The 54,950-nt window shown below is 65.1% G+C and carries 57 protein-coding genes and 1 riboswitch (1 of these 58 running past the window's edge); of the genes, 18 read left to right on the forward strand and 39 right to left on the reverse strand.

Annotated features, from left to right (window positions below):
• Positions 1-978 precede the first annotated feature (978 nt).
• Both IF803_RS15130 and IF803_RS15135 read left to right on the forward strand, forming a co-directional pair.
• The gene (locus IF803_RS15130) at positions 979-1,161 is read left to right on the forward strand and encodes a hypothetical protein (protein ID WP_157788026.1); all 183 of its coding nucleotides are present in this window, start codon (positions 979-981) and stop codon (positions 1,159-1,161) included.
• 668 nt (positions 1,162-1,829) lie between these two features.
• Positions 1,830-1,958, forward strand: a complete 129-nt coding sequence (locus IF803_RS15135; protein WP_461192654.1) for a hypothetical protein — start codon at positions 1,830-1,832, stop codon at positions 1,956-1,958.
• A gap of 72 nt (positions 1,959-2,030) precedes the next feature.
• Here IF803_RS15135 and IF803_RS15140 read toward each other — a convergent pair whose 3' ends face one another.
• Positions 2,031-3,044 carry a helix-turn-helix domain-containing protein gene (locus tag IF803_RS15140; RefSeq protein ID WP_461192655.1) on the reverse strand — a complete coding sequence of 338 codons (1,014 nt, stop codon included), beginning with the start codon at positions 3,042-3,044 and terminating at the stop codon, positions 2,031-2,033.
• A gap of 158 nt (positions 3,045-3,202) precedes the next feature.
• Here IF803_RS15140 and IF803_RS15145 point away from each other — a divergent pair, with 158 nt between their 5' ends.
• Positions 3,203-4,348 (forward strand): alkane 1-monooxygenase, encoded by a 1,146-nt coding sequence (locus tag IF803_RS15145; RefSeq protein ID WP_461192656.1) that lies wholly within the window; start codon positions 3,203-3,205, stop codon positions 4,346-4,348.
• Positions 4,349-4,391: 43 nt separating this feature from the next.
• Here the strand turns inward: IF803_RS15145 and IF803_RS15150 are convergent, their stop codons facing one another.
• The 7 genes from IF803_RS15150 to IF803_RS15180 all read right to left on the reverse strand — a co-directional run bounded on the left by IF803_RS15150 (position 4,392) and on the right by IF803_RS15180 (position 8,797).
• Positions 4,392-4,754: a LysR substrate-binding domain-containing protein gene (locus tag IF803_RS15150; RefSeq protein ID WP_461192724.1), complete on the reverse strand. Its 363-nt coding sequence runs from the start codon at positions 4,752-4,754 to the stop codon at positions 4,392-4,394.
• Positions 4,640-5,410: a hypothetical protein gene (locus IF803_RS15155; RefSeq protein WP_461192657.1), complete on the reverse strand. Its 771-nt coding sequence runs from the start codon at positions 5,408-5,410 to the stop codon at positions 4,640-4,642. The genes IF803_RS15150 and IF803_RS15155 overlap by 115 nt, the downstream gene beginning before the upstream one ends.
• Positions 5,411-5,577: 167 nt before the next feature.
• The gene (locus IF803_RS15160; protein ID WP_016846479.1) at positions 5,578-5,949 is read right to left on the reverse strand and encodes an SANT/Myb-like DNA-binding domain-containing protein; all 372 of its coding nucleotides are present in this window, start codon (positions 5,947-5,949) and stop codon (positions 5,578-5,580) included.
• Positions 5,950-6,193: 244 nt separating this feature from the next.
• The gene (locus IF803_RS15165; RefSeq protein WP_016846480.1) at positions 6,194-6,487 is read right to left on the reverse strand and encodes a hypothetical protein; all 294 of its coding nucleotides are present in this window, start codon (positions 6,485-6,487) and stop codon (positions 6,194-6,196) included.
• 223 nt (positions 6,488-6,710) lie between these two features.
• Positions 6,711-6,965: a zinc-ribbon domain containing protein gene (locus IF803_RS15170; protein WP_461192725.1), complete on the reverse strand. Its 255-nt coding sequence runs from the start codon at positions 6,963-6,965 to the stop codon at positions 6,711-6,713.
• Positions 6,966-7,351: 386 nt separating this feature from the next.
• Positions 7,352-7,804, reverse strand: a complete 453-nt coding sequence (locus IF803_RS15175; protein ID WP_461192658.1) for a MaoC/PaaZ C-terminal domain-containing protein — start codon at positions 7,802-7,804, stop codon at positions 7,352-7,354.
• A 129-nt stretch (positions 7,805-7,933) separates the two neighbouring features.
• Entirely contained in the window at positions 7,934-8,797 is an 864-nt protein-coding gene (locus IF803_RS15180; protein WP_461192659.1) for a bifunctional 5,10-methylenetetrahydrofolate dehydrogenase/5,10-methenyltetrahydrofolate cyclohydrolase, read from the reverse strand.
• A 15-nt stretch (positions 8,798-8,812) separates the two neighbouring features.
• Positions 8,813-8,892: riboswitch (ZMP/ZTP riboswitch) on the reverse strand.
• Positions 8,893-9,109: 217 nt separating this feature from the next.
• Here IF803_RS15180 and IF803_RS15185 point away from each other — a divergent pair.
• Entirely contained in the window at positions 9,110-9,520 is a 411-nt protein-coding gene (locus IF803_RS15185; protein ID WP_304495766.1) for a hypothetical protein, read from the forward strand.
• Between the two features lie 120 nt (positions 9,521-9,640).
• Here IF803_RS15185 and IF803_RS15190 read toward each other — a convergent pair whose 3' ends face one another.
• Entirely contained in the window at positions 9,641-10,165 is a 525-nt protein-coding gene (locus IF803_RS15190; RefSeq protein WP_461192660.1) for a hypothetical protein, read from the reverse strand.
• Positions 10,166-10,379: 214 nt separating this feature from the next.
• Positions 10,380-11,018, reverse strand: a complete 639-nt coding sequence (locus IF803_RS15195; protein WP_461192661.1) for a hypothetical protein — start codon at positions 11,016-11,018, stop codon at positions 10,380-10,382.
• A gap of 261 nt (positions 11,019-11,279) precedes the next feature.
• Here IF803_RS15195 and IF803_RS15200 point away from each other — a divergent pair, with 261 nt between their 5' ends.
• Entirely contained in the window at positions 11,280-11,663 is a 384-nt protein-coding gene (locus IF803_RS15200; protein WP_026192879.1) for a VOC family protein, read from the forward strand.
• 15 nt (positions 11,664-11,678) lie between these two features.
• Here IF803_RS15200 and IF803_RS15205 read toward each other — a convergent pair whose 3' ends face one another.
• Complete coding sequence (locus IF803_RS15205; RefSeq protein WP_240537240.1) at positions 11,679-12,110, reverse strand: hypothetical protein; 432 nt, start codon at positions 12,108-12,110, stop codon at positions 11,679-11,681.
• Between the two features lie 237 nt (positions 12,111-12,347).
• On the opposite strand from IF803_RS15205, the gene IF803_RS15210 reads away from it, so the two are divergent.
• A complete protein-coding gene (locus tag IF803_RS15210; RefSeq protein WP_026192881.1) occupies positions 12,348-12,698 on the forward strand; it encodes a GrlR family regulatory protein in 351 nt (116 codons plus the stop codon).
• Positions 12,699-12,758: 60 nt separating this feature from the next.
• On the opposite strand, the gene IF803_RS15215 is transcribed toward IF803_RS15210, so the two are convergent.
• The 11 genes from IF803_RS15215 to IF803_RS15265 all read right to left on the reverse strand — a co-directional run bounded on the left by IF803_RS15215 (position 12,759) and on the right by IF803_RS15265 (position 27,953).
• A complete protein-coding gene (locus IF803_RS15215) occupies positions 12,759-15,440 on the reverse strand; it encodes a PAS domain S-box protein (RefSeq protein WP_461192662.1) in 2,682 nt (893 codons plus the stop codon).
• Positions 15,441-15,583: 143 nt separating this feature from the next.
• Positions 15,584-16,555: a Bug family tripartite tricarboxylate transporter substrate binding protein gene (locus tag IF803_RS15220; protein WP_461192663.1), complete on the reverse strand. Its 972-nt coding sequence runs from the start codon at positions 16,553-16,555 to the stop codon at positions 15,584-15,586.
• A gap of 187 nt (positions 16,556-16,742) precedes the next feature.
• Entirely contained in the window at positions 16,743-17,651 is a 909-nt protein-coding gene (locus IF803_RS15225) for a DMT family transporter (protein WP_461192664.1), read from the reverse strand.
• A 300-nt stretch (positions 17,652-17,951) separates the two neighbouring features.
• Positions 17,952-18,752, reverse strand: coding sequence for an NUDIX hydrolase (locus IF803_RS15230; protein ID WP_461192665.1), 801 nt, complete (start codon positions 18,750-18,752; stop codon positions 17,952-17,954).
• A gap of 2 nt (positions 18,753-18,754) precedes the next feature.
• Positions 18,755-19,708, reverse strand: a complete 954-nt coding sequence (locus IF803_RS15235; protein WP_028339258.1) for a dihydrodipicolinate synthase family protein — start codon at positions 19,706-19,708, stop codon at positions 18,755-18,757.
• A 127-nt stretch (positions 19,709-19,835) separates the two neighbouring features.
• Positions 19,836-20,714 (reverse strand): SDR family oxidoreductase, encoded by an 879-nt coding sequence (locus tag IF803_RS15240; RefSeq protein WP_461192666.1) that lies wholly within the window; start codon positions 20,712-20,714, stop codon positions 19,836-19,838.
• Positions 20,715-20,907: 193 nt separating this feature from the next.
• The gene (locus tag IF803_RS15245; RefSeq protein WP_028339260.1) at positions 20,908-21,768 is read right to left on the reverse strand and encodes a MaoC/PaaZ C-terminal domain-containing protein; all 861 of its coding nucleotides are present in this window, start codon (positions 21,766-21,768) and stop codon (positions 20,908-20,910) included.
• A 207-nt stretch (positions 21,769-21,975) separates the two neighbouring features.
• Entirely contained in the window at positions 21,976-22,365 is a 390-nt protein-coding gene (locus tag IF803_RS15250; protein WP_028339261.1) for a Zn-ribbon domain-containing OB-fold protein, read from the reverse strand.
• Positions 22,365-23,522: a thiolase domain-containing protein gene (locus IF803_RS15255; RefSeq protein ID WP_028339262.1), complete on the reverse strand. Its 1,158-nt coding sequence runs from the start codon at positions 23,520-23,522 to the stop codon at positions 22,365-22,367. Before IF803_RS15255 ends, IF803_RS15250 begins: the two co-directional genes overlap by 1 nt.
• Positions 23,523-23,951: 429 nt before the next feature.
• Positions 23,952-24,455, reverse strand: coding sequence for a DUF4262 domain-containing protein (locus IF803_RS15260; RefSeq protein ID WP_461192667.1), 504 nt, complete (start codon positions 24,453-24,455; stop codon positions 23,952-23,954).
• 3 nt (positions 24,456-24,458) lie between these two features.
• Complete coding sequence (locus tag IF803_RS15265) at positions 24,459-27,953, reverse strand: indolepyruvate ferredoxin oxidoreductase family protein (RefSeq protein ID WP_461192668.1); 3,495 nt, start codon at positions 27,951-27,953, stop codon at positions 24,459-24,461.
• 234 nt (positions 27,954-28,187) lie between these two features.
• Here IF803_RS15265 and IF803_RS15270 point away from each other — a divergent pair, with 234 nt between their 5' ends.
• Positions 28,188-29,414, forward strand: a complete 1,227-nt coding sequence (locus IF803_RS15270) for a c-type cytochrome (protein WP_461192669.1) — start codon at positions 28,188-28,190, stop codon at positions 29,412-29,414.
• 4 nt (positions 29,415-29,418) lie between these two features.
• Here the strand turns inward: IF803_RS15270 and IF803_RS15275 are convergent, their stop codons facing one another.
• A complete protein-coding gene (locus tag IF803_RS15275) occupies positions 29,419-30,060 on the reverse strand; it encodes a trimeric intracellular cation channel family protein (RefSeq protein WP_304495776.1) in 642 nt (213 codons plus the stop codon).
• Positions 30,061-30,204: 144 nt separating this feature from the next.
• Between IF803_RS15275 and IF803_RS15280 the strand changes: the two genes are divergently transcribed.
• Positions 30,205-30,645, forward strand: coding sequence for a hypothetical protein (locus IF803_RS15280; protein WP_225161761.1), 441 nt, complete (start codon positions 30,205-30,207; stop codon positions 30,643-30,645).
• Between the two features lie 67 nt (positions 30,646-30,712).
• Here the strand turns inward: IF803_RS15280 and IF803_RS15285 are convergent, their stop codons facing one another.
• From IF803_RS15285 to IF803_RS15295, 3 genes are read right to left on the reverse strand one after another with little or no spacing between them, the layout of a single operon-like run.
• Complete coding sequence (locus IF803_RS15285) at positions 30,713-31,531, reverse strand: isocitrate lyase/PEP mutase family protein (protein ID WP_461192670.1); 819 nt, start codon at positions 31,529-31,531, stop codon at positions 30,713-30,715.
• A gap of 56 nt (positions 31,532-31,587) precedes the next feature.
• A complete protein-coding gene (locus IF803_RS15290; RefSeq protein ID WP_016839915.1) occupies positions 31,588-31,938 on the reverse strand; it encodes an antibiotic biosynthesis monooxygenase family protein in 351 nt (116 codons plus the stop codon).
• 33 nt (positions 31,939-31,971) lie between these two features.
• Entirely contained in the window at positions 31,972-32,280 is a 309-nt protein-coding gene (locus IF803_RS15295) for an NIPSNAP family protein (RefSeq protein ID WP_018272098.1), read from the reverse strand.
• Positions 32,281-32,397: 117 nt separating this feature from the next.
• On the opposite strand from IF803_RS15295, the gene IF803_RS15300 reads away from it, so the two are divergent.
• Together IF803_RS15300 and IF803_RS15305 are read left to right on the forward strand one after the other, a co-directional pair.
• Positions 32,398-33,093: an ArsR/SmtB family transcription factor gene (locus tag IF803_RS15300; RefSeq protein WP_212056709.1), complete on the forward strand. Its 696-nt coding sequence runs from the start codon at positions 32,398-32,400 to the stop codon at positions 33,091-33,093.
• A gap of 298 nt (positions 33,094-33,391) precedes the next feature.
• A complete protein-coding gene (locus tag IF803_RS15305) occupies positions 33,392-33,655 on the forward strand; it encodes a GCG_CRPN prefix-to-repeats domain-containing protein (protein WP_016839912.1) in 264 nt (87 codons plus the stop codon).
• A 69-nt stretch (positions 33,656-33,724) separates the two neighbouring features.
• Here the strand turns inward: IF803_RS15305 and IF803_RS15310 are convergent, their stop codons facing one another.
• A complete protein-coding gene (locus tag IF803_RS15310) occupies positions 33,725-34,021 on the reverse strand; it encodes a twin-arginine translocation signal domain-containing protein (RefSeq protein WP_461192671.1) in 297 nt (98 codons plus the stop codon).
• Positions 34,022-34,361: 340 nt separating this feature from the next.
• Between IF803_RS15310 and IF803_RS15315 the strand changes: the two genes are divergently transcribed.
• Positions 34,362-35,609 (forward strand): glycerophosphodiester phosphodiesterase family protein, encoded by a 1,248-nt coding sequence (locus IF803_RS15315; protein WP_461192672.1) that lies wholly within the window; start codon positions 34,362-34,364, stop codon positions 35,607-35,609.
• A 143-nt stretch (positions 35,610-35,752) separates the two neighbouring features.
• On the forward strand, positions 35,753-36,103 hold the full coding sequence (locus IF803_RS15320; RefSeq protein ID WP_461192673.1) for a cupin domain-containing protein: 351 nt from the start codon (positions 35,753-35,755) through the stop codon (positions 36,101-36,103).
• A 543-nt stretch (positions 36,104-36,646) separates the two neighbouring features.
• Here the strand turns inward: IF803_RS15320 and IF803_RS15325 are convergent.
• On the reverse strand, positions 36,647-36,994 hold the full coding sequence (locus IF803_RS15325; RefSeq protein ID WP_028338231.1) for a hypothetical protein: 348 nt from the start codon (positions 36,992-36,994) through the stop codon (positions 36,647-36,649).
• A gap of 122 nt (positions 36,995-37,116) precedes the next feature.
• On the opposite strand from IF803_RS15325, the gene IF803_RS15330 reads away from it, so the two are divergent.
• On the forward strand, positions 37,117-38,190 hold the full coding sequence (locus tag IF803_RS15330; protein ID WP_461192674.1) for a serine hydrolase domain-containing protein: 1,074 nt from the start codon (positions 37,117-37,119) through the stop codon (positions 38,188-38,190).
• A 160-nt stretch (positions 38,191-38,350) separates the two neighbouring features.
• Here IF803_RS15330 and IF803_RS15335 read toward each other — a convergent pair whose 3' ends face one another.
• A complete protein-coding gene (locus tag IF803_RS15335) occupies positions 38,351-39,883 on the reverse strand; it encodes an acyl-CoA carboxylase subunit beta (RefSeq protein WP_461192675.1) in 1,533 nt (510 codons plus the stop codon).
• A gap of 159 nt (positions 39,884-40,042) precedes the next feature.
• On the opposite strand from IF803_RS15335, the gene IF803_RS15340 reads away from it, so the two are divergent.
• Positions 40,043-40,453, forward strand: a complete 411-nt coding sequence (locus IF803_RS15340) for a DUF4260 domain-containing protein (RefSeq protein ID WP_461192676.1) — start codon at positions 40,043-40,045, stop codon at positions 40,451-40,453.
• 98 nt (positions 40,454-40,551) lie between these two features.
• The gene (locus tag IF803_RS15345; RefSeq protein WP_461192677.1) at positions 40,552-41,553 is read left to right on the forward strand and encodes a dienelactone hydrolase family protein; all 1,002 of its coding nucleotides are present in this window, start codon (positions 40,552-40,554) and stop codon (positions 41,551-41,553) included.
• A gap of 129 nt (positions 41,554-41,682) precedes the next feature.
• Here IF803_RS15345 and IF803_RS15350 read toward each other — a convergent pair whose 3' ends face one another.
• On the reverse strand, positions 41,683-42,546 hold the full coding sequence (locus tag IF803_RS15350; RefSeq protein WP_461192678.1) for a DMT family transporter: 864 nt from the start codon (positions 42,544-42,546) through the stop codon (positions 41,683-41,685).
• Positions 42,547-42,912: 366 nt separating this feature from the next.
• Between IF803_RS15350 and IF803_RS15355 the strand changes: the two genes are divergently transcribed.
• Positions 42,913-44,268: an aminotransferase-like domain-containing protein gene (locus IF803_RS15355; protein WP_461192726.1), complete on the forward strand. Its 1,356-nt coding sequence runs from the start codon at positions 42,913-42,915 to the stop codon at positions 44,266-44,268.
• A 240-nt stretch (positions 44,269-44,508) separates the two neighbouring features.
• Here the strand turns inward: IF803_RS15355 and IF803_RS15360 are convergent, their stop codons facing one another.
• The 5 genes from IF803_RS15360 to IF803_RS15380 form a co-directional block, all read right to left on the reverse strand.
• Entirely contained in the window at positions 44,509-45,165 is a 657-nt protein-coding gene (locus IF803_RS15360; RefSeq protein WP_137483123.1) for a carboxymuconolactone decarboxylase family protein, read from the reverse strand.
• Between the two features lie 80 nt (positions 45,166-45,245).
• Positions 45,246-46,058 carry a class D beta-lactamase gene (gene blaOXA, locus IF803_RS15365; protein WP_038388517.1) on the reverse strand — a complete coding sequence of 271 codons (813 nt, stop codon included), beginning with the start codon at positions 46,056-46,058 and terminating at the stop codon, positions 45,246-45,248.
• 132 nt (positions 46,059-46,190) lie between these two features.
• Positions 46,191-46,454: an EscU/YscU/HrcU family type III secretion system export apparatus switch protein gene (locus IF803_RS15370; RefSeq protein WP_028335488.1), complete on the reverse strand. Its 264-nt coding sequence runs from the start codon at positions 46,452-46,454 to the stop codon at positions 46,191-46,193.
• Positions 46,451-48,031, reverse strand: coding sequence for a flagellar hook-length control protein FliK (gene fliK, locus IF803_RS15375; protein WP_461192679.1), 1,581 nt, complete (start codon positions 48,029-48,031; stop codon positions 46,451-46,453). Before fliK ends, IF803_RS15370 begins: the two co-directional genes overlap by 4 nt.
• Before the next feature lie 64 nt (positions 48,032-48,095).
• On the reverse strand, positions 48,096-48,881 hold the full coding sequence (locus IF803_RS15380) for an ATP12 family chaperone protein (protein WP_461192680.1): 786 nt from the start codon (positions 48,879-48,881) through the stop codon (positions 48,096-48,098).
• 70 nt (positions 48,882-48,951) lie between these two features.
• Here IF803_RS15380 and IF803_RS15385 point away from each other — a divergent pair, with 70 nt between their 5' ends.
• Together IF803_RS15385 and IF803_RS15390 are read left to right on the forward strand one after the other, a co-directional pair.
• Positions 48,952-49,407: a hypothetical protein gene (locus tag IF803_RS15385; RefSeq protein WP_028339283.1), complete on the forward strand. Its 456-nt coding sequence runs from the start codon at positions 48,952-48,954 to the stop codon at positions 49,405-49,407.
• 80 nt (positions 49,408-49,487) lie between these two features.
• Entirely contained in the window at positions 49,488-49,946 is a 459-nt protein-coding gene (locus tag IF803_RS15390; protein WP_461192681.1) for a GNAT family N-acetyltransferase, read from the forward strand.
• Between the two features lie 35 nt (positions 49,947-49,981).
• On the opposite strand, the gene IF803_RS15395 is transcribed toward IF803_RS15390, so the two are convergent.
• From IF803_RS15395 to glsA, 4 genes are all read right to left on the reverse strand, one after another.
• The gene (locus IF803_RS15395) at positions 49,982-51,289 is read right to left on the reverse strand and encodes a metal-dependent hydrolase family protein (RefSeq protein ID WP_461192727.1); all 1,308 of its coding nucleotides are present in this window, start codon (positions 51,287-51,289) and stop codon (positions 49,982-49,984) included.
• Between the two features lie 172 nt (positions 51,290-51,461).
• Positions 51,462-52,025, reverse strand: coding sequence for an HdeD family acid-resistance protein (locus IF803_RS15400; protein ID WP_304495790.1), 564 nt, complete (start codon positions 52,023-52,025; stop codon positions 51,462-51,464).
• Between the two features lie 437 nt (positions 52,026-52,462).
• Complete coding sequence (locus tag IF803_RS15405; protein WP_028339287.1) at positions 52,463-54,115, reverse strand: MFS transporter; 1,653 nt, start codon at positions 54,113-54,115, stop codon at positions 52,463-52,465.
• Positions 54,116-54,186: 71 nt separating this feature from the next.
• Positions 54,187-54,950, reverse strand: the 3' portion of a protein-coding gene (glsA, locus tag IF803_RS15410; RefSeq protein WP_461192682.1) for a glutaminase A. It continues 235 nt past the right edge of the window; the window shows 764 of its 999 coding nt (coding positions 236-999); its start codon lies off the right edge, out of view — the gene reads right to left on this strand; its stop codon occupies positions 54,187-54,189.

Raw genomic sequence — 54,950 nt, forward strand, 5'->3', positions numbered from 1 at the left:
CCAGCCAGCATGGTGAATCAGAAACACACTGATTTGGGAATCCCAAATCGATTCAACCTAAACCCATCCCGCTTTAGGACCGAAACGCAAATAACGATTCCGAAATCTTTAATAAATTCGGACCAGCCTCCCTCCGCGACAGGGAGGTGTCTCATGCGTAATCATGACTTCGTGTCCGGCGGGCTCCTCGCACTAATCGCAACCTGCCTTGTGCTGCTGTGCTCGGGCCTGCTCGTCATCGCATTTAGCTAAACCCGGACGGCTCGCCAATGCGGCCCTGCCCGCCAACCTCTCTCCCTTATTCCCGAAATCGTGGCCGCCGGGACAAACCATCACTGACCCGGCGGGCGCATTTTCGGGGGTTTGCCTAATGGCGTCGCCAACACCGCCTACAGACAAAAAGTATCTGTGCCCGATTTGCGGTGAGTCTCGCGGATCCTTTCTGCAGCGACGGCTCCCTTCGCGTCTCGTGCGATATCCGATCTAACCTGCCCTAATGGGCACAGGCTCAGAACCACGCCGGATGGCAAGGTCGTAACTGCCTCAACATCTCGGCGTGAACGATACATCATTCGCGACACCTAGAAGCGAGCGTGAAACAAAGCACGCCCACCATCCCGTGCGTGAAAGTTTCCGGGGTAAAGCAATGCAGGAAGAGACAGGCATTCGACTCCAGGACATCGACCAGGTTTTGCGGCATGCCCATCTGCGCCGATCCGCCGATTTGGCCCACTGGACACGACAGTATATCCACGATCGTAGGCTTGCCCGCCAGCAGCGGAATTCTGAGAAGCAGAGAGTGACGTCGACGCCAACCGGCATGACCCATGCAGTCTAAGTGACACTGGGGATTTCAGCGTCCCAGTTCAGGAAGAAAACGCCGCCGGGCGTGTATTTGTGAGGGCGGCGGATTCTGATTAATGGAACAGCAAGGTCGCTTGCCTAAGATGCAGTCTACTCGCTGTAGGACGCTCGAAAATGACCGAGTACGTCATCAGGGAAGTTGGCCTTCGCCAGTGGCTCGTGTTTGCCGATCGGCGAAGCATCGCTTTTTGCGCCGACGAAGATGAGGCGGTGAAAGCCATGGCCGAACATAGCGCGCGCCGCGGCCGACCACCCGAAAAAATGGAAATTGCGCCAAGGGAAAACCCGCCGGTCTAAACCGGCGGGCTCCGAGCGATCAGTGTTGCGTGCGGTCCGGCGGCGGGTTGTCCGGGCTGTAGCCCATGCGCTCGACCACACGGAAGCACCGGGTTAGGGCCACGTCGCAGATTTCGGCCAGCGCGAGAAGATGATCCCTCGTAGTGGTCAGACCTTCCAACATCTCAGGTCCGTAGCCCTCGGCCACCATCGCCCCGAATCTCTCTTGAAGACCGATGTGATCTTGGCTCAGCAGAATTTTCGATGCAGGTTCGCTGCCTCCGCAGCTGCCACCGCTTGGTACGAAGCTTCGCACAGTATACGACCTATCCATTCGTCCGGGCGACGCCACGCGGGCCGAGTTAAATCGCGCAACTGAGCAAAACGCTTGGAGTTACAAGACCAACACGGAAGATCTGGCCAGGCGAGTCGGTGGCACCGCACACCGCGATCCTCCCGGGCGCGGTGATAGCGGAAGGTTCTGGATCACAATCCCATAGCTACCTGCAACGCCAGCGCAACACGGTGCAGCTAAGCCATTGACCTAACTGATAGTAAATCGGATTTCGATTCCGAGGGTCGGGAGTTCGAATCTCTCCGAGCGCGCCATCCTTTGGAGGCCCCCGCGCCAGCGTGGGACGGCAGCCACGAAACCATTTTCATCAGCGGACGAAACCGGGCGGAAACAATTGACCGCTACCACTTCTCGCAAACAAAAATGGGGAAGTGTCATGATGGAAGCGACCATTGTCGCGCTGCTGCTCCTCGGCGCCGCTGTGTTTTTTGCCCACGCCTACGACGCCCTGCATACGCATTGACGGGATCGGCGTCGTTCAGTTTGCGTACCGTCCACCAGGATCTGTGGGCTCGCGCGAGCTATCAACCGCGCCCTAATCTCGCCCGCCCGCCTTCTCTCCGAACCACCGCCGGCACGCCCGGCTGAAGCTGGTCGCATCGGTATAGCCGAGCGCGGCCGCCATCTCGTCGCGCGATTGGGTGCCTGCCGCGAGCATGATCCTTGCGCGCTCGCGCAGCACGCCGTCGAGCAGCGGGCGGAAGGCGCTGCCGGTCTCGGCGAGCCGCCGCACCAGCGTTCGCCGCGAGGTGCCGACGAGGCGCGCGGCCTCCTCCTCAGCCAGACGCTGCGGCAGGCGCGCCGCGATCAGGCGCTCGACGATCCCCGCCAGCGCCGTGGTGACGGGCTGCGGATTCTCGATCGCCTCGAGCGCTTCGATCGCCTTGGCGTGCAATTGCGGATCGGCAAACGGCGACGGCCGCGCGCCAAGCGCTTTCGGCACCTCGAAGATGAAGGCGGCAGCGTTGAACTTCACCGCGCAGGAATAATGCTGCAACAGCCGCTCCGCGCCCGCAGGCGGCGGCCAGGGAAATTGCAGCGTCGCCTGCCCGATCGCATCCTCGAGCAGCTGGACGTACACGGCGTGCACGTTGAGGCTGACCGCCAGCGCCACGGCGTGCCACAGCGCTTCGTCCATCGCGACGGCGGGAGAGATTTCAATCTGGATCGCGCGCGCGGTCTTGCGCAGCCGGTTGCGGACGAAGGGCGCGCGGGTCGACCCGAAGCGCGCGCCGGTCGCCAACGCGTCCGCGATGGTCGGCGCCGTCCTGGTCGCGACGTCGAGCGCGCCTTGCAGCGATGTCGACCACACCGCCGCGGCCGACAACGGCCACAGCTCGCCATGCCGGCGGGTGATGTTGGCCGCCAGCACCACCAGCGAGGATACCGGCATGTGAGCGCCGGGCTGGTCGAGCGCCTCGAGCCGAATTCCGCTGCCCTTCAGCAGCTCGTCGCGATCGCTTCGCGTCTGGCCAAATGCCCGCACCAGGGCCCGCGCATAGACCGCGGAGACCGGCGTGCGAAGGGCATCGGATTCCGATCCGTGCATGGCGTCGGCGACCTCCCCCTCGCGAACGTCCGGTCGAACAGGCTTGGCGCAAAATGCCACAAAATTGGCCTGTTGTGAACTGGCGGCGCAGGCCCGCCTCGCGGCATGCTTGGCCCAACAACGGCGAACGCCGCCTCGCTAGAGCTGGAGGGAATGCGATGATCTTCACGGGCACCAATGCTGCTGGCGAAACGGTCACGTACCGGGACGGCAAACGCTATCTCTGGATGCTCTCGTTCATTCCGCCGCTGATCCCGCTGTTGTCCTACTGGCTGTTCCTGCGGACGCACAATCCGCTGGCGACGCTGATCCCCTTCGTTTTCATCTTCATCCTGATCCCGCTGCTCGATGCCGTGATCGGCGAAGACACCCACAATCCGCCGGCGGAAGTGGTCGCCGCGATGGAGGCCGATCCCTATTACCTGCGGCTCGCGCGCATCACCGTGGTGTTTCCCTGGATCAACTACGTCGCGCTGATCGCCTTCTTCGGCACCCAGGATCTGCCGTGGTGGTCCTATGTCGCCTTGCTGCTCGGCGTCGGCACCATCAATGGCGGCGCGCTGTTGATCGGGCACGAGCTCGGCCACAAGGCTGACAGGCTCAACATCCTGTTCGGCACGCTCGCCAACTGCGCGGTCGGCTACGCGCATTTCCGCGTCGAGCACAATCGCGGCCATCACACCTGGGTCGCAACCCCCGAGGACCCCGCCAGCGCGCGCTTCGGTGAATCGATCTATGCGTTCGCAACGCGCGAACTGCCGGGTGCGTTCAAGCGCGGCTGGCGCAACGAGGCCGAACGGCTGACCCGCCGCGGCGAGCCGGTCTGGTCGGTCAACAACGAGATCCTGCAGGGCTTCGCGCTGACGCTCGTCGTCGCGGCGATCCTGATCGCGCTGTTCGGCTGGAAGGTCGCGCCGTTCATCGTCGCGCACCATTTCCTCGGCTGGTACGCGCTGACCCAGGCCAATTATGTCGAGCATTACGGGCTGCTGCGCGAGAAGCTGCCGAACGGCCGCTACCAGGCCGTCGAGCCGCGCCACTCATGGAATACCAACCACATCGTCTCGAACCTGATGACGTTCCACCTGCAACGTCACTCCGACCACCACGCCAACCCGATGCGCCCGTATCAGTCGCTGCGCGACTTCGACGACATCCCGCGGCTGCCGAACGGTTACACCGGCATGTTCGGGCTGGCGGCGATCCCGCCGCTCTGGTTCCACGTGATGGATCCGAAGACCCTGGCCTGGGCCGGCGGCGACAAGAGCAAGTTGAACCTCGGCGATCGGCCCGCGAGTTCATGATCGCGGCGATCGCCTGCCGTCGCCATGCGATCGTTGGTCGTTGTCACTTGCCGTGATGCCGGAGCGCGTCGACAATGACCTTGAACGCCGGTGAGTTTTGACGGCCACTCGGGTAGTAGAGGTAGTACCCGGAGAACTTCGGCGACCAATCGTCGAGCACCAGTTGAAGAAGGCCCGATGCAACGGCGTCAGTCACTGTCTCCTCCGGCACGTAGGCGATGCCGTAGCCCGCTATTGCGGCCTTGACCATCGGCTGGGTGAACATGCTGTTGCCGTGCCGCCTTATCCGGGTCAGCGCCGTTTCATGGCGCCGATGCCGAGGAATGAGCCATTGACGGACGGATACTGGCTGGTGAATTCGAACGTATCGAAGCTCGGCGCCTCGAACTGCTTCAGCGCCTTCCAGAGCAGCGTGGTATCGGGACAGGCCTGGGAATGGATGTCATGATGCACGATAATGCGGGCGTGCGAACGCACCAGCAGATGATCCTGTAGCGCACCGCGCAGGCTGTGATCGCCGTCGATAAAGACGAAGTCCGGCTTCAGCCGGTCGACATGCGCACCGACCAGGGGCGAGGTTGAAAAATCCTGCATGTAGATCGGCTCGATAGCGGCCTGCTGCTGCAGCAGATCGAAATAGGCCGAGATAAACGGCGTCGGCGCGATCGGATCGAGTGCAATCACGGTCTTGAGGTCGGCGCCGCTGTTCCTCAACCACTCCGTCACCAGGATGAACATGCCGCCCCAGCGGCAGCCGATTTCCATGTACGAGGAGACGCCGGACGCATTGCGCGCGAGCCAGGCGAGGTACGGCGCAAGCTGGTTCGGATATTGCCAGAGGTGGAGGCCCTTGCCGAAGTTCGGCGCCAGCTCCGGCGGCTGCTCGTGAAGCAGTTCGTCATTGAGCCCCAGCGCCGGAATAAATTCGCGTTCGAGGAAATCCGCATCCAACCGCTGGGCCGGGGTCAATGCGCCGATGGTATCGATCGCCTCGCGGACGAAAGGCGCAAGATCGGCGAAACGCTGGTATCGGTCGGCTTGGGCTTGCTGGGCGTTGAGCATCGGGGCAATCAGATCGGAGGGCGGACGGGAGACCGCTGGTCGTCGCGCCTCCAGTCATTGAACGGACCAGGCAGCCGTCTCGGGCGCAAAATCTGCGTTCGGTGTCGAATAGCCGCCCGTTCGCACGGCGCCGGGCCAGTGCTTCGAACGCGCAAGCTGCTCCGCTCTCACCCGCTCGGAATCTTCCGCCGCACGGCCTCCACGCCGGCATCGGTCACGTTGTATCGGCGCCCCATCTCCGGGACGATCCAGCCCTTCTCGATCATTCCGGCAATGGTGCTCGGGCCGACGCCCGCGGGAAACGGACGGCGGTTGCGGATCGCGTCGATCGCGACCCGCTCGAGATGGGTGGCGACATGCGAGGGGCGCGCGCGAAACGCCTTTGCCATGATCAGGACCGACAGGACCTCGGCGCGCCGGCGCACGGCCGAAGCGCTGCGGGTCAGTTCGTTGCTGATCTCGAGAGCGTTCTTGCCGGCCCTGGCGAGTTCCCTGAGCTTCTCGTCCTCGTCAGGGCTCCAGCGCCGCACGATCCCCATCTGCCCCTCACCGCCTGGATACCCATCTCAAACCGATGCATACGCAGGCGGCGCTGATTTGCCATGTGACTTTCGGCACCTCTTGATGCGACGTCGGGGCTGTCGCCATCAGGACGGCCGATCGCGGGGGCCGCGCGATGCAGCACAAAGAGCATGATCCGATTGAATCGGATCATGCTCTCAATCCCCTTGCTTGGTGGCGTTTTGCTTGCGCGAACCGGTATTCACTTCGCGCTGGAACGCTTCAGTGCTTGCTGGGTTCAAGCGCGATGAGCACGCCGGTCGGCTCGGGCTCGTGCGGCCGAAGCGAGGTCAGCTCCGGATCGCTCCACTCGGCGAGACTGACAACTTCGCCGGTCTGCCCCGGCATGTCGGAGGTCTGGGCCGGTTCGAGCACCTTGAGCCCGCTGGTATCGACGAAGAATGTGTGCTCACCGAACACGCTGTTCAGTTGCGCCACGGCCGGGTGATCGTCCGGAAGCACCTGGGCATTCAGTTGCGTCATGGTCTGCTTGACTTGCGTGGAATTGAGTTTCATCCGCTGCTCCTTCTCGTTGGTTCCGGCCGCAATGGCTTCCTTGACAGGTTTCCTTGACAAGTTTCCTTGGCTGGTTCCTCCCCGCCCGCACCCCGCATCGGGGGCTTCAAGGTCTCGAACCAATCAGGCAACGAAACGTTCCGCACGCGCGACGGATTGACCGCCTGCGCACTGGTTCCCCGCGTATCAGATGTGAAGTGCGACTCTGATGTCACGCCCATCGCTACGAGACGGGAGGCTTCTTCCTTGCGAGCCCTTCCAGATGCACGCGGCGTGCGGCGGATTTGCGCGCGCGCTCCCTGGTGCGGCAGGCCCGGCAGCGCACCGCCGCGGTAAATACATCGCCCTTGGCGGTCTCGTACCACCATTTCTGCTGCAACGGCGTCCAGACCTCGGCAACGCCGCAGTCCTTGCAGACGAAGGGCTCCGGTCGATAGGTTCCTGCAGCACGAAATCGGGAGTCGAATAGCTGTTCGATGGCGCGAGCCGCGTCGTATCCACGGCAACCTCGTCGCGCGCCAGCGCAATCTTGTAGTCGCGGAGCCGTTGCCGTTCAGCGGCGCGTTGCGCCTGGATGCGGCGCCATTCCTCGGCCTTGCGCCGCCTGGCTTCGATCTCTCCGTGCGTCTGCTTGCTGCGTTTCACGGCGGCACATCCGTCTGGGTCGAATGCCTTCGGCGCATCGACGAAGTAAATACCGGGCAGCATGGCTCGTCGATGACGACGTCATTGATACGCTGCTGTTCTGCCGCCGGCCTGTCATATTTGCCGCAACATTGCGCGACGACAAGTCGCGTGCGGGAAACACCTAGCGGCGTTGGCCGCCGTCCGAGGCGGATGAGTTCGGCATGCCCGTCAGCCGAGCTACGCCCGCCCCTGCTCCGCCGGCCGCATGTGGATCAGCGCGTCGAGCACGAGGACAAGAACGGGGCGCTGCTCGTCGTTGACCAGCTCCGTCTTGAAGATCACGACGGCGTCGCGCCGCTCCGGCCTGATGGTGATCTTCTGGATCCGGGATTGGCCAGTGAGCGTGGCACCGGGCCGAACCGGGCTCGGCAGGCGAATCTCGAAGCTCCGCCCGACGATCCCCGCCACCTTGGTCCAGATCGCCTCCACGACGAGCCGCTGATAGATCGCAATGGTGTTGAAGCCGCTTGCGATCAGGCCGCCGAACGGGCCCACTGCCGCCGCGACGGGATCGGTATGGATCGGCACCGGATCATATTTCCCGGCGAACTCCAGGATCTCGGCCTCACCGATGGTGTAGCTGCCAAGCTTGAACGTCTGGCCCTCGGTAAGATCTTCCGCATACAGCATCGCCCGCCTCCATCTGTCGCGCGATGCTAGACCAATGGTGCGGGCTTTCCATTACCCCGGACGTCATGAACTTCGCGCGCGATACGCGAGCGACACCCGCCGCGCGCATATCGCCGCAGGCATCCCCCGCTATTGCAGCCGGGCCGCCCTCGCCTTTGCGGCCTTCACCGTGTTCTCCATCAGGCAGGCGATTGTCATCGGGCCGACGCCACGCGGCACCGGCGTGATCGCGCCGGCGACCTGCACCGCCTCCTCGAACGAGACGTCGCCGCACACCGTATAGCCGCCGTCCGGCTTCTCGACGCGCGTGGTGCCGACGTCGATGACGATGGCCTGCGGCTTGATCCAGTCGCCGCGCACGAGGCCGGCCTTGCCCACCGCGCTCACCAGGATGTCGGCCTCGCGGCAGATCCTGCTGATGCCGCGGGTGTGGATATGGGTCTGCGTCACGGTCGCGTGCTCCTGCAGCAGCAGCGCGGCCATCGGCTTGCCGACGATGTTGGAGCTGCCGATCACCACGGCATGGGCGCCGGTGAGGTCTGGCAGGGTCGATTTGATCAGCCGGAGACAGCCGAGCGGCGTGCACGGCACCAGCGCATCGTCGCCGTGAAACAGCCGGCCGGCGTTCAGGGCGTGCAGGCCGTCGACGTCCTTGGCGGGATCGACCGCCGCCATCACGCGCAAGGCGTCGATATGCGCCGGCAACGGCAGCTGCACGAGGATGCCGTCGATATCGTCGCGCGCATTGAGCGCCTCTACTCTGGCAAGCAGATCGGCATCGCTGGCATCATCCGGCAGGCGTGCGACCTCACCGCGCAGGCCGAGCCGTTCGGCCATCCTGACCTTGCTCTGCACATAGATCTGGCTCGCCGCGTCACAGCCGACCAGCACGACCGCAAGCCCCGGCGCGCGGGGCAGCCGATCGAGTTCGCCAGCAATCTTGTCGATGACAATTTGGGCATGTGCATGCCCATCGAGAATGTTCGCCGTCATGGCACCTCCGTTTCGAAGCGGTGCCCAGGCGCGCGGCGTTCAGTCTCTGCACTCCCCGATGGTGGTCCATCCAAGCGCCAGTCGCGCAGATGGCGTCGTCATAGCCGCCCCGCCAGGCAAAGGCAATTCACGCTCTCCCGCGGGTCGAACGGCGACGAATTGCCCTCACTTTTGCCGGTGGATCGGTGCCGGGCGGATCGCCTCTGGGGGTAGGATTCGGGCAAGACTTGCGTTAAGTCTCGGCGCTTGCCGGGCTTTTCCGATCCCCGGCGCCATCCTTCCGGTCATCACGCCATTTCGGACATTTTCGACATGAGACATATCATCCTCGCGCTGGCGCTCTTCTGCCCGGCTGCCGCGCTTGCCCAAGGAACCACGCCGGCCCCCGCCGACGCAGACAAGCCGGCGGCGGCGACCTCGCAGCCGATGGTCGGCGACAAGCCGCTGGTCCAGGTCGGCAAGAAGTCGGCCGCCAAGAAGGGCGAGAAGCCTGCCACGCCCGGCAAGCCGCAATCGGTCGCCCAGAAGCTTCAGGCCTGTCAGGACATCGACGACGCCACCAAGGAACGGCTGATCTGCTACGACGAGATCTTCAAGCCGCAGCCGAAGCCGAAGGCCACCCCGGCCAAGGGCGTCAACGATTGCCGCTTCGTGAAGGAAGAGGACGAGCGGCTGACCTGCTACAACGGCTTCGCGGACAAGATTCCGCGCCTGCCGCGCTAAAGGTAGCGAGCGGCGCTCGGACGCCGTCCCGGATCCGGCCACCCGCCTGATCGCGGACATGAAAAAGCCGCCGCAAGTGTTTGCGGCGGCGCATTGATTGCCGGCTGCGGGCGGCCTTTCTTACCAGGTGCCGAACCCGCCGAAGAAGCCCATGCGCTGCTGCTGCGCGACGCGGTAGGGCTGATACATGCCGGGCTGCGCCAGCCGCATCGGCTGCTGGGGATGGGCATGGTAGCGCGCGACCTTGCGCTTCTTCGGCACCTGAGGTTGGGCCTGCGCCGGCTGCTCGGCCGGCTTTGCCTCGGCCGCGACCTTCTGCGCGTCAGCCTTCTCCGGCGGAATGAACTGGGCGAACGTATTGCGGACACGGGCTTGCGCCGACGCGTCACCCGAAGCCGACGGGACGGCCGCGGCGACCGCGTTGACCTGCGCCGGAACAATGGTCGGCAAATTGGTGTCGTAGACCACCCGCTCGGGCAATTTCTGGGTCGACTTGATGCGCACCATGGTCTTGTCGACGCCCGGCGACGACAGGCCCTGGTTCTGACCGGCGACCACGGCCTCCTGCGGCACGATGGAATTGACGACGAAGAGCAGCGCGAGCAGCACTCCACCAACGAACAGGAAATAACGCGCCACAGGCATTTTGGTAGCTCCCCCCGCGCAGCGGGCGCGGTTCATCTCGGCGCGACGACATTAGTCATCGCGCGGGCGATCTCATCGTCTGCGCATGATCACCCGGACGCGGTCCGCGCTCCCGGGTCGTTCGCTAACGGCTGGTTTATTAGTTAGTTCCTGTCCGGCCGTTACGGTTCACCCGGCAAGTCAATTCGCGGTCACTTTTTCGGGATGCCGGGAATTAAAGGCGGCTCGCCGTCACGACCGAACATTTCGCCTTGTTTGCGTTAACATTGACGAACCCGACCAACATCCGCGAGTAGGTCTTGCGGCTTTTCATGGCGATGGTGTCGGAGATCAGCCGCTTGCGCTCGGTCAGCGGCCGACCGTCCCGGCGGATGAAGGCGCAGGCGATCTCGATATCCTTGACGGCGAAATCATTGGCATTGCGCAGCGTCAGGGTGACGAGCGCCTTCGAACCCAGCCCGCCGCGCCGCCACGATTGCGAGGCGATCCGCAGCTTGTCCAGCGGAGACCTTTCAGCGCCAGGCCCGGACGACCTGGCCTCCTCTGCGCCCTGTGGGGCGGTGGCCACGCCGACGGTGGTCGGCTCGTCCGCCGGTGCGGCCAGCGCGTCCCGCGCGGCCTGATTTGTGATTTGGGCGGGTTGCGCGCCGGTCGAGGCGTTCTGCGCGGTGCGGACGATGCTGGACGACACCGGCCAGACATCCCGGTCTCCGGCGTCGCTCGGCTCGGGGAGCATGAACCAGGCGGCGATCCCGGCGAGCGCAATCAGCGGCAGCAGCAGGCTGGCGTAGAAGCCGCCCTCACCGAGACGTCCGGCGGCCAACCTCCGAAACGACGCCAAGCCGATCCGCATCGTCGTGCCCTCACCCTGGCGGCCCGATCGGGCCGCCCCCACACAGAGAGGAAGCCGCACCGCGCGGCTTCCGGGGCGGCCGCAGGTCGAGCGGCCACGCGAAGACAATCGCTGACGGCCGCAATGGTTTCATTCCGGGACGACAATCTTGCGGCCGGCAGCACGGAGGGATGGCCTCATGGCCGGCCGCTCGCTAAGTTCGCGCCGCCCGAGAGCGAGTGCCGCGCGCCGAAGCGGCGCGAGAACAACAAGGAGATCGCAATGCCTGTCGTCACCTGGGACCACGTCCACCTGCGCAGTCCCGATCCCGAGGCCACCGCGACCTGGCTGCGCGACATTCTCGGCGGCGAGATCATCCGCGGCCCCGGCCGCATCGACGTCCAGCTCGGCGGCGCCAAGGTGTTCATTGCGGAGGTGACCCAAGGCGACGGCGTCAACGCTGCGCCGGTGACGCCCTATCAGGGGCTCGATCACTTCGGGCTCACGGTGAAGGACATCGACGCGGTCGCGGCCGAGATCAAGGCCAAGGGCGTCGAATTCACCAAAGAGCCGACCACGATCCGTCCCGGCGTGCGGATCTGCTTCATCCGCGGCCCGCAGGGCATCTCGATCGAATTGCTCGAGCGCGACCAGAAATACGTATGAGCCACGCGTGCGGCGCTAAGTCATGCTGCCTGGCATGAAGCAGCGGATCGTCACGCCCATGTAGCTCGGAATCGGCCAGACCATGGCGCGACCGACCCGGTTGGGCTCGGTGACCACGGCCTCGTCGGGGACATCGATCCACGCCCCGTCGAGGCGGACACGATAGTGCCCGTCCTTGGATTCCCAGTCGACATCGCTGACCGCTGTGCCGTCGGCATCCGAACAGCACGGCCCCTTGCCGCTGCGCAGGCCGTCGAACCATTCCTTCAGCGGCGAATTGGCGTAGCGGCCGTCGGGATCGCGCGCCTGCGCGATTCGCACGGCCGCGACCAACACCAGCGTTATCAACCCGAGGAATACGATGACGTGGCCCGCATGACGGGCCGAAGTTCCATTGAGCCTGCGAGGGCGTGCCCAATGGCCACCGGATTCAATCCAGTCAGACATGTGTTTGCTCCAGCACTCACCGGCCAGTGCAACCAGAGCTATGCATTTCGCGGGCCACTTTGATTCGCGCGTACGGTCCGCTGTCATCGCGCCGTCACACTGCCTGGCAGGAACCGAGGGTGTCACCCGAACGCGGGACACCCGGGAATCAACCTGCCGCATTGCACGAGGTTGCTCGCTTTGGCATAAAAAACCAACTGGCTTGCCGTGGGCGCGGCGGCCAGCAATCGGGACGTCATGAAGAACGGACTTTACTCAATTCACGTCACCCTGCTGGACGGTCGCGTCGGTAAGGGCAGCGGCGTCATTCTCTTCCGCGACGGCCAGATTCTGGGCGGCGACGCCTATCTCTACTACACCGGCAGCTACACGGTGAAGGGCGATGCCTTCAAGGGCGAAGTCCTTGTGCAACGCCACACGACGCCGCGCGACACCGACAACCCGCTGTTCGGCGGGCCTGCGCCCGTCGGCATCGGCGTCTCCGGCACCTTCACCGACACCCGCGGCACCATGAGTGGGACCGCACTGGTCGGCAAGGCGAGCCTGATCTTCGGCGCCACGTTGCACAAGCTCGCGGATATCAATTAGCGGTGTGAAACCGTCAGACCCGTCGAGAGCGAACACGTGGTTGGCCACTACGCTTCGTGCCTACTCCGCGGCCTGCTCCAGCGGCGCGACACGCGGCAGGATCATCTGGATGCGGGTGCCGTTGCCCGGTGCGGAATCCAGCGAGAGCCGGCCGCCGAGCCGCGTGGTGACGATGCTGTAGACGATGTGCAGGCCGAGCCCGGTGCCGCCCTGATCGCGCCGCGTCGTGAAGAACGGATCGAAGGCGCGGCGGCGCACGTCGAGGCTCATGCCGCAGCCATTGTCGGCGAAGATCACCTCGACATTGTCGCCGCCGGCGGCGTGGACCTGGATCTCGACCTCACCGGCCTTGCCGTCCGGGAACGCATGCGCGACCGCGTTGAGGAACAGATTGGTCAGCACCTGGCCATACGGTCCCGGATATGAGTTCATGATCAGGTTCGGCTCGCAATCGATGTTGAGCGTCAGGTTGTGCTTGCGCAGGCCGGGCCGCAAGCTCATCACCACCTGCTCGGTGAGATCGCCGAGGTCGAAGGTGCGCTGGTCGGAATAGTTGCGGTCGGCGGCGACCTGCTTGAACGACTGGATCAGCTCCGCGGCGCGGTTGAGATTGGCGACGAGTTGCGAGGAGGCATCGCGCGCCGTGTTCAGGAAGTCGTTCAGGCTGGAGCGGCGCAGGTCGCCGCGCTCGACCTGGGTGGCGAAATTCGCGGTCTTGCGCTCCAGCGCGGACGCCACCGTCAGGCTGATCCCGACGGGATTGTTGACCTCATGGGCGACGCCGGCCACCAGGCGGCCGAGCGCGGCGAGCTTCTCGGCCTCGATCAGCGAATTCTGGGTTTCCCGCAGATTGCGCAGCGCGGCCTCCGCGGAATCCCGCGCCTTGCGCATTTCCTGCTCGGAGCGCTTGCGCTCGCCGATGTCGAGCGCGACCGTGACGATGTTCTCGATGTCGCCCTGCGCGTCGAGGATCGGCAGCTTGTTGACCAGCCACTGCCGCATGTTGCCGGCGACGTCCTTGTACTCCTCTTCATAGAAGCCGAGCTCGCGGCGGGCCGACAGGACGCGCTTGTCGTTCTCATCGGTCTTGGCCGCGCCGTAGCGCGACATCAAATCGCCGGTGGTCTGGCCGATCGCGTCCTGCGGCTCGATGCCGAAGATCCCCGCCATGTAGCGGTTCATCAGCACGTAGCGCAGGTCGCGGTCCTTGACGTTGATGACGGCGGGCACCGTGTCGATGACCATCTGCAGCAGCCGCCGGCCTTCGGCGATCGCGTCTTCGGCGCGCTTCTGGTCGGTGATGTCGCGCACCGTGCCCTCGTAGCGGACCACCTCGCCCTCGTCGTTGCGGACGACGGTCGCCGAATCGGACAGCCACAGCACCGTGCCGTCGCTCGCGCGCACCTGATACTCGTAGTCGCGCACCACGCCATCGCGCTGCATCAGCTGCTGGTACTGCTCGCGCGCCGCCGGATCGACATAGACGGTGGTGGCGATGTCGTCGATGCCCTTGATCAGATCCTGCGGCGTTCCATAGCCCATCATCCGCGCCAGCGCCGGATTGGCGTTGAGCAGCGCGCCGCCCGGCGTCGTGACGTAGATGCCCTCGACCGACGCCTCGAACAGCTTGTGGTAGCTCTCCTCGGCGAGCCGCTGCTCGGCGAGCGCACGCAGCGCCGCCTCGCGCGCGCTGTCGGCGTCGACCAGGGTCTGGCGGAACACTTCGGCAGCGCGTGCGATGTCGCCGATCTCGTTGTCGAGGTCGGCGCCGGGAATGAACGCGCTCTTCTCGCCGCCCGCGACCTTGCGGATCGAGCCCGCGATCCTGGCGAGCGGGCGGACGGTGCGGCGAACCACCAGCACCGACGCGAACAGGCCGATCAGCACGCCCGCCGTGCCGAGCACGATGCTCTGCCATTTTGCTTCAGCCAGCGTCCGGGCAAAATCGCGCGACAGCACGTGGCCGCGGCGAGAGCTGAGCTCGCGGAGCAGCTCGGTGACCTTCTGGATCAGCCGGCCTTCGGCGCCGAGCACCTCCTTGTCGATGTCGGCGATCTGGCCCTCGCGCACCGAGACCGCGATGATCGCCTCGGCATAATTGTCGACGGCGCCGCGCAGCGCGGGATCGGAGATGGTCATCGCCCGCATGCTCTGCGCGGCCTGCTCGGCGGCGGACGTGTTGTGCGCCAGCAGCGCGGTGGCAATCCGGCTCTGGGATTGCGACAGCGCATTGGCCAGCGCCGCATCGTTGCTCGCGGCGACCGCCTTGTCGAAGGCGTCGCGCAGCGGCGGCAGCCCGGCGACCAGCTCGGCTCGGCGACTGAGCAGCGCCGAGATGCGCTCGATGCCGTTGCGATAGGTCGCCAGACGCTGGGTGACGCCGTCGATCATGTCCTGCTGCTCGGGCGCCAGCTTGATGCGGGTCTTTTTCAGGATCTCGCTCAGCGACTGGGCCGCCTCCGCGACCTGGACCGACTGGCTGCCCGGCTCGGTGACGAAATCGCGCGCCGCGAGCCGCAGCTCGTTCATGCGGCGGTCGATATCCTCGGCGATGTCGCCGACGCTCTGCAGCCGCTGCAGCTCGGCGAAGGTCGTATCGATGTGACGGATCGCGATCACGCTGGCGGTGGATGTGATGATGATCACAGCCAGGACCAGCAGGAAGCTGCCGAACGTGAGCTGGCCAATGGAGAGGGAGAACGCACGCGGCGCTTGCGAATTCGGCGTCAATTCAGCGGTCATGTCATCAAGGCCGGGGTCCAATGGGCTCCAATATACGGGAAATTACGGGTTTTGGGGAAACATGCTGAAGGGCCGGGCCGGCCGGTGTGATCTGTATCACCCCTCCCGCAGCTGACCGCTTCCGGCACGGGCCGGCGGCGGGCTCAGTCCGGCGGGATGCCGGCCTCCTTGACCACCCGGCCCCAGAGGGCGACGTCGGCCGCGATGATGTCGGCAAAGCGCTTCAGCGGCGCGCTCCGGGCGTCGCAACCGGCGACATCCAGCTTCTTGCGCACCTCGGCGGAGGCCAGCGCGGTTTCCAGCGCCGCGCTGATGCGTTCGACCACCGGCTGCGGCGTGCCCGCCGGCACCACGAAGCCGAACCACGGCGTCACCTGCGCCTCGGCAAAGCCCTGCTCGGCCATGGTCGGCACGTCGGGAAAGTATTTCGAGCGGCCGTCGCTGATCGCGCCGATGATTCTAATGCTCCCGGACTGCACCTGGGCCAGCGCCTGGTTGGCCGACAGGAAGCTCGAGGTGATCAGCCCGCTCGCGATATCGGGCACCATCTGCGGATAGCCGCGATAGCCGATCGGGGTGACGTCGATCCCGGCGAGCCGCTTGAACAGCTCGAAACCGAGATGGCCGGTCGAGCCCTTGCCGGGATGGCTGTAGTTCAGCGTGCCCGGCTTGGCCTTGGCCAGCGCGACATAGTCGGCGACGGTCTTCACCGGCAACGAGGTCGGCACGATGAAGAAGTTCGGGGCGAGACAGATCTGCCCGACGGGCACGAAGTCCCTGACCGGATCCCAGCGCAGCTGCGTGTTCAGTGCCGGGCTCGCGGTGAAGAAGGTCGTCACCAATAGCCATGTGTAGCCATCGGGCGCGGCGCGTGCGACCTCCTCGGCCGCGATCGAGCCGTTGGCGCCGGACTTGGCCTCGACGACGATCGTCCCCTTCCACTGCTCCTGCATGTCCTGCGCCATGATGCGCGCGAACACGTCGGCGACGCTGCCCGGCGCATAGGGAATGACGATGCGGATCGGCCGGCTCGGGAAGTCCTGCGCGCGCACTGTGCCAGCCATCGCCAGCAATACCATGCACACACCGGCAATGAGGCTGATCCGCCGCAACATCGTCCCGTTTCCCGCCCTGTGATCTCGTTGCGGGCAGCATGCAGGGATTGCCTGACGGCAGCAAGGCGCCGGTTTCAGCGGGCGAAACTTCAGGCGGTGGCGATCTTTCGTGCAGGAATCGTCATCGCGGCGATGACGTCAGGCTGTGGCGATCCTTCGTGCAGGAATCGTCATCGCGGCGATGACGTCAGGCTGTGGCGATCCTTCGTGCAGGAATCGTCATCGCGGCGACGCCGATCACGACGCAGGCGAGGCCGATCCACGCCGTCGGGCTCAGCCGTTCGCCCAGCACCATGACGCTGAGCGCCACCCCGATCGGCACCCGCAGGTAAGCCTGCGCGGTGGTGCCGACCGAGCCGAGGGTCTGGATCAGGCGGAAGTAGATCACGAACGCGATCGCGGTCGAGAACACCGCAAGCGCCAGCAATGCGGCGAGCGACGTCGTCGACGGCGACAGCGTCCAGGGCTGCTCGACGACAAGGCCGAGCGGAACGAGGATCGCGGCGCCCGCGATCAGCGAACCCGCCGCCGGCGCCATCGGATCGAGCCCCTTGAAGCCGCGGCTGAAGATCGCGGCACAGGCGTAGCAGATGGTGGCGGCGACGATCGCGACCTCGGCCACGATCCCCTGCCCAAGATCGCGGAACGCATCGACGCCGACGATCAGGCAGATGCCGGCCATGCCTGATATCACCCCGAACAGCTTGCGCGGGCTCGCGGCCTCGTGGCGGGTGACCGCGGCGGTGAACAGGAAGGTGAAGATCGGCGAGGCCGAATTGAGGATGGTGGCGAGCCCGGCATCGACGAAGCGCTCGCCCCAGGCGATCAGCGTCCACGGGATCACGCTGTTAAGGCAGGCCTGGAAGATGAAGCGGCGCCAGGTCGCGCGATCGGCCGGCATCGACACGCCGCGCATCCGCATGATGACGAGCAGCAAGAGCCCCGCGATCGCGGTGCGCGCCGCGATCAGCGTGATCGGCGGGATGGTCGCGACACCAAGCTTGATGAAGGTATAGGAGCCGCCCCACAGGGTGGCGAGCGCGAGCAGCAAGGCGAGCTCGAAGCCCATGTTGGGCTGGCGGGGAGTGGTGGTCATTGGCGGGATTCCGTCTCGATGGTTGAGAGGAATCTACATCGGCGGCGGCGATGATATTTCGATATAAGCCGAAATGTGGAGAAGCGACTTTCCTTCCCACCGTCGTCCCGGCGAAAGCCGGGACCCATTACCACAGGGTTGTGTTGTTAGAAAAAGCTGTGGTCCGAGCGTCGCGCAACAATGCAGTTCGGTGGTTATGGGTCCCGGCTCCCGTGCGCAATTGCGCACTAGGCCGGGACGACGGCGAGCGTGTTGCGCCGCCTGTGAGTCACGCACACGCCATCGCTCGGGACGACGGACCTACCCCAGCGCCCCGACGTCGAACACCTCGCCGTCGTAGCCCGCTTCCTTGGGGATACGGAGCTGGCGGCCGGTGGCGGTCTTGGTCATCACGGGCATCACGGCGACGATCGGCTTGCCCTTGCTGTCGGCAAGCGCGGCGCCGACATTCGGCTGCTTGCCGAGCCGGATCAGGTTACGCGTGGTCGGGAACGGCAGCTTGAAGCGGCCGGTCTCGCCGCCCTCCAGCGCCTCGTGCGTCGACACCCAGATCGAGTCGGTCGATTCCTTGCCGTCATGGGCGCCGAGCTGCTCGGGTGGCGCGGCGGCCAGGAAGAACCAGGTGTCGAAGCGTTTCGGCATGCCCTCCGGCGTGATCCAGTGCGCATACGGCACGAGCTCGTCGAGCGCGAGCACCATGCCGTTGTCGGTCAGCACCTTGAGGAAGCTGATCTTGCCTTCGTTCAAGGCCGCGCGATGCGCGGTCGCGATCTCGTTCGCGCGCTTCGCATCGACCAGGTCCTTCGAGCTTACCGGCCGCGCCAGCAGGATGCCGCTCTCCTCGAAGGTCTCGCGGATCGCCGCGATTCGGAAACCGAGCGCGTCGCCGTCGAGCCCTTCTCCGCCGGAATAGAGCGCGGGATCGGCGGCGATCTCCTTGTCGTTCTTGTCGACGCTGCCGCCGGGAAACACCAGCGCACCCGAGTTGAACTCGATCTGGTGATGGCGAACCATCATGAAGACTTCGATTTCGCCCGACGAGCTGCCGTCACGCAGCAGCAGCACGGTCGAGGCAAGGCGCGGGGCAACGATCTCGGTCATGATTAGCCTGCTGCGCTGGATTGCGGTTGCAGATTGGCGCGGCGGTCGACGCGCGCCACGCGGGAAAGCAGATAGTCGACCTCCGCCCTCGCCTGCGGCGTGATGACAGCACCCGGCTTGCGCTGGGCGCTGGAGGAGATGATGCCGCGCTTCTGCAGCACGTATTTGCGCACGGTGAGGCCGACGCCGGGCTGCTGCTCGTAGCGGATCAGCGGCAGATGCGCGTCGAACAGATCATGCGCGGCATCGCGTTTTCCCGCCTTGGACAGGTTGACGACGTCGATCAGCAGTTCGGGGAAGGCATAGCCGGTCATCGCGCCGTCGGCGCCGCGCTCCATCTCGAAATCGAGGAACAGGCCGCCATTGCCGACCAGGATCGATAACGGCCGCAGCGAGCCGTCCTTCTGGAAGTTGCGCAAGGTCGAAATCTTCTCCAGGCCCGGCCAGTCCTCGTGCTTGAGCATCACGCAGGACGGCGAATCCATCACGATCTTGCGGATCACCGCCGGCGTGAACACGACGGTCAGCGTCAGCGGATAGTCCTGCAGCACCCAGGGAATATCGTCGCCGATCGCTTCCTGCGCCTGCTTGAAGTAGCCGATGATCTGGTCGTCGGTGCGTAAGTGCGGCGGCGGCGCGATCATGACGCCGGCGGCGCCCGCATCCATCGACTTCTTCGCCAGCGAGCGCATCGTGGCAAAGCCCGGCGCCGAGACGCCGACAATGACCTGCAGCTTCTTGGCACGCTTGACGAAGCGCAGCGCGACCTGCTCCGCCTCCGCGGCATCGAGCTTCGGCGCCTCGCCCAGGATGCCCAGCACCGTGACGCCGTCGCAGCCGACATCGGTGTAGAAATCGGTCAGCCGGTCAATCGACGCCTCATCGATGCGGCCGTCATCGTGGAACGGGGTCGGCGCGATCGCAAAGGTTCCTGCGGCCTGGGCGGTGAGTTTCATGGATGCCTCAATTTTTGATCGTCATTCCGGGGCACGCGAAGCGTGAACCCGGAATCTCGAGGTTCTCGGTGCGCAACTGCGCACCTGAGGGTTCGTCCTTCGGACGCCCCGGAACGACGTTTATCATCTAAAACCGCCGCGCGCCCATCTTGATCTGCTCCTCGGAGAAGAAGATATCCTTGGCGTGGGTGACGATGTCCTCGGCCTTCCAGCCGGTAAATGGCGGCTTCCAGCCCTCCATTTCCATCATCCGCATCTCGCGGACGCCGCGCGGGCCCGAGACGCCGAGAACCTTGCCGGTCTGGTCGCCCGACAGGTCGCTGACCATGTAGAGCACGGCCGGCGCGATGCCGTCCGGGCCGAGCGCCGCACCCGGGTTCTCCTTGTAGCGGGGCAGGTCCGCGGTCATGCGGGTCAGCGCGCCCGGCGCCAGGGTCCAGATCCGGATGTTGTACTTGCGGCCCTCGATCGCCAGCACGTTGGACAGGCCCCAGATGCCGCCCTTGGCGGCGCCGTAATTGGTCTGGCCGAAATTGCCGATCAGGCCCGAGGTCGAGGACGTGTTGACGATGACGCCGCCGCCATTGTCGCGCATCCATTTGAACACCGGCTGGGTGCAGCAGAAGGTGCCCTTGAGGTGCACCTTCATCACCCTGTCCCAGTTGGCTTCCTTGGCCTTGTGGAAGGTCTCGTCGAGCAGGATCCCGGCATTGTTGACCAGGATGTCGGCGCGGCCGAAATGCTTGATGGCGTCGTCGAACACCGACTGGCCGCCGGCCAAGGTCGAGATGTCGGCGCCGTTGGCGACCGCACGGCCGCCCTCGGCCTTGATCGCGTCGACCACCTTGTCGGCCATCGACTTGTCGGAGCCCGAGCCGTCGCGCGGGCCGCCGAGATCGTTGACCACCACGGCCGCGCCCTCGCGCGCAAACAGCTTCGCATAGGCTTCACCAAGTCCGCCGCCGGCGCCCGTGATCAGCGCCACCTTGCCGTCGAGTAATCCCATGGTTGTTTTCTCCGTTTATTGTTGCTCTTTCTTACCTCGCCCCGCTTGCGGGGAGAGGTCGGATCGCATCGCGAGATGCGATCCGGGTGAGGGGGTACAGGTCTGTCCGCAGACCACCGTTGCGGTGAGAGAGCCCCTCACCCCAACCCTCTCCCCGCAAGAGCGGGGCAAGGGAGTGCATCACCCTCGCCGCTTAAGCCAGCACCGTCTTGCCGCTCTTGATCACGGTGACGCCGCGCGACTTCACCTTGGCCTCGAACGACACCACATTGCCGTCCTTCCACAGCTCCATGGTCACGGTCTCACCGGGGAACACCGGCGAGGAGAACCGCGCAACGTGCTGCTTGAAGGCTGACGGATCGAAGTCGGCGTAGGTCTGCAGCACGCCGCGGCAGGTGATGCCGTAGGTGCACATGCCGTGCAGGATCGGCCGCGGGAAGCCGGCCTTCTTGGCGAACTCCGGATCGGAGTGCAGCGGGTTGCGGTCGCCGCACAGCCGATAGACCAGCGCCTGGTCGGGCCGCGTCGTGATATCGACGATCTTGTCCGGCGCGCGCTCCGGTACCTTGTGCGGCTCGGGTTGGCCGTCGGACGGGCCGCCGAAGCCGCCATCGCCGCGGGCGAAGCGCGAGGCGACCAGCGTGGCGAGCTTCTCGCCCTTCTCGTCCTTCAGCACGGTCTGGTGGCGGATCACCGCGCCCTTGTCCTTGCCCTTGTCGAACACGTCGAGCACGGTCGAGTCGGCCGTGATGTGCGCCGCGGTAGCGAATGGCTTGTGGAAGGTGATGTCGCGCTCGCCGTCGACCACCATCACGCGGTTGAGGTTCATCTCGCCGGGACCGGCGCCCCAGGCCGCGACCGAGGCAAACGTCGGCACCACCTTGAGCGGGCGCGGCGTCAGCACGCCCTCATTGACGAAGGCGAGCTCGTTCTCGTCCATCGGATCGGCACCCAGGCCGATGCCATAGGCGTAGAGCATCACGTCGCGGTCGGTGTAGCTGTATTTCTGGCCGAGATTCTTCAGGGCCATCAGCTGTTCGTACACGATCGGCATTGTTGTTTTCTCCCCGAACTGTTCTTTCTTCGCCGTTGCGCGTTATTGCGCCCTCTCCCCTTGCGGGAGAGGGCTGCACCGGCATCAAACGCAAACTCGTTTGGGAGAGGGGTTGGCTCCTCAAACGCATCTCTCGCGGAGAGAACCCCTCTTCCGGCAGCCTTCGGCTGCCACCTTCCCCCGCAAGGGGGGAAGGTACTTTCTAGGTTAGGCCGGCGTGAAGAACGGCAGCGGGGCGCCGTCGGTCGGCTTCCACACCACCTTGACCTTCTGGCCGATCTTCACGTTCTCAAGATCGCAATCGACAATGTTGGTCTGCAGCGACGGACCTTCCTTCAGCGTCACATAGGCGATCGCATAGGGACCGGTCGGCGACTTCCGCATCAGGCTGTAGGTGTAGACCGTGGCCTCGCCGCTCGACTCTTCCCACACTGTCTTGTCCGAGAAGCAGAACGGGCAGATCGCGCGCGGGAAGTAATGCGCCTCGCCGCAGGTGTTGCAGCGCTTGATCATGAACTTACCCGCCTTCGCCGCTTCCCAGAACGGCGCGGTCTCCGGGTTGGTCACCGGGGCATTGTACTTCTTCGCTTCAGACATCACGCACGCTCCAGAATGCAGGTTGAGGCGGCGTGGCGAACGCCGAGCAGACCGCCGGTGCCGTGGGCGATCGCGAGGTCGCAGTTCTTCACCTGCACCTTCGGATGCGCCTCGCCGCGCAACTGGCGCACAGCCTCGAGGATTTTCGTCATGCCGCCGCGATTGACGGGATGGTTGCTGCACAGGCCGCCGCCGTCGGTGTTGAACGGCAGCTTGCCGACGCCCGAGATCAGATTGCCGTCGGCGACGAACTTGCCGCCCTCGCCCTTCTTGCAGAAGCCGAGATCCTCGAGCTGCATCAGCACCGTGATGGTGAAGCTGTCATAGATCGAGGCGTATTTGATGTCCTTCGGCGTCACGCCCGCCTCCTCGAAGGCGCGCGGACCGGACCACACGCCGGCGGAATAAGTCAGGTCGAGATCCTTGCCGCCACGCGGGCCCTTCATCGCCTCGCCATGGCCGATCAGGCGCACCAGCGGCTTCTTCAGGCTCTTGGCGATCTCGGGCGTCGTGACGATCATCGCGCCGCCGCCGTCGGTGACGACGCAGCAATCCATGCGGTGCAGCGGATCGGAGATCATCGGCGAGCTCAGCACGTCCTCGACGGTGACGACCTCCCTCAGCATCGCATGCGGATTGTATTGCGCGTGATGCGAGGCCGCGACCTTGATCCAGGCGAGCTGTTCGGAGGTGGTGCCGTAGTCGTGCATGTGGCGCATGGCACACATGCCATAGGCATTGTGCGTGGTAGCCCCGTAGGCGGATTCGAAATCGGCTTCGGCGCCCGACGCGCGCGGCGGCATCGGGCCGGTGCGCGGCTTGCCCGCCAGCGTGACTAGCGCGACCGAGCATTTGCCCGCGGCGATCGCCTCGGCGGCGTGGCCGAGATGGATCAGATAGGAACAGCCTCCAGTCTCGGTTGAGTCGACGTGACGCAGCTTCCTGGTGTTGAGGCCGAGATAATCGACCATCGGCCACAGCCCGCCCGGCGCGTCGCCGGCGCAGAAATAGCCGTCGATATCGTCCTTGGTGAGCCCGGCGTCCTCAATCGCGCCCTTGGCGACCTCGGCGTGAAGCTGTGCTGTTGATTTATCGGGTGCGTGCCGGGTGGGATGTTCGTAGATCCCGGCAATGTAGGCCTTGCCCTTGATGGTCAAATCGCTCTCCGCTGGCGTTTCTTCGCTCGAGCGTTTTTCTGAACCGACGGCGCGACCTTGGCAAGCGCGGAAATATTCCGTCAGGCGAGACTGCGGCGTGTGCACCGTGCGCGCGCCCAAAACACAAATGTCGTCCCGGCGAAAGCCGGGACCCATAACCACAGGATTGTGTTGCGAGACCAAGCTGCGGCCACGGCCTCGCGCAACAACGAACAACGGTGGTTATGGGTCCCGGGTCGCGCTTCGCTTGCCCGGGACGACGTTGAATGTGTGACTGCGCAACTCCGCCGCCATCTGCCGCGGCGCGGGCGGCGGGTTGGCGAGGTCGGCGGCGAGTTGCGCGTAGCGAACCTTTGTTTCCCTTTTGCAAAGGCCGTGCTGCTTGTGACCTCTTCTCAAACCTGGCACGCGTGGAAATCGCAAGGCACGCTATCGATCGCGCAGCCCGGACCAATTGCCAGCGGTCAAGTCTGGCTGCGCCGACCTAAACTCGTCCGATGACCCCGGCGCCCACGGAAACTCTCCGCCTCGATCCGGGAATATGATCTGGTGGCATTCAAAGTTGTCGTTTCCGTAAAACCATCTGCTCCACCCGAGATGGGATCGATAATGCTCGACAGCGACCGGGAGCAGCACCGCGGAGGCATTCTCGAATATCTCTTCCGTTAGCTCGCCAACAGGAAACCGTCGCCCAGCCTCGAGTTCGCGATAGATGTGCCAGAACGTATCCTGGGCGTTCTCCATCGACATTGAGAACAGGATCAATTCCGGAAGCTTGAATTTCAGCCAAAATCCGGTGGTGTACGAGAAGCCCGGACCTACGTCGTCCGATGCGACATGCGTACCGAACCAACCATGTCGTTGGATCCGCTCGACGAAATTCTGCTCGTGTTTGTCGAGCCGCTCCGGAGCAGCATCGAGCGCTGTGAACACCCCCTACTCTGCCGCCATCTGCCGCGGCGCGGGCGGCGGGTTGGCGAGGTCGGCGGCGAGTTGTGCGTAGCGAACCTTCGCTTCCTTGATCGCCTTGTCCTTCACCGGACCGTAGCCGCGGATGCGATCGGGCAGCGCCAGCAATTCGACCGCGATGTCGTGGTTGAGGGGCGACAGCAGGTTCAGCACCGTCGCGACATCCTTCTCGTAGCCGGCGATCAGATCGCGCTCCAGCTTGCGGTCGGCGTTGTAGCCGAAGATGTCGAGCGGCGTGCCGCGCAGGAAGCGGAATCTTGCCAGCACCCTGAAGGCCGACATCATCCACGACCCGAAGGCGCGCTTTTTCGGCCGGCCCTGCGCGTCGAGCCCGCCGCCGAGGATCGGCGGCGCCAGATTGAAGTTGAACTTGAACTCGCCCTCGAACTGATCGCGCAGCTGCTTCTCGAAACGGCCGTCGGTGAACAGCCGCGCCACCTCATACTCGTCCTTGTAGGCGAGCAGCTTTGCGTAGTTGATCGCGACCGCGCGCGGCAGCGCCTCGCCGTAGCCGCCCTTGGTGGCGGTGTCGCGAACCTGGTCGACCAGCTTGCGGTAGCGTTTTGCCAAACGCGCGCTCTGATAGTCAGTCAGAAGCGCCATGCGGTGGGTGATGATCTCGTCGAGCGACATCGCATCCAGCGTCTTGACCGGGGCTGCGTCGTCATCCTGCCCCTTCATCATCGCGGCGAGGCGCGCCGGATCGGCCGCGGCCAGACGCCCGAGCTGGAACGCCTGCGTGTTCATCTTGATCGAGACGCCGTTGACCTCGATCGCCTGCAGAATCGCCTCCGCCGACAGCGGCAGCAACCCGCGCTGATAGGCAAAGCCCATCATCATGATGTTGGTGGCGATGGAGTCGCCGAGCAGCGCCTCGGCCGGCTTGGTGAAGTCGAAGAAGGCGGAGTCCTTGCGCAGCTCGGTCTCCAGCACGCTGTTGACCTTGCGGCTCTGGAAGTTGAAGTCGCGGTTCAGGATGAAGTCCGCGGTCGGGATCACGTGGCTGTTGATGATGCCGACGGTGCGGCTCGCATCGCACAGCGTGATGGTGTCCTTCGACGCCGCCACGACCTCGTCGGCCGCAAGTACCAGATCGGCCGTTCCGGTCACGATGCGCGAGCAGGTCACGTCGGCGGTGTGCTCGGAGAGCCGGACGTGGCTCAGCACCGCGCCGCCCTTTTGCGCGAGACCTGACATGTCGAGGATCATCGAGGCCTTGCCCTCGATATGCGCGGCCATGCCGAGCAGCGCGCCGATCGTCAGCACGCCGGTGCCGCCGACGCCGCCGACCGCGATGTTGTAGGGCCGGTCGAGCGCGGGCTTGGAGGCTGGCTCCGGCAGATTATCGATGCTGCCGAGCTCGGGCGGCGCGCGACGCCTGAGCTTGCCGCCATCGACCGTGACGAAGGACGGGCAAAAGCCCTTCACGCAGGAATAATCCTTGTTGCAGGTCGACTGGTTGATGGTGCGCTTGCGCCCGAGCTCCGTCTCCAGCGGCTCGACCGAGATGCAGTTCGACTGCACCGAGCAGTCGCCGCATCCTTCGCAGACGGCAGGATTGATCAGCACGCGACGCTGCGGATCCTCCATCAGGCCGCGCTTGCGGCGACGGCGTTTTTCGGCGGCGCAGGTCTGCACGAACACGATCGCCGACGTGCCCTTGGTGTCGCGGCACATCTTCTGGACGTTCTCGAGCTCGTCGCGATGGAACAGCTTGACGCCGGGCGCGATCGTATCGGCCGGATAGGCGTCCGGATTCTCCGAGACCAGATAGATCTCGCGGATGCCTTCGGCATGGAGCTGGAAGGTGATCTGCTGCGGCGAGAGATCGCCGTCGTGGCGCTGGCCGCCGGTCATGGCGACCGCGTCGTTGTACAGGATCTTGTAGGTGATGTTGGCCTTGGAAGCGATCGACTGGCGGATCGCGAGAATGCCGGAGTGGAAATAGGTGCCGTCGCCGAGATTGGCAAAGACGTGGTTCTCGTTGGTGAACGGCGCGATGCCGACCCACGGCACGCCCTCGCCGCCCATATGGGTGAAGGTCTCGGTCGAGCGGTTCATCCACAGCGCCATGAAGTGGCAGCCGATGCCGGCCAGCGCGCGGCTGCCTTCCGGCACCTTGGTCGAGGTGTTGTGCGGGCAGCCCGAGCAGAAATACGGCGTGCGGCTGACCGGCGCGGTCGCTTGCATCTGCGTCGACTGACGGCCGTTGAACCAGTCCGCCTTGGCGCGCAGCATCTCGGCGATTTCGGGATTGAGATTAAGTCGAAGCAGCCGTTCGGTGAGCGAGCTCGCAAGCGAGGCCACGCTGAGCTCGGCGGCGAAGGTCAGGAAGCGCTTGTCGTGATCGTCCATCTTGCCGACGATGCGCGGGCGCACGTCGTCGCGCCAGTTGAACAGCTCCTGCTTGACCTGGTTCTCGACGATCTCGCGGCGCTCCTCGACGATGAAGATCTCCTCGAGGCCGACGGCGAAGTTGCGCACGCCTTCCGGCTCCAGCGGCCAGGGCATGCCGATCTTGTAGAGGCGGATGCCGATCTTGGCGGCGATCTCGGGCGTGATGCCGAGCTCGCGCAGCGCCTGGCGGATGTCCTCGTAGCTCTTGCCCGAGGCCATGATGCCGTAGCGCGCGTTCGGCGAATCCATCGTGATGCGGTTGACCTTGTTGGCGCGGGCGAAGGCGATCGCGGCAAAGCCCTTGTAGTCCTGCAGCCGGCGGTCCTGCTCGAAGCGGTCGTCGGGCCAGCGGATGTTGAGGCCGCCCGGCGGGAGCTCGAAATCGGTCGGAATGATGAAAGGCGTCATCTCGTCGGTGAGATCGATCTCGGCCGTGGTCTCGACCGTCTCGGTGATCACCTTCATGCCGACCCAGCAGCCCGAGTAGCGCGACATCGCGATACCCAGAAGGCCCATCTCGATCATTTCGTGGATGCTGGAGGGGTAGAGGTAGGGCATCAGCGCGGAGATGAAGGCGTGGTCGGACTGATGCGGGACGGTGGAGGATTTCGCGCCATGGTCGTCGCCCGCAAGGCAGAGCACGCCGCCATGCTTGGCGGAGCCGGCCGCATTGCCGTGGCGGAACACGTCGCCGCAGCGGTCGACGCCGGGGCCCTTGCCGTACCAGATGCCGACTGCGCCATCATATTTGGCGCCCGGCGACAGGGCGAGTTGCTGCGAGCCCCAGATCGCGGTGGCCGCGAGGTCCTCGTTCACGCCGGGCTGGAATTTGATGTTGTACTGCTCGAGATGCTTGCGGGCGGCGAACAGTTGCTGGTCGTAGCCGCCGAGGGGGGAACCGCGATAGCCGGAGATGAAGCCTGCCGTGTTGAGACCCGCGGCGCGGTCGCGCCTGATCTGCGCCATGGGCAGGCGGACCAGCGCCTGGATGCCGGTCATGAAGACGTGGCCGGTGTCCTGGGTGTATTTCTGGTCGAGGCTGATAGGCCCTTGGTTGATTCCCATTTAGCCCTCTTTTCGCTGGTCGCGACGACAGCTTTTTAGCTAGTCATCCGAGCTTGTTAGAACCAGTCTATGTCGGATTTTCCGGCCCGCGCAGCACAATTCTGGGCGAGCAGGCCCGTCGCTCAAAAATCGCAATTTCGTGCCGGGAATATTGCAGGGCCGTTTCGGTTTCTGTCGCAGGACAGGCCCGCGGCGAAATGGCGTAACGCGTCTTGTGGACCGAAAGGTGATTGGATGCGGCGACGATTTCGAACGACGGGCGCGATTCTGGTCGCCGCGCTGTTGTGCGGTGCGCTCACGGCAAGCGAATGTGCCGCGGCGCCGGCCGACGACGTCATCGCCCGCGGCAAGGCGCTCACGATCGCCGGCGACTGCGCCAGCTGCCACACGGCTGATCCGGCAAAGCCCTTTGCCGGGGGCAAGCGGATCGACACGCCGTTCGGTGCGGTGTTCTCGCCGAACCTCACCCCCGACCGCGATACCGGCATCGGCGGCTGGAGCGACGACGATTTCCTGCGCGCGCTGCGGATGGGCGTCTCGCCGAGCGGCGCGCATTATTTTCCTGCCTTCCCCTACCCGTACTTCACGAAGCTGATCCGCGACGACATCCTGGCGATCCGCGCCTATCTCGCGACGCTGGCGCCGGTCAGCAACAAGGGGCCGCCGCCGGAGCTGCGCTGGCCTTTGAACTACCGCGTGCTGATGCGGGCCTGGAACGCGCTGTTCTTCACGGCGGGCATCATCCAGCCGGACCAGAACAAGGGTTCGGAATGGAATCGCGGCCGCTATCTCGTCGAGGCCCTCGCCCATTGCGGCGCCTGCCACACGCCCAAGAACGCCTTCGGCGCCGACCGGCGCGACCAGGCGTTCGGCGGCAGCATGGTGCAAGGCATGTTCGCGCCAAGGCTCGATGGCGCCGCGCGCAGCGGGCTGAAATCATGGAGCGTGGCTGACATCGCCGAATATCTGCAGAGCGGCCGCAATGGGCACAGCCATGCCGGCTCCCTGATGTCCGAGGTGGTGCTCAATTCGACCTCGAAGATGAGCGACGCCGATGTGCGCGCCATCGCGGTCTATCTGAAGGGCCTGCCCGCCGGCGCGCCGGAGCCGGAGGTCACCCCGCCCTCGCCGGCGCAGATGAGCAATGGCGAGCGCATCTATCGCGGCGCCTGCATCGCCTGTCATGAGCTCGACGGCTCGGGCGCGCCGCGGATCTATCCGCCGCTGCCCGGCAACGCCAATCTGCAATCGGCTAGTCCTGCGAGCACGCTGCGCATCATCCTCGACGGCGCGCAGACCGTGACCACGCCGCGCGCGCCGAACGCAGGCTCGATGCCGGCCTATCCGAAGCTCACCGACCAGGAGGTCGCGGACGTTGCGACCTACATCCGCAATGCCTGGGGCAACGCGGCGCCGGCGGTCACCGCGGACGAGGTCGCGAAGGCGCGGACGGCGAAATAGCCGTTCAACGCTCCTCGTCGCTGAACACGAATTTCGGCATCTCCCATCGGTAGCGGATCGCAAGCATGCGGAACGTCAGCCCGAGCGCGAAGGTCAGCGCGGTCCAGAGCTGGGCGTTCACCTGCAGCCCGGAGCCGGTCACATAGAACAGTCCCGTCACCACGGAGACGCTGGCGTAGAGCTCGCTGCGAAACAACAGTGGCACCTCGTTGCAGAGGATGTCGCGCAGCACGCCGCCGGCGCAGCCGGAGATCATGCCGGCGACGATCACGATCGGCAGCGGGACGTCGACTTGCGAGGCCACGTCGCAGCCGGCCATGGTGAACACCACAAGCCCGATCGCATCGAGCACCAGGAATGCGAGGTTGAGCCGGTGCACCAGCCGCGCCAGCAGGATGGTGGCGAAGGCGCCGGCCGCCGCGACCGCAAGGTAGATCGGGTGCGCGACCCAGAGCAGCGGATAATGCCCGAGCAGCACGTCGCGGATGGTGCCGCCGCCGAGCGCGGTGATCGCGCCGAGCATGCAGACGCCGGCCCAATCCATGCTGCGCCTGCCGGCCGCCAACGCCGCCGTCATCGACTGCGCCGCAACCGCAATGAACGAGAGCACTTGCAGCACCGAATCGGTGGGCGGCATGGTCCACATTGAAAAGGCCTCATGAAACAGATTGGAACCCAAGGAATCGACGGTTCCTGCATGAACAGGTTGCAACATTGGCGCGGAACATCCTTGCGCGCCAGCCATTGTCCCATGCGTTTAGCTTTGAGGTGCTAACGGAGGAACTTTGCAATGGCCCATCAACCTGACGATCCGTATCGCGCCAACCTGACCGAGGACGAAATGCGCCGTCAGGCGCGCTTCAACAGCCTGGACAACGAGCTGCAGCCGGATCCGGAACTCCAGGAGGGACCCGCCAGCACCACCAAGATCGCGATGTTCGCAGTCGCGGTGGCCGTGGTGCTCGGTGCGCTGTTCTACGGCTTGAACAATACGTCGGTGCATGAGGCGGGCACCACGCCGTCAGCGCAGACCGCGCAGCAGCAGCCGGCCAATCCGGCCGCGCCGCCTCCGGGCATGCGCGACGTGACGCCGAAGCCGAACAGCCAGCCCGGCACGACCACGGGCGCGGCACCGGCGCAGCCCGCGTCTCCGTCGGCCAACAAGCCGACTGGACAGGAAATCGACCGCTCGGCGGCGCCGTCCGACTCGACCGGCGACAAGAACAAGTAATCCGCGTCCGTCCCCGGAGCGGTGAAGCAGCGGGCCCCAGCGGCCCGCTGCTTTTTTGCGTGTGAGTCTACTTGAACATCTTGTTGAGCTCGCCGCCGGGATAGCCGTTGGCGAATTCGGTGAAGGTGCCCTTCTCGGCCATCTCCTTGGCCGCCTTCATCACGCCGGCCCAGGCCATCCGCGCCAGTGCCCCGCCGACGCTGATCCGCCGCACGCCGAGATCGGCAGCCGCCTGCAGCGTCAGCTCGGACGCCCCGCCGATCAGAAGATTGACCGGCTTTGGCGCGACCGCCTTCACGACCGCGGAAATCTCCTCCTTCGTCGCGATGCCCGGCGAATAAAGGACGTCCGCTCCTGCTTCCGAATAGGCCTGCAGCCGTTCGATCACCAGATTGAGGTCCTTCTTCCCCCACAGGAATGCCTCACAGCGGCCGGTGAGCAACACGCCGCTGTTGTCGGCATCGATAGCCTTGCGCGCCGCCTTGATGCGCTCGACCGCAAGCTTCTGCTCGAACAGCGGATTGGCGGCGTCTCCGGTGGAATCCTCGATCGAGAGCCCGGCGACGCCGGTCTTGACGCCGCGCGCGACATTGACCGCGACCTTGTCGGGCTCGACCGCGAAGCCGCCCTCGAAATCCGCATTGACGGGAATCTCGACCGCCGCACACAGCGCAGTCAGGTGGTCGCAGACGTCGTCGACGGTGACGCGGTTGTCGGCCTTGGCGATGGTCCATGCAAAGCCCGCGCTGGTCGACGCCAGCGCCTTGAAGCCGAGATGTTGCAAGGCGCGGGCGCTGCCGACATCGAACGGATTCGGAATGATGAAGCACCCGCCCTCATGCAGCTTCTTGAAGGCGGCGCGTTTGTCAGCAGTTGGCAGTGGCATTGGTCGCTCCCTAGAGTCATTGGCCGCGCACAGATAGGCACCCACGCATCCGCCCGCTAGTGCGGCTCATGCACCGCGCGGCTGTCCTTCGGTGCCTGATCGCGTTCGTTCAGGCCGTAATCACGGATCACGCTCGCCACCCGTAGCCGGTAGTTTTCGAAGATCCGCGCGCGGCCCTTGGCCTGGGTACGGCGATGCTCGATCGTGTTGCGCCAGGCTTCAACCGCAGCCTCGTCGCGAAAGAATGACAGCGACACGAACTTGCCCTTCTCGGTAATGCTCTCGAACCGCTCGACCGAGATGAAGCCGTCGATCTCCTGCAGGATCGGCTTCAGCTCGGCGGCAAGGTCGAAATAGAGGTCCCGGTGCTCAGGCTTCGGCCAGACTTCGAAGATCACGGCGATCATGGGCGCCTCCCGCACATTGCTGTTGTGGCCCCACTATAACTCGACCTTGCGGAGAAATGTCCGTTCCTCGGCGAGGATGAAACGGTTTTCTTCCGCGAAGTTGAAGTTCGCGACGCCCTCCTTGTCCTGGCGCAGCCGCGCGCGATAGGCCTCATAGGCGGCAAGGCTTTCGAACGAGATCAGCGCGAAGGCGACATTGTTGGTTCCCTCATGCGGCATCCAATAGCCGATGAGATCGCCGCCGCAGCGCGGGATGATCGAGAGCCAGTTCCGCGAATACTCCTCGAACATCGCGCGCTTGAACGGATCGAGCTGGTAGCGGATGAAGACGGTGACGGTCATTGATGGCCTCCGGTCATGTTTCCGTTATTGCGAGCGTCAGCGAAGCAATCCCCGCAATGACGGCACGGTGAACAATAGCGGCTTGTCCGACCTCGATGCTTCGGCTATCATCGAACTATGAAAGCAGGACCCGACATCTCCCGGATCGCCGCACTGGTCGGCGATCCCGCACGCTGCAACATGCTGACCGCGCTGATGACCGGCCGGGCGCTGACCGCGAGCGAGCTGGCGCAGGAGGCCGGCATCACGCCGCAGACGGCGAGCTCGCATCTTGCCAAGCTCGAGGCCGGCGGGCTGATCGAGCCCGAGAAGCAGGGCCGCCACCGCTACTACCGCCTCTCTGACCCCGACGTCGCCGACGTGTTGGAAGGCCTGCAGGGCATCGCCGCCCGCGCCGGCCATATGCGGGTGCGCACCGGGCCGAAGGATCCGGCGCTGCGCCGCGCCCGCATCTGCTACGACCATCTCGCCGGCGATCTTGGCGTGCAGATGCTCGACAGCATGAAGCGGCAGAAGCTGGTCCGCCAGAGCAAGCAGGCGATCGAGCTCACCGGCGAAGGCAAGCGCTTCATGGCCGAGGAGCTGCAGATCGACGCCGATGCGCTGACGCATCCGCGCCGTCCGGTGTGCAAGGCCTGCCTCGACTGGAGCGAGCGGCGGCATCATCTCGCCGGCACGCTCGGTGCTGCCATGATGGACCGCTTCACCGAACTGAAATGGGCCGCGCGCGATGCTGCGCCGGGCAGCCGCGTGGTCAATTTTTCGCGCAACGGCGAGAAGCGATTCGCCGCGCTGTTCGGCCCGGACCAATAGCGGCGCGCCTTGCGGCAAGCGTCGACGAACCGCCGGTCTCACTTGCCTCGCCTTCCGATGTATCTTCGCACGCTCGCCATTAGCGCGGCTGTCGCATCTGCGAAATATTTCGAAGTGATGCTGAGCCGACTTGCGGCGCGCTGACGCAGCTGTGAGCTGCAACATTCATGTCGCATTCAGGCCGCAACATTATGGTCGGCGACATCGGGCACGGCTTCTGCAATGATCCCGCCGGGCGAATCGGTAGACGAAAGTTTGTTGCGGTGCCGCAGCGCGGCCCAAATAAAAAGGAGAAGACATGAAGTATCTTTTTGCTGCAGCAGTTTTGCTGACGACCGCATTCGCCGGCATCAGCGCCGCTGATGCGGCCGGTGGCTGCGGCCCCGGCTGGCACCGTGGCCCCTATGGCGGCTGCGTCAGGAATCGCGGCGTCGTCGTCGCGCCGGGCGCCGTCGTCGTGCGTCCGCCGGTCGTGGTTGAGCGCCCCGTCGTGGTGGCGCCGCGTGTCCGCGCCTGCCCTTACGGCTTTGCCTGGCGCTACGGCCGTTGCCGCCCGATCTGATCGCTGCACATTCCGAACTAACAAAACCCCGCCTGGCGCGGGGTTTTTCTTTTCGTCACAGAGTCGATATCACCAGCGACGCCAGTGATGACGGCGCCAATGGTGGCGGCGCCAGCCCCAATGCCTGCGGTGCCAGTGCCGGTGACGCCAACCCCAGTGGCGATGATGCCAGCGTACTTGCTCGGGCTTCATGCGGCCGACCTCCTCGCCCGTGGTGACGGCGGGATGCGCATCGCCAGCCGCCGGTGCGCGTGCATCCTGGTTGAGAGGAAGCGGCGCGAGCGGCGCCGCCTGCGCCGTCGCTGCGAAGGTGACGGCTCCGGCGGCGGCACCGAAGGCCATCTTCAGAAAATCCCGGCGTTCCATGAGCGTTTCCCTTTGTTGCTGAGCTGGACCAACTGCAGCAGCGAGTTTTTGCCTCGCGACCTGAACACTCGCTGAACCGCGCGTTCACGTTTGATGGAACTCGAGGGTCGTCGACGTCGTGACGTCACGCAACCATCATGCCGCCGTTGCCTCCTCCGCCAGCACCAGGAGATCGCGCGTACGCGTCACCTCCGGCCAGTCACGGTTGAAGTCGGCGACCAGCCGCTTCATGTCATCACAGTTCAGCGCGCTCCCTCCATGGTTCCATTTCGCACACGCGGCCGGTCTATGCTCCGTGATATGTCGGTCTGCTGACAATGCCTGATCAGGGGGATCACCCATGCTTGCCCGTCACCGCACCGCCCTGCTCGCGTTCCTGTTCGCCCTCGGCGCCGCGCTGCCCGTCGCCGCCGGGGAGATCGCGCTGCCGCGCGAGGCGCAGCTCGGGCCGCGCCCGTTTTATCTGGTCGACAAGATGAAGGACGGGCCCCTGAAGCAGCAGCTCAGCCAATGCACCGGGCCGTTCCACAAGACCGATTTTTCGATCGGCCATCGCGGCGCCGCGCTGCAATTTCCCGAGCATAGCCGCGAATCCTATCTCGCCGCCGCGCGGATGGGCGCCGGCGTGATCGAATGCGACGTCACCTTCACGCGGGATCGCCAGCTGGTGTGCCGGCATTCGCAATGCGACCTGCACACCACGACCAACATCCTGACGGTGCCGGACCTTGCCGCGAAATGCACGCAACCCTTCAGCCCGGCCGATCCGGCCACCGGCAGGAAGGCCTCGGCGAAATGCTGCACGAGCGACATCACGCTCGCCGAATTCAAGCGCCTCACCGCGAAAATGGACGGTTTCAATCCGGATGCGAAGACGCCGGAGGAGTTCCAGAACGGCACGCCGCGCTGGCGCACCGACCTCTACGCCAATTCCGGGACGCTGATGAGCCACGACGACAGCATCGCCTTGATCAAAAGTCTCGGTGCAAAATTCACGCCCGAGCTGAAGGCGCCGGAGGTGGCGATGCCGTTCGACGGCGACTACACCCAGGAGACATATGCGACCCAGATGCTCGCCGCCTACAAGGCCGCCGGCATTCCGCCGAGCGAGGTCTTCCCGCAGAGCTTCAGCCTCAAGGACATCCTCTATTGGGTGAAGACCGAACCCGATTTCGCGAGCCGGGCGCTCTATCTCGAGGACCGCTACGAGAAAGCAGGCCTCGATCCGAACCGGCCGGAGACCTGGAAGCCGTCGATGCAGGAATTGAAGGCCTCCGGCGTCGCGATCCTGGGGCCGCCGATCTTCGCGATGCTGGCGCTGAACGACAAGGGCGAGATCGTCCCGTCGGCTTACGCCAGGGCGGCGAAGGCCGCCGGGCTCGATCTGATCGGCTGGTCGCTGGAGCGCGACGGCCCGCTCAATCGAGGCGGTGCGTTCTACCACAAGTCGGTGAAGGCGGCGATCGACCGCGACGGCGACACGCTGAGCGTGCTCGATGTGCTGGCAAGGCAGGTCGGCGTCCGCGCGATGTTCTCCGACTGGCCGGCGACGACCACATTCTATGCGAACTGCATGGGGATGAAGTGAAATCTTGCCGGGCGCGTTACGGCTGCCCCGCCCTACGCACCGTGCGCGCCCGCCATGACCATTCCGGCCGTTCCGCGCGCGGCAGAACAGGACTAGCATCATCGCCTTCCCGCCCGACGGGACAACACCACAGGGAGGCCGCCATGAAGCCAGGACAACCGGTCAAGGACGCCAGCCATCTCTACGAAGTCGAGCGCCGCGCCCAGCACGCCGCCCGCCCCGGCTTCCGCATCATGGAGCTGCAACTCTCGCCGACCCAGAAGGTGCCGTGGCACACCCACAGCAACATCTCCGACACCTTCTATGTGCTGGAGGGCCAGATGCGGCTGTTCCTGCAGGAGCCGAAGGAGGAAGTGAATCTGAAGGTCGGCGAAGTCTACGCCGTCCGCCCGACCCGCCCTCACCTCGTCACCAATGCCGGCACGACGTCGCTGACCTTTTTGATCCTGCAAGGCGTCGGCGAATACGACTACGTGCCGCTGGCGTCGGGCTGAGGACACGCGTCGCTTGCTGCGCCGTCGTCCCTGCGGAAGCAGGGACCCATAACCACCGCGTTACGTTGTTGAAGCAAGCTGTGGCCCCAACGTCGTGCAACAAGATCGAGCTGTGGTTATGGGTCCCGGGTCGCGCTGCGCTTGCCCGGGACGACCCAAGGATAGAAACCGATTCACATCTCAAATGGCCTGTACGGCGTCATCACCCGTGCATGCGGAATCCAGCTTCCCAGAGACGCCGGTGTTTGAGTCGAGAAGCCGCGGCGTACTGGATCGCCCCGGTCCCGTCTTCGCCAAGGCTTCGATGGGGCTTGTTGGGCACGCCGAAGCTTTAGCGGAGGCGGCGAACCTGGCGATGACGGTGCGGGTTCCTCACACACGATCGTCGTCCTGGCGAAAGCCAGGACCCATAACCACCGCATTCGGTGATGAACGGGATCGCGGCCCCAGCGCCGCGCAACAATTGAGATTTGGGGTAATGGGTCCTGGCTTACGCCAGGACGACACTGAGTTTGTGGCGCCGCTTTGCGCGCCCACCGCGCCTCACATCAGCTTCAGCGGCGCATCGTGAACCAGCCGCAGGTCGATATTGCCGATCAAACGCGCACGGCGCGCCTCGGCGGTGCTTATCGCAGCCTCGGTCTGCCGCAGCGTGCTGACATTCGATCCGAGCGACACGATGCCGCCGAGCACCAGTGCGATCGATCCGAGTGCCGCAGTCTGACCAGCGCCTAACAGCCCAAGCAGCGCGACGGCCAGCAACGCAAACCCGCCTGCGATCGCGACCTTTGACCCGAGAATGATCCGCCGGGAGCGCTCGGCGCTCTCGGCAAGCTCCTCGATCTGCGCCTCGATCTCGGAGATCTCGTCGGTCGGCTCGTCTTCGGTCATCAAGTTCGAACCTGTAGGGCGGGTCAGGCGGAAGCCGTAACCCGCCGTGTTCATTTTCGCAAGAAATCGCTACGCTTCAGGCGCGCGCTAGCTCTTGGTCATCCGATTCGGACTCAAATCAAATGTTAGCCTGTTCAACGCTCGACGACGGATGGGTCGTTGCGGCTCCCGCCGAGGTCGGCTTCGATGCCGAAAGCCTCTCCGGACTCGACGCGTTTCTCAAACAATGGCCCAAGCGCAACGTTCACGCCGTTGTCATCGTGCGGCGCGGCAAGCTCGTGTTCGAGCGCTATTTCGCCGGCCGGGAGCGCCGGTGGATGGAGTGGTCGGCACCGGTTCAATTTTCGCCGGAAACGAAGCACGACATCCGCTCCATCTCGAAGAGCGTAACCTCACTTCTGATCGGCTTGGCGATCAGCGAGGGACAATTTCCGCCGCTCGATTCCGCTGTTATCGACTATTTCCCCGAATATGCCGATCTTCGTACGACCAAGAACGCTCGCATCACGTTCCGGCACCTGCTCACCATGTCGCACGGTCTACGGTGGGATGAAGCGCGCGGCTGGAACAGTCAGGCGAATAACGAACGGCATCTGCTCGAAGCGAAGGATCCCTACCGCTATGTTCTGGAACAGCGGATGGCGCTGCCGCCCGGCGCATCGTTCAACTATAGCGGCGGCGCCACCAGCCTCCTGGCTGCGGCCCTTGCCAAGAGCGTCGGCCAACGGATCGATGTCTTTGCCAGAGACAAGCTGTTCGAACCGCTCGGCATCACTGATGTCGAGTGGCTGAGTTTTACCGGCAGTGCCGAACTCGCGGCCTTTGCCGGATTGCGGCTACGGCCGCGCGACGTCGCCAAGCTTGGCCAACTCGTCGCGAATGATGGACGCTGGAACGGCAGACAGGTCCTGCCCGCCGCGTGGATCGCCGAGTCAACCAAGCCGCGGGTTAACGCCGGAGGGCACGTGGCCGTCTACTATGGTTATCACTGGTGGCTTGGCCGTTCCTTGCTGAATGGTCACGACCTGACCTGGATCGCCGCGTACGGCAGTGGCGGCCAACGCCTTTTCATCGTGCCCGGGCTCGATCTCGTTGTCGTCGTGAACGCCTTCGAGCAGACGCATCACATCCCGAACGCCATCCTCAACCAGTTTGTCCTACCTGCCGTCACAGATTGTCCGCCCCTTTCAGCGTAAAGGGTTGGAATGGGTTGAGATCAGCCTTCTGTTTGCCGGGCGGGTTAGGCGACGGCGTCCGCCGTAGCTCAACGAGCGAAGGCGGAAGCCATAACCGCCGCGGATCATGCCGAACGAAGGCGGTGGGTTGCGCTTGCGCTAACCCACCCTAAGCTATCGCTCACAACGGCAAATTGTCGTGCTTCTTCGCGGGAATCTCCACCTTCTTGTCCTTCAGCATCGCCAGCGCTCGCGCGATCCGCCGCCGCGTCGAATGCGGCATGATGACGTCGTCGATGTAACCGCGTTCGGCGGCGATGAAGGGAGACAGGAAGCGGTCTTCGTATTCCTTGGTGCGGGCGGCGATCTTGTCGGGGTCGCCGATGTCACTGCGGAAGATGATCTCCACCGCGCCCTTGGCGCCCATTACAGCGATCTGCGCGGTCGGCCAGGCGTAGTTCATGTCGGCGCCGATTTCCTTGGACGCCATGACGTCGAACGCGCCGCCATAGGCCTTGCGGGTGATGATGGTGACGAGCGGCACCGTGCACTGCGAGTAGGCGAACAGCAACTTGGCGCCGTGCTTGATCAGGCCGCCATATTCCTGCGCGGTGCCCGGCAGAAAGCCCGGCACGTCGACGAAGGTGACGATCGGGATATTGAAGGCATCACAAAAACGAACGAAGCGTGCGGCCTTGCGCGAGGCATCGCTGTCGAGCACGCCCGCGAGCACCATCGGCTGGTTGGCGACGAAGCCGACGGTGCGGCCGGCGATGCGGCCGAAGCCGGTGACGATGTTCCTGGCGAAGGTCTCCGAGATCTCGAAGAAGTCGCCCTCGTCGACGACCTTCAGGATCAGCTCCTTCATGTCGTAGGGCTTGTTTGGATTGTCGGGGATCAGCGTGTCCAGGGACATATCGACCCGGCCGATGTCGTCGAAGCTCGGCCACTCCGGCACGCCGTCGGTGTTGTTCGAGGGCAGGAAGTCGATCAGGCGACGCATCTGCAGCAGCGCGTCGACATCGTTCTCGAACGCGCCGTCGGCAATCGAGGAGCGCGTGGCGTGCACCGAGGCGCCGCCGAGTTCTTCCGCCGTCACCACCTCGTTGGTGACGGTCTTCACCACGTCCGGGCCGGTGACGAACATGTAGCTGGTGTTCTTCACCATGAAGATGAAATCGGTCATCGCGGGCGAATAGACGTCGCCGCCGGCGCAGGGGCCCATGATGACGGAGATCTGCGGGATCACGCCCGAGGCGATCACGTTCCGGCGGAACACGTAGGAATAACCCGCGAGCGCCGCGACGCCCTCCTGAATGCGCGCGCCGCCGGCGTCATAGAGGCCGATGATCGGCGCCCTCGCCTTCATCGCCATGTCCTGCAGTTTCGTGATCTTCAGCGCGTGGGTCTCGGAGAGCGAGCCGCCGAAAACCGTAAAATCCTTGGCAAAGACAAACGTCTTGCGGCCGTTGACGGTGCCCCAGCCGGTCACGACGCCGTCGCCGGGGATCCTGGTCTTCTCCATGCCGAACTCGATCGAGCGGTGCTCGACGAACATGTCGAATTCCTCGAACGAGCCCTTGTCCAGCAGGAGCTCGATCCGCTCGCGGGCGGTCAGCTTGCCACGGGCATGCTGCGCCTCGATGCGCTTTTCGCCGCCGCCCAGCTTGGCGCCGGCGCGCCGCTCTTCGAGGGTATCGAGGATATCTTTCATTTGTTTCCGCCCGTGTTAGCTACAGTCCGCGTCCCGGCACGAGCCGGTCCGCTTCGTTCGGAAATGGCTTTAGCACGGCCGTTTCGGAACCGGAAAGCCGCTTGTGAGCGGGTTCGGGCGCAAAAACGGTAGGATTTTCCGATATCTGGGGAGACAGCGATGACTGATACGACCACGGGCGAGACCGGTGCCGCGACCGGTGGGGTGCGCACCCTGCTCCGGCTGGAGGGCCTGGTGCTGTTCCTCGGCATGACCGTGCTCTACTACAAGTGGGAGGGTTCCTGGCTGGTCTACGTCCTGCTGTTCCTGGTGCCGGACATCAGCTTCGCCGCTTACTTGATCAGCCCGCGGGCCGGCGCCATCGCCTACAACGCCGCGCACACCTATCTGGCGCCGGTGGCGCTGATGACGCTGGGTTTTGCCGGCGAAGGACCGCTGGTGCTCTCGATCGCGATGATCTGGCTCGCCCATATCGGGATCGACCGCGCGCTCGGCTACGGGCTGAAATATTCTGTTGGTTTTGGCTTCACCCATCTCGGGCGGATCGGGAAGGCGCAGGAGCCCGCCTAGCGGCCCGCTCCCTGACGTCACGCACGGCCGGTCAAATTGACAGCGTGCGCGTCGATTGCTGTAGTCGCGGCCAATCAAGACAACCTCCGGGGGAATCGATGCTGACAGACTGGCGCCTGGCCGCGACCGCGATCCTGTTTTGCTGCGCCGTGCTGTTCACCTGCATCGAGACCAGCGCGCAGCAGATTCCGAAGGAGATCGCGGCACGCACCGAGATCTACGGCATCCCCTCACTGACGATCTCCGACCAGCAATTTTTGAACGGCGACGGCAACGGCAAGGCGGTCACCGTCGGCGGCGAATTCCGCATCGCGCAAGGCAGCGGCCGGCTGCCGGTCGTGGTCTTGATGCACGGCTCGAGCGGCGTCGGCGCCGGGATGGATGGCTGGGTGCGCCACTTCAACGGCATGGGCATCTCGACCTTCGTGATCGACGGCTTCTCCGGCCGCGGCCTCACTGCAACCGGACCGAACCAGGCGCTGCTCGGCCGGCTCAATCTGATCGTCGACATCTATCATTCGCTGGAGATCCTCGCCAAACATCCGCGGGTCGATCCCGAGCGCATCGTGCTGATGGGATTTTCGCGCGGCGGCCAGGCGACGCTCTATGCCAGCCTCGACCGCTTCAACAAGCTCTGGAACAAATCCGGCGTGCAGTTTGCGGCCTATATCCCGTTCTATCCGGATTGCTCGACCGGCTATCTGACCGATACCGAGGTCGCGGCGCGGCCGATCCGGATCTTCCACGGCACGCCCGACGACTATAATCCGGTGGCGAGCTGCAAGGCCTATGTCGCGCGGCTGCAAGCGGCCAAGCGCGACGTGGTGCTGACCGAGTATCCCGATTCCGCGCACGGCTTCGATGCCGGCCTGATCGGCAACAGCACGGTGGTGGAGGCAACGGGATCGCAGACCGTGCGCCACTGCACCATCAGGGAAGGCGAAGGCGGCGTGCTGATGAATGCATCGACCCAGGCGCCGTTCAGCTACAAGGATGCCTGCGTCGAGCTCGGCCCGCATGTCGGCGGCAACCCGACCACCGCGCTCGAGGCCCGCAAGGCGGTCAGCGATTTCCTGCAGGCGCTGTTCAAGCTGGGCTGACGAGGCCCGAACTCTATATCCTCATCCTGAGGGAGCCGCGAAGCGGCGTCTCGAAGGATGCAGGCCCGCCTGTGGCCTCAAGGTTCGAGACGCACGTTCCGCGCTCCTCACCATGAGGAGAGACAGACGTCAGGCGAAGCGGCGCGCGAACACCACGCAGACCACGACGAGCAGGGTCGCCGCGATCATCGACCAGGCCACCTGCTCGTGCAGCAGCAGGCCGGCCAGCGCGAGGCCGAAGAACGGCTGCAGCAGCTGCAATTGGCCGACGCTGGCGATGCCGCCGATCGCAAGCCCGCGATACCAGAACACGAAGCCGACCAGCATGCTGAAGATCGAGACATAAGCGAGCCCGAGCCAGGCCGGCGCGCCGATGCCCTGCCAGCTCGGCGGCAGCGTCATGATCGTCATCACGAGCACCACCGGCACTGAGAGCACCAGCGCCCAGGAGATCACCTGCCAGCCGCCGAGCCGCCGCGACAGCGCAGCCCCCTCGGCATAGCCGAGGCCGCAGACGATGATGGCGGCGACCATCAGGAGGTCACCGGTCAGCGACGCCGATCCGTCGCTCGACAAGGCGAACGCGCCGACCGTCGCGCTGCCGATGCAGGAGAACAGCCAGAACAGCGGCTGCGGCCGCTCGCCGCCGCGCAGCACGCCGAACACGGCGGTCGACAGCGGCAGCAGCCCGATGAACACGATCGAATGCGCCGAGGTGATGTGCTGGAGCGCGAGCGCGGTGAGCAGCGGAAAGCCGATCACGACGCCGAGCGCGACGATGGTCAGCGACACCAGGTCCTTGCGCTGCGGCCAGGGCTGCCGCAGCACCGCCAGCAGCACGGCGCCGAGCAGCGCCGCGATCGCCGCCCGCGCCGAAGTCAAGAACAGCGGCGAGAACCCGGCGACGGCCACGCGGGTCGCCGGCAGCGAGCCGCTGAAGATAATCACGCCGAGCAAGCCGCTGCCCCAGCCGTCGATCGAAGCCTTGTCCATTGTACCTCACCTCCGGGACGCGTCGCGAGTTGAGGTCGAGCCGCGAGCTGCTCCCTCTCCCGCTTGCGGGGGAGGGTTGGGGTGGGGGTTTCTCCACGAAGAGACTATCTCTACGTGACAAGAGCCCCCACCCGCATCGCATCTTCGATGCGATGCGACCTCCCCCGCAAGCGGGAGAGGTGCAGCGAGATTGCAGCCGGACCGATTCAACCGAATCTCACGCGGCCTTCGCACCGACCATAGCCAGCGGAGGCTCGCCAAGGCAGCTACAGATCAGTACAATATCGCAAAACTGTATGGGCTAAGGTAGGCATACACTTGCAACAGCAATCCGATGCACCAAAGGCGACGCGGACCACCGACGTGATGAACGCGATCCGCGCCAAGGTGGCGAGCCGCGCGCTGGTTGCCGACGACCGCCTGCCGTCGATCCGTGGCCTGGCCGCGACCATGGGCGTGTCGCCCTCCACCGTCGTCGAGGCCTATGACCGGCTGGTGGCCGAGGGCCTGATCCGCGCCCGGCCCGGCTCCGGCTTCTATGTCTCGTCCGCGGCGCTGCCGCCGCTCGCGCTCGCCAAGGACCAGCCGCAGCGCGACCGCGCGGTCGATCCGTTCTGGGTGTCGCGGCAATCGCTCGATGCCGAGACCGGCGCGCTCAAACCCGGCTGCGGCTGGTTGCCCGCCGAGTGGATGCCGACCGAAGCGCTGCGGCGCGCGTTGCGCGGCCTCGCGCGGGCCGACGACGCCGTGCTCTCCGACTACGGCGCGGCACGCGGCTCGCTCACGCTGCGCCGGATCCTGATGGCGCGGTTTGCCGACGAGGGCCTCGAGGTGCCGCCCGAGCAGCTTTTGCTGACCGCATCCGGCACGCAGGCGATCGATCTCGTCTGCCGCTTCCTGCTGCGGCCGGGCGACACCGTGCTGGTCGACGATCCCTGCTACTTCAATTTCCGGGCCCTGCTGCGCGCGCATCAGGTGCGCATCGTCAGCGTGCCCTATACGGCGTCGGGGCCCGATGTCGCGAGCTTCGAGGCGACACTGGCCGCCGAGCGGCCGCGGCTCTATGTCACCAACTCGGCGCTGCATAATCCGACCGGTGCGACGCTGTCGCCGCAGACCGCGCACCGCGTGCTGAATGCCGCCACCGCCTACGATCTCACCATCGTCGAGGACGACATCTTTGCGGACTTCGAGCCGGAGCCTTCGGCGCGGCTCGCCGCGCTCGATGGCCTGAGCCGCGTGATCCGGATCGGCAGCTTCTCCAAGACGCTGTCGGCATCGGTGCGCTGCGGCTTCATCGCCGCGCGCGCGGACTGGATCGAGGATCTCGTCGATCTCCAGGTCGCGACCAGTTTCGGCGGCCCCAGCGCGGTCGCGACCGAGATCATCGCCAGCGTGCTGTCGAGCGGTTTCTATCGCAAGCATGTCGAGGAGCTGCGCCGGCGCCTTGCCCGCGCCCGCCGCGACGTCGGCGACAAACTGCAGCGCATCGGCGTCACACCCTGGCTGATGCCGCGCGGCGGCTTCTATCTGTGGTGCCAACTGCCCGACGGGTGCGACTCCGCCGACGTGGCGCGGCTGGCGCTCGCGGACAATGTCGTGCTGGCGCCGGGCAACGTGTTCAGCGCCTCGCAGACGGCCGCCGCCTTCATGCGCTTCAACGTCGCGCAATGCCGCGACCCGAAACTGATGCCGACCTTGCAGCGGGCGATCGGGCGCTAGACCAGGATGAGTTGGGATGAAGGTCTCGAGGCAGACTGGTTCTACCTCTCCCGCCTGCGGGGGTCGAGACGAGCGAAGCTCGCTCTTAGGTCGTATTGCATCGAAGATGCAATACGGGCGGGGGCTCTCTCCACGATGTGATCCCTGGAGAGAGCCCCCACCCCAACCCTCCCCCGCAAGCGGGAGAGGGAGCACACCGCATTCGCGATTGCGCTGGCAGCCACCCGACGTAGTGGCGCCCTACTTCTCACCCACCTTGAACGGCTCCTCCTTGCCTGGCGGCACCGTCTCCTCCGCCATCGCCAGGATCATCGCCACCATCACGTAATTGCCGGCGACGGCGGTGAGGTCGACGATCTGCTGATCGTTGAAGATCTTCTTGGCGCGCGCATAGGTCTCGTCGGAGACCTTCTTGGTCGTGGTCAGTTCGGTGACGAAGTCGTACACGACCGCCTCGTCGTCCGCCATTTTCGACGGCCGGTTACCGGCCTTCAGCTCGGCGATGACGTCGGGCGGCAGGCCGGCCTTGGCGGCGAGCGGCGCGTGCGCGAACCACTCAACCTGCGAGCGCCACTGCCGGCCGATGATCAGGATCGCGAACTCGTTCAGCCTGGTCGGCACCGAGGTCTGCCAGCGCAGATAATAGAACAGATCGTAGAGGCGCTGGCCGAGCACCGGGCTCCTGATCATCGGATTGTAGGGACCGCCGATGCCGACGCTCGACACCTTCATGATCTGCTCGCCGAGCGGTTTTTGCAGGTCGCTGAGCTGCTCCATCGTGAGCTGCGGGAAGCGCGGCTCCTTGCTGGTGGCCGGTGCCGAGAACACCGTCGCCGCGAGCCAGCCGCCGGCCGCGGCCAGCGTGAGCGACGAGAGCCAGACTGTTGCTGAATGCATGATTCCTCCGCTTGATTTTATCGGAGGATGCTAGTCGAGCTACGTAGCGCCAGCCAGCGATGAACACGCAGATCAGGTCATCACAGCGCGACGATATCGGTGAGGCATTGCTGCGTGACGCTCATCCGCGCATCGATCTGCGCCTGCGTCTTGCAGTCCATGTTCATCGCGAACACGGTGATGTCGGTGCCCTTCTCGGCCCAGCCGACCAGCCAGCCGAGCGAGCCGTGCTCCTTGTCGGTGAGGCCGGTCTTGGCGCGGATGACGGTCTCGCCGACTTTCGTGACGGGGAGGATGTCGCACACCAGCTGCTGGCTGTGCTTGCCGACCGGCAGCACGCCGCGGCGCAGCCGGTCGAGGAAATCGATCTGCTGCACCGGATCGATCCGCAAATTGCCGGTCACCCAGAACTGGTCGATGCCGCCGCCGATGTCGCGGTTGCCGTAGTCGATGATCTCGAGATATTTCTTCATCCGCTCCTCGCCGATGCGGCGGGCGATCTCCTGGAACACCGGGAATGCCGACACCGCGAGCGCGGAACGCAGCGTGTGATCCTTGTTCCAGGCCTCGATGCTGCGGGTTGTGCCGTCCCACTTGAAGACGTCCTTGTCGGGGTCCTGCACCACGCCGGTCTCGAGCGCGATCAGCGCGTTCGGGATCTTGAAGGTCGAGGCCGGCAATTTGCCCTCGCCCGAGCGGACCTTGTCGCTGGCGATGATCAGATAATCGTCCACCTTGTAGCCGACGAAGGTACCCTCGGTGCCGAGATCGAAGAACCGCTTTTGCAGCTCCTCGCGAAACTCGCTGCGCTGGTAGGATACGTTGGCGAAGCTGCGCGACGGCAGGATCGTAGCGGCAGCAAGCAGACCGAGCGCATGGCGGCGATGGATCACGACAAGTCCTGGGCAGGTTCGGATTGACGACGATGCTGATGCCATCGTGGTGAAAGGATGGCAATAAGACTCACTTGTTTGTCGCGTTTTCTTCACGCGAACCGGTGTCCACTTCGCTCGAAGACGCGCCCGCTAGCGCGCCCGGCCCGACATCCGCAGCACGAACACCAGCACCTCGGCGACGGCCTTGTAGAGCTCGGCCGGGATCTCGTCGCCGAGCTCGACATTGGAGAGCGCGCCGGCCAAGACCTCGTTCTCCTCGATCGGGATGTCGTTGGCCTTGGCGACCTCGATGATCTTGGCGCCGATTGCGCCCTTGCCTTTTGCCACCACGCGCGGTGCGCCGGCGTGGTCGTAATGCAGCGCGACCGCGAGCTGGTTGTTGGCCTCGCTCATGATGCGCGGTCCAGGAAATGGCCGGCGCGCGCGGGCGCGGGTTGCGGCGGGCTGCCGTCGCGGATCTCGATGTCGCCGGGCGTGAGCTCGGCCCTGGTCAGCGCCTGGCTCAGCTCGGACGCGCCGGCGCGCAATTGCGCGGCGGTCGAGGGCCGCTCGGCCCACATCCGCACCGAGGTGCGCTCGCCGTTCAGCGAGACCAGCGCGTGCACCGGGCCAGCCGGCTCGACATCGAGCGTGAAGCGCGCGCGCCACAACCGCTTGGCCGCCTCGACCTCATGGCCGCCGCCATCGCGGGAAATCTCGAACTGCGCCATCGCCGTGCCCTGCTGGGTCAGGAACGGGATCTCGAAATTCCAGCGCGGCAGCATGGCGTCGAGCTGCGGGCGCGCAGCGTCGCCGCGGTCCGGCAGCGAGGCAACCTGCAGCAGCGTCTGCCGCGCCAGCGCGGCGTCGGTGTTTTCCAGCAGGCGGTGCGCGGCGGTCGTGAGCGGCGTGCCAGCGGCAATCGACGGCTCCGCGACGGCCTGGGCCGACGGCAGCGCGCCGTGAAACGGCGGCGGCGGCGTGTTGCCGCGTACGGGCACCTCGCCCGGCAGCATCTCCCTCGGCGCGGCGCCCTGCCGTGCCGGATTGCCGAGTTCGTGCAGCGCTTCCTGAATGAGATTGAGCGCGCCGCCCGCGGACGGGCCGGCATCGAGCGCATCCGCGAGTGCTCCGGCGAGCCCTGCGGTGCCGCGGCTGACATCCTCGGCGACCGGCAGGCGGGCCTGGGGCAGCAGGATCTCCTGAACGTCGAGGTCTGGCGCGCCGGATGGCACCAAGCTCGGCGTCGTGCCGACATTGGCAAGCGCCGGTTGCTGGACCAGCGTGGACACAGGCTTCGCGGTTTCACCGGGACCGAGCGAGGTCAGCGCCTGGCGCAGCACGATCAGCGCGGCCTTCAGATCGGGCACGCTGCCGCTCGCGGGCGCAACGCCCGCGGCCAGCGTCGCCTCGAACAGCAGGCCGGATTTCTGCAAGCCGGTCTTGACCGCATCGCCGCTCAAATTCTCGTCGAGCCCGGTCTGCTGCGCCAGCACCTGCGCGATCGCAGCCTGCAACTTCGGCGGCAGATTGGCCGCGGCGACCGCGGCGAGATTGGCAAACAGCGGCGCCTGGCTGCCCTGCACCGCCGCCGCATGCTGTGCGGTCGCGGTGATGGTGACGCGCTCCAGCGGCGTCAGCACAGCCTTCGGTGCCGTGGCGATCGGCTGAGCGGCGTCGGTGGTGTTGGCCGCTGCGTGCGACAGCCGTACCGCGTCGCCGGTGTCCGGACCCTGCCCGACCAGCTGCAGGCGGATGCCGTCATTGGTCTGCGACACCGCGAGCCGCAGGTTCTGGCCCTGCTGCAGCGGCACCTCGGTCTGGACGTCGATCGACAGGCTCGCGATCGCGATTCGCACCAGATCGGCGGACAGCACCTTCAGCACCTGCGCATTGACGACGCTGCCGGCCTCGAGCGTGAGGTCCGGCGCAACGCCGTCCGCCTCCTTCGAGGCGAGCACCGGCAGCACGGGATTGATGGCGATTGCCATGTCGGAGGTCTCGGCCAAGGGCGAGGAACGCGCCGCAGGCTAGCCCGGCGCCGTAAACCCCTCGTTAACCGGCAGCCGGCTTGAGCTCCCTGAGCACGCCCGCGGCGGCCTTGAAATCGAGCTGGCGGGCGGCGCGGCGGGCAGCGACCTCCTCGTCGACGCCCCATTTCTCGATGTTCCAGTCCTCGTCGACATGGGCGGCGGCCCAGACCTGGTCCTCGTCGCGGACACCGTGCGCCAGCGCCAGCGCGAGCAGCACCGAGCCGGTCAGCGTCGTCACCACATGGAGCGCCGCGACCGACCATGGGTCGGTCGGGAACGCCGCCCGCGCCGCCTTGATCGCAGGCTCGGGCTGGCCGACATGCATGACCCCCTCGGCCATCACGAAATGGGCGCCGAGCGCGTCAGCGGCCCAGAACAGGATCGGATCCCAATGCCGGGCCTCGCGCGCCACCAGCGTTTCGGGATGCCCGGCGCGATAGAACAAGAGGTCGCTGCCGAGGAACTTGGCCGCATCGTCGGCCACCTCGTCAACGCGATCGATCACCCCCTCGATCACGCTGTTGGCAAGGCGCGTCAGCGGCATGGTCATGGGATCGATGGTCTCGCCCTGCGCATTCCATTCCGCCGCCACCGCGTCCGCAATGGCCCGCGTCGGCACCGCGATCGGCTTGCCGGACGGCGAGCGGATCGGCTTGCCGTCGAGGGTGATCGAAAATCCGCCGTCGGCCTCGGCGACGCCGGCGCTGGTGTAGAACCGCTTGCGCTGGGGCGTGCGAATGTGGCGCCGCACCGCCTCCTGCGGATCGAATGGAGATTGTTCTGGGACATCGTCGAAAAGTTCGCGCATCGCGCCGGCCGGCTTTCGTTCGGAAGGATTTCCCTGCAAGATATGTCAGGGGCAACGGCAAATAAAGCTGATGGGACGCGTCAAGATCCTCGCGGGTTTCTCGCTCGTTGCGGCCGCCCTGGGCGCCGCCACCGCCGACGCCGGGTTCCGCACACCGGAATCGCTGATCCGCAACGTCTACGCCTACTATGGCAAGGGCAGTCCTGCGTTTTCCAATGGACTCCCGCGCGACGAGGACGCTGCCCGGCAATTCTTCGATTCGTCCCTGCGCGCGGCCTGGTCCGCCCCGCACGACGCGCCGTACGATTTCCTGGTGCAGAGCCCGAGCTGGAGGCTCGGCCCGATCTCGATCGCCATCCTGCGCCGGCAGTTCGACCGGACCGACCTGACCGTCTCGTTCGATAATGAGGGCCGCGCGGTCACGCTCAATTTCATCGTCGTCAACGGGCCCGACGGCTGGGTGATTTCCGACGTCGAGAGCCCGCACGATTCCCTGCGGATGTTTCTGACGCAATTCAAGCGCTAGAAGACCGTCCTTGCACTTGTGCGCCTTGCGGATGAAGAACGCATATCGCGCCACGACCTCGCCTTTGTGGAGATTGCTCAATGACGGACGTCGCCTTCCGCCGCGCCGAACTGGCCGACCTTCCAGCGATCGTTGCCCTACTGGCCAACGACATCCTGGGCCAGCAGCGCGAGGACGCGAGCTTCCCGCCGAACCAGAAATATGTCGAAGCCTTCCAGGCTATCCTTGCCGATCCCAACCAGTTGCAAGCCGTCGCGACCTTGAACGACGCCGTGATCGGCACGCTTCAACTGACCTTCATTCCCGGATTGGCGCGCATGGGCGCCTGGCGCGGGCAGATCGAGGCGGTCAGAATCGCCGAGACGCACCGGGGCTCAGGCGTTGGCCAGCAGATGTTCGAATGGGCGATCGAGCAATGCAGGGCGAGAGGCTGCAATCTCGTGCAGCTTACCACCGACAAGGCGCGCCCCGACGCGCATCGCTTCTATGAACGGTCGGGATTCGTCGGCAGCCATATCGGCTACAAGCTGACGCTCTGAAGCTGCCGCCGGGCCGGCCTTGTCATCATGTCCGTCTACTTGTTCCGGTCACCACCAAGAAGATTCTTGTAGACCTTTCCATCCTTCATGATGACCAGGAAGTTCTTTGCCGGATCTTCGATCAGCTTGATGTTGTCGATCGGATTGCCTTCGACCAGCAGAAGGTCGGCGAGCGCACCTTCCTCTACCACGCCCAGCTTGCCCGAATATGGATTTCGAAGCCCGGACAGCGCGAGCAATTCGGCATTCGTCGATGTCGCCATGATGAGCGCCTCAGCGGGCGTGTACCATCGCGTGAGGGCTGTCAGCATGGCGCCTTGCCGGTCAGCGAGCGCCTGCGAGAACAAGACGTCGGTACCGAAAGCCGTCTTCAACTTGTACTTCTTGGCAAAGCCGTAGACCCGGTCGGTGCCGGCAACGACCTGCCGCATCTTCTCCTGCTCCGCAGGTCCAAGGGCACTGGCGCCCGACAGATCGAGGAACGGCTGGGTGCTCAGCCAAATTCCCTTCTCGGCCATCAGGCGGGCCGACGCGTCGTCCATCAAATGACCATGCTCGATGCACTTGACCCCCGCTGCGATCGATCGCTGGATCGCGACCGAGGTATAGGCGTGTACCGCGACATAGGTACCCCAGTTCTCGGCAGCCTCTACCGCGGCACGCAACTCCGGTTCAGTAAACGTGGACACATCGATCGGACTGAACGGCGACGCCACCCCACCGCCCGCCGTGAGCTTGACCTGCGTCGCTCCCTGCATGAGCTGCTCGCGCGCCCGCACGCGGACTTCATCCGGGCTGTCCGCGATCATGGCGCCACCTATCCTCTCCATGCGGCTGAGCATGCCGCCGATCGTTCTGGGCAGATCGGACAGCTGCCGGAAGTCGCCATGGCCGCCGGTGATGGTGATGATGGCACCGGATGGGTAGATGCGAGGACCGGCGACGAGACCCTCGTCGATCGCCCGCTTGAGGGAAAAGGCCGGCCCGCCCATGTCGCGAATGGTGGTGAAGCCTCGCATGAGCGTCGCCGTTGCCTCGGCGGCCGCAAGAAGGTTGGTGTAGCCGACGTCGCTGGCCATCACGGCCGCCGGAGTCGGGCGTACCAACAACGCATGCCAATGCGCGTCGATCAGCCCGGGCATCAGCACCCGTCCATCGCCGGCGATCACCTGAGCGTCGGCCGTGATCGCCGCAGTCGAAATCTTCTCGATCTTGTTGTTCCGGATCAACACATTGGACGGCCCGGACAGCGCGCCATTCTTGCCATCGAAAATGCGCACATTCTGGAACAGCACGCCACCATCCTGCTGAGCCTGCGCCGGCCGCGAGGCGACGAGGCTCATCGCAATCGACGCAACCAGCGCCGAAACCCTGACGCTCTTCCTCAAACCCGACATGTCCACTCTCCGCCGATGGCGCATCGCGCGAGACCGTCATTGATCTCGCTGTGCGCGAGGGACCGACTTGATTACAGCAATTGGTGAGAGTTCCGCTGCTCCCTGGAGGATCGACGGCCTATTGAGCCGCTCTGGCGGCAGGCTGCAAAGCGTAGCTCAGCCATCCGATGCCATGGGACAACAGATCGATGCCCAGCAGCAGCCCGAGCACCCACAGCCCGGTGGCCGGAAATCCGGTCAGAATGATGAGGCCGGCCAGGATGCCAAACAGCCCGGACGCCAGCATGATCCAGCCGGACTGCTGCCAATGGCCGATGCCGACCAACATGCGCACAATCCCGGAGACCAAAAGCATGAGACCGAGGGCATAGGTCAGGAGCAGCGCACTCGCCACCGGCTGGCTGAGCAGGACGATTCCGCAGGCAAGGTAGAGCACCCCGAGCAGAAGCTGCCATACGAATCCACCCCAGCCCTTGGTCCAGAAGGCGTGCAGGATTTCGAACCCGCCGGCAACGATGGCGGTCCAGCCGATAAAGATGGCGCTGATCACGGTGAAAAGCACGACATCTCCCAGGACCAGAAGGCCGGCGGCGATCAGGACGAGGCCCAGCAGAACGCAGACCCATAAAGGCGGGCCAGGCAGGCCGCGGAGCATCGTGGAACTGTTCTCATAGGTAGCCATGTCGTCCTCCTTGATCCCAGGCAGCCATGGCACGGTCGCGCATTGCAGGCCGCGCAACCGGGCCACTCAAGCTGCCGAAGCTTGTGCCTGCCGTCACCAGCGCCATCCGCAGCGGCGGCGACCTCTGTGCCACCAACAGGTCCAGCGGCGCCGGCGATGCCAGCGGCGGCGCGGTGGCGGAGGACGCGGGCGCGGTGGTGGTCGGGCGACGACCATATGAAGCGGCCGCTCCGGATCATCCGTCTTCACCACGAGGGCATCTTCGGGAGCTAGTGGCAGCGCCTTGGCCGCCTGCGTCAGCAATCCGGTTCCGAGACCAACGGCTGCGACGCCGCCGAGCATTCTCCGGAGCACGATGCGACGGTCGAGTTCATCCATATCCAGCACCTCGTTGTTGTTGCAGAGAGCTTCTTACCCAGCGGCGGCCAACCTCCCGATCAGGCCGATCGCTCGCGCTCGCCGGTCGCTCCGTCGTCCGGTATTTCGCCCGGCCGGTAATTCGGCAGCCGTCCCGCCGGAATGACCGCAAGCAGAGCGAGGCCGGCCATGATCAACAATCCGATCTTCAAAGCGCGCAGGCGCGCTTCGGTGTTGACCCGGACGGCTTCCTCGACCTGCTGCGGCGTACCGCTCGTACCTTCGAGCACACTGCGCAGCCGGTCATTGCTGACGAAGGTGATGTTGCCGAGGTCAACCTGGCTCTGAAGCTCCTTGGTAAGCACCGGACTGGCCGCGATCCTGCCGAGCGCGATCGTGCTCAAAAGACCGACCAACAGAGCTCCGGCCACCGCGGTGCCAACGGCAGCCGCCAGATTCTGCGTGGTTCCGCGCAAAGACCCGACATCCCCCGCCAACGCCTTGGGCGAAGCCGTGACCAGAACGTTGAACAGTAGTGTCACCAGCGAGCCCTGGCCAATGCCGAACAGCACGAGGCCAAGGAGAACGGGAATCTCGCTCCAATCGTTGCGCACGACGAAGGCGAGCCACAGCAACGCAACGGTGCAGAGGCCGAAGCCAAAGCGTCCGATCTGGCGGGGCGTCAGTTTGTCGTAGAGATTGACGATCAGCATCGCCGAGAGAAAGACGGTCAGATTGAACGGCATCATCGCGATCGCCGTCGCAATTGGCGAACGTCCCTGCACGATCTGGATGTAGAGCGGCACCGTGAAGTTCAGCGCGGCCTCGAGCGCCACGACCGCGAATAGCGCGTAGACCGCACACCTCTCCTCCGGCGAGTCGAGCACCTCCAACGCCAGCAGGGGCGTCTTCCCCGCGGCCTGCTGCCGATGCGTCCACATCAGGAATGCCTGCCCGAGCACGATGCCGAGCACGATCAGGATCGGCGCCGGCGAGACGCCCAGCAAGTCAAACGGCGCGTTGGGGGTCGCAAGGATCACCCCCCAACCGTTCAGATTATTGAATCCGAAGCTGATGAAAATGATTGCGCTCGCTGCCAGGGCGACGCCGATCAGATCGATTTGGACATCCGCGCGACCGCGGTCCGGCCGCAGGCGGAAACTCAGAGCGAACGCGATCGCCGAGGCAACGATGAGAATTGCAAACGCCGGCCGCCAGCCGATATAGGTGCCGAGCAGCCCACCGACGACAAATGCCAGCACGCCGGCGGCAGCCCTTGCCGAGCCCAGCGCACCAAGGGCGGTCGCCTGCTGGCGTCCGGCATAATTCTCGGCAATCAGCGCGACGAGCGAGGGCACGATCACCGCGCCCGCAGCGCCGCAAAGCGCCTGAGCGGAAATCATAACGGAGGCCGTGGGGCTGAACGTCATCGCGATCTGCGCTATCAGGAAAAGCACGACGGCACCGCGAAATACCTGCACCGCCCCGAACCTTTGGGCGAGCTTCGCGCCAAGCATCACGAACCCGGCGACAAGCATCGAGTAGGCCACGATTCCGGTCGCGACGGTGGTCGGCGGCACGCCGAAGCTGGCCACCATTCCCCCCATCGCGACCGGCAACGACGCGACGTTGAACGACATGATCATCTGGCCGACCGCAATCGCGATCATGGGCACCCATGATGCGCGCTCTTCCTGTTGAATGTCGCCGATCGAGATCGCTTGTGTTGCCATCGCGTCCTCCAACCTGCCCGGTGTTGCGATCGATCGAGCGACAGCTCCACCGATCCTCACAGCATCTGGTTTCACTCGTCCGGTTGGGACACGAACAGATCCATGCCCAGTCTTTGCGACAAGAACTTCGCGGCGAGCTGCCCTCGCACGCTGTTGCCGGCCGCATCCAGTGGCGGCCCGAAAGTGCCGAATCCACCTTTTCCCGGAGACACCGCGACGATGCCGCCGCCGATGCCGCTTTTGCCGGGCAGACCGATGTCGTACAGCCAGTCGCCCGACGTCTCATACAGTCCGGCCGTGACCATGACGGCCAATGCATAGTGGCACACGGCCGCATCGACCACCCGCTGCCGGGTCACCGGATTCACGCCACCATCGGCCAGCGTCGCACCCATCACGGCCAGATCCCTGGCGCTCACATTCAGCGAACACTGCCGGGTGTAGAGATCGGTCGCCTGCCTGGCGTCGCAGTAGATGCGGTCGAAACTCTCCAGCAGCCGCGCGATGCTTCGGTTGCGAAAATTGGTCTTGGATGCCGATGCGTAGACTTCCTCGTTGAGCGCAAGCTTGCGGCCCGCGAAGCGCGAGAGACCGTCATGGATGAACCGCCACTGCTCGTCCGCGCTCGAACCCGGCACGAGGCTTGTGGTCGCGATCGCGCCTGCGTTCACCATCGGGTTGGTGCGCCCGGCGCCATGCTCGATCGCCGCCAGCGAATTGAACGGCAGCCCGGTCGCATTCGCGCCCAGTTTTGCACGAGCCTCTTCGGGGCCGATGGCCTCGCACACCAATGCGAACACGAATGGCTTCGATACACTCATGATCGAGAATTCGT

This window comes from Bradyrhizobium sp. UFLA06-06, assembly GCF_054820065.1.

What these genes read in the sequence shown, in the direction of transcription:
- IF803_RS15130 (WP_157788026.1), top strand. Translation starts at nt 979, where the DNA reads ATGACCGAGTACGTCATCAGGGAAGTTGGCCTTCGCCAGTGGCTCGTG.
- IF803_RS15140 (WP_461192655.1), bottom strand. Translation starts at nt 3,044, where the DNA reads ATGCACGGATCGGAATCCGATGCCCTTCGCACGCCGGTCTCCGCGGTC.
- IF803_RS15145 (WP_461192656.1), top strand. Translation starts at nt 3,203, where the DNA reads ATGATCTTCACGGGCACCAATGCTGCTGGCGAAACGGTCACGTACCGG.
- IF803_RS15155 (WP_461192657.1), bottom strand. Translation starts at nt 5,410, where the DNA reads ATGCTCAACGCCCAGCAAGCCCAAGCCGACCGATACCAGCGTTTCGCC.
- IF803_RS15160 (WP_016846479.1), bottom strand. Translation starts at nt 5,949, where the DNA reads ATGGGGATCGTGCGGCGCTGGAGCCCTGACGAGGACGAGAAGCTCAGG.
- IF803_RS15165 (WP_016846480.1), bottom strand. Translation starts at nt 6,487, where the DNA reads ATGAAACTCAATTCCACGCAAGTCAAGCAGACCATGACGCAACTGAAT.
- IF803_RS15175 (WP_461192658.1), bottom strand. Translation starts at nt 7,804, where the DNA reads ATGCTGTATGCGGAAGATCTTACCGAGGGCCAGACGTTCAAGCTTGGC.
- IF803_RS15180 (WP_461192659.1), bottom strand. Translation starts at nt 8,797, where the DNA reads ATGACGGCGAACATTCTCGATGGGCATGCACATGCCCAAATTGTCATC.
- IF803_RS15185 (WP_304495766.1), top strand. Translation starts at nt 9,110, where the DNA reads ATGAGACATATCATCCTCGCGCTGGCGCTCTTCTGCCCGGCTGCCGCG.
- IF803_RS15190 (WP_461192660.1), bottom strand. Translation starts at nt 10,165, where the DNA reads ATGCCTGTGGCGCGTTATTTCCTGTTCGTTGGTGGAGTGCTGCTCGCG.
- IF803_RS15195 (WP_461192661.1), bottom strand. Translation starts at nt 11,018, where the DNA reads ATGCGGATCGGCTTGGCGTCGTTTCGGAGGTTGGCCGCCGGACGTCTC.
- IF803_RS15200 (WP_026192879.1), top strand. Translation starts at nt 11,280, where the DNA reads ATGCCTGTCGTCACCTGGGACCACGTCCACCTGCGCAGTCCCGATCCC.
- IF803_RS15205 (WP_240537240.1), bottom strand. Translation starts at nt 12,110, where the DNA reads ATGTCTGACTGGATTGAATCCGGTGGCCATTGGGCACGCCCTCGCAGG.
- IF803_RS15210 (WP_026192881.1), top strand. Translation starts at nt 12,348, where the DNA reads ATGAAGAACGGACTTTACTCAATTCACGTCACCCTGCTGGACGGTCGC.
- IF803_RS15215 (WP_461192662.1), bottom strand. Translation starts at nt 15,440, where the DNA reads ATGACCGCTGAATTGACGCCGAATTCGCAAGCGCCGCGTGCGTTCTCC.
- IF803_RS15220 (WP_461192663.1), bottom strand. Translation starts at nt 16,555, where the DNA reads ATGTTGCGGCGGATCAGCCTCATTGCCGGTGTGTGCATGGTATTGCTG.
- IF803_RS15225 (WP_461192664.1), bottom strand. Translation starts at nt 17,651, where the DNA reads ATGACCACCACTCCCCGCCAGCCCAACATGGGCTTCGAGCTCGCCTTG.
- IF803_RS15230 (WP_461192665.1), bottom strand. Translation starts at nt 18,752, where the DNA reads ATGACCGAGATCGTTGCCCCGCGCCTTGCCTCGACCGTGCTGCTGCTG.
- IF803_RS15235 (WP_028339258.1), bottom strand. Translation starts at nt 19,708, where the DNA reads ATGAAACTCACCGCCCAGGCCGCAGGAACCTTTGCGATCGCGCCGACC.
- IF803_RS15240 (WP_461192666.1), bottom strand. Translation starts at nt 20,714, where the DNA reads ATGGGATTACTCGACGGCAAGGTGGCGCTGATCACGGGCGCCGGCGGC.
- IF803_RS15245 (WP_028339260.1), bottom strand. Translation starts at nt 21,768, where the DNA reads ATGCCGATCGTGTACGAACAGCTGATGGCCCTGAAGAATCTCGGCCAG.
- IF803_RS15250 (WP_028339261.1), bottom strand. Translation starts at nt 22,365, where the DNA reads ATGTCTGAAGCGAAGAAGTACAATGCCCCGGTGACCAACCCGGAGACC.
- IF803_RS15265 (WP_461192668.1), bottom strand. Translation starts at nt 27,953, where the DNA reads ATGGGAATCAACCAAGGGCCTATCAGCCTCGACCAGAAATACACCCAG.
- IF803_RS15270 (WP_461192669.1), top strand. Translation starts at nt 28,188, where the DNA reads ATGCGGCGACGATTTCGAACGACGGGCGCGATTCTGGTCGCCGCGCTG.
- IF803_RS15275 (WP_304495776.1), bottom strand. Translation starts at nt 30,060, where the DNA reads ATGTGGACCATGCCGCCCACCGATTCGGTGCTGCAAGTGCTCTCGTTC.
- IF803_RS15280 (WP_225161761.1), top strand. Translation starts at nt 30,205, where the DNA reads ATGGCCCATCAACCTGACGATCCGTATCGCGCCAACCTGACCGAGGAC.
- IF803_RS15285 (WP_461192670.1), bottom strand. Translation starts at nt 31,531, where the DNA reads ATGCCACTGCCAACTGCTGACAAACGCGCCGCCTTCAAGAAGCTGCAT.
- IF803_RS15290 (WP_016839915.1), bottom strand. Translation starts at nt 31,938, where the DNA reads ATGATCGCCGTGATCTTCGAAGTCTGGCCGAAGCCTGAGCACCGGGAC.
- IF803_RS15295 (WP_018272098.1), bottom strand. Translation starts at nt 32,280, where the DNA reads ATGACCGTCACCGTCTTCATCCGCTACCAGCTCGATCCGTTCAAGCGC.
- IF803_RS15300 (WP_212056709.1), top strand. Translation starts at nt 32,398, where the DNA reads ATGAAAGCAGGACCCGACATCTCCCGGATCGCCGCACTGGTCGGCGAT.
- IF803_RS15305 (WP_016839912.1), top strand. Translation starts at nt 33,392, where the DNA reads ATGAAGTATCTTTTTGCTGCAGCAGTTTTGCTGACGACCGCATTCGCC.
- IF803_RS15310 (WP_461192671.1), bottom strand. Translation starts at nt 34,021, where the DNA reads ATGGAACGCCGGGATTTTCTGAAGATGGCCTTCGGTGCCGCCGCCGGA.
- IF803_RS15315 (WP_461192672.1), top strand. Translation starts at nt 34,362, where the DNA reads ATGCTTGCCCGTCACCGCACCGCCCTGCTCGCGTTCCTGTTCGCCCTC.
- IF803_RS15320 (WP_461192673.1), top strand. Translation starts at nt 35,753, where the DNA reads ATGAAGCCAGGACAACCGGTCAAGGACGCCAGCCATCTCTACGAAGTC.
- IF803_RS15325 (WP_028338231.1), bottom strand. Translation starts at nt 36,994, where the DNA reads ATGACCGAAGACGAGCCGACCGACGAGATCTCCGAGATCGAGGCGCAG.
- IF803_RS15330 (WP_461192674.1), top strand. Translation starts at nt 37,117, where the DNA reads ATGTTAGCCTGTTCAACGCTCGACGACGGATGGGTCGTTGCGGCTCCC.
- IF803_RS15335 (WP_461192675.1), bottom strand. Translation starts at nt 39,883, where the DNA reads ATGAAAGATATCCTCGATACCCTCGAAGAGCGGCGCGCCGGCGCCAAG.
- IF803_RS15340 (WP_461192676.1), top strand. Translation starts at nt 40,043, where the DNA reads ATGACTGATACGACCACGGGCGAGACCGGTGCCGCGACCGGTGGGGTG.
- IF803_RS15345 (WP_461192677.1), top strand. Translation starts at nt 40,552, where the DNA reads ATGCTGACAGACTGGCGCCTGGCCGCGACCGCGATCCTGTTTTGCTGC.
- IF803_RS15350 (WP_461192678.1), bottom strand. Translation starts at nt 42,546, where the DNA reads ATGGACAAGGCTTCGATCGACGGCTGGGGCAGCGGCTTGCTCGGCGTG.
- IF803_RS15355 (WP_461192726.1), top strand. Translation starts at nt 42,913, where the DNA reads ATGAACGCGATCCGCGCCAAGGTGGCGAGCCGCGCGCTGGTTGCCGAC.
- IF803_RS15360 (WP_137483123.1), bottom strand. Translation starts at nt 45,165, where the DNA reads ATGCATTCAGCAACAGTCTGGCTCTCGTCGCTCACGCTGGCCGCGGCC.
- IF803_RS15370 (WP_028335488.1), bottom strand. Translation starts at nt 46,454, where the DNA reads ATGAGCGAGGCCAACAACCAGCTCGCGGTCGCGCTGCATTACGACCAC.
- fliK (WP_461192679.1), bottom strand. Translation starts at nt 48,031, where the DNA reads ATGGCAATCGCCATCAATCCCGTGCTGCCGGTGCTCGCCTCGAAGGAG.
- IF803_RS15380 (WP_461192680.1), bottom strand. Translation starts at nt 48,881, where the DNA reads ATGCGCGAACTTTTCGACGATGTCCCAGAACAATCTCCATTCGATCCG.
- IF803_RS15385 (WP_028339283.1), top strand. Translation starts at nt 48,952, where the DNA reads ATGGGACGCGTCAAGATCCTCGCGGGTTTCTCGCTCGTTGCGGCCGCC.
- IF803_RS15390 (WP_461192681.1), top strand. Translation starts at nt 49,488, where the DNA reads ATGACGGACGTCGCCTTCCGCCGCGCCGAACTGGCCGACCTTCCAGCG.
- IF803_RS15395 (WP_461192727.1), bottom strand. Translation starts at nt 51,289, where the DNA reads ATGAGCCTCGTCGCCTCGCGGCCGGCGCAGGCTCAGCAGGATGGTGGC.
- IF803_RS15400 (WP_304495790.1), bottom strand. Translation starts at nt 52,025, where the DNA reads ATGGCTACCTATGAGAACAGTTCCACGATGCTCCGCGGCCTGCCTGGC.
- IF803_RS15405 (WP_028339287.1), bottom strand. Translation starts at nt 54,115, where the DNA reads ATGGCAACACAAGCGATCTCGATCGGCGACATTCAACAGGAAGAGCGC.